Here is a 56,016-nt window from a genome sequence, read left to right as displayed (position 1 = left end):
CAGATCGCGGGTCGCGTCACCACGGTCGGTGACCGGCATGTCGTCGGCGACGTCGGTGATCATGGAAGCCCTGTACCCACTGCGCGCAGATTTTGCACATCCATGGTCGAGATCACTCGGTCGAATCGGACCGATCGTTCACCGGACCGAGCCGGCGGCGCAGCGAGACGGGCAGTACGAGGCAGACCGAGACGAACAGGGTGGCCGCCACTGCGCACGCGATGATGCCCGCGGTGGGACCCACCACCAGGTCGAAGATGAGCAGCGGTACGCCGGACATCGCGATGCCGAGCAGGACGAAGCCGGCGAGAGCGAACCGGTTCGCGTGGTCGACGAGCTGACGCAGTGCCCGGCGACGGAACAGGATCCTGTGCAGAGCCACCGGCGCGACCAGAAGGATGGTGGCGGTGACCGATGCTCCGAGCGTCACGAGGTACACGGCCTGCTCGTACGTCTCGAGTTCCGGAAACCGGGCCTGGAACGGGAGGGTGAGCAGGAAGCCGGTGAGCAACTGGATACCGGTCTGCACCACGCGCAGCTCCTGCAGGAGGTTCGACCAGTTGCGATCGAGGCGCTCGGTCTCGGTCTCGTGCCGCTCGCGTGCGTTCCAGTCCGACCCGGTCAGGGGCCCGTCCGCTGTCATTCGGTGATACTACGGCGGAACCTCCGATACCCGGCGTCGTGCCTGTTTGACGGCTTGTACGATGACTCGGCTGTGGAATGGACGAAACCTTTTCTCGCCCGTGACCGATACGGGGCTGGAACAGGTACGAATCACTGACGATCCGGGGGGTCACGGTGTCGGGACATGCCACGTCGGAACCATCCGACGGTGGCCTCGTAGAACGGACACGTCATGCAGAGGAGCGCACTCCGGCGCCAGAGTGAGTCGGCGCGACACTATGTCGACTTCTCGGCCACGGACTCCACGCTGCAGACCCTCACGACTCTCGCGGCGACCACGCTGGGATTCTCCGCCGCGCAGCTCAACATCCTCGACGAGGACGTGCAGTACACCCGTGCTCAGCACGGGGGACCGTTCCCGCACACACTGCCGCGCTCCGTCACCGCCTGTCAGCACGTCGTCGCGTCCGCGGGGCCCGTCGCGGTCTCGGATTCCGGCCTCGACCGGTTCTCGAACGATCCGGTCCGGGCGGCCACCGCACAGTCGCTGCACGCCCTGTCCCTCGGGTCCTACGTCGCGGTACCGCTCCGTGGACGCGAAGGGCTGATCATCGGCACCCTCTGCGTGCTGGACACCGAGCCGCACCCCGCGAACGAGTACACGGTCACCACTCTCACCGAGTTCGGTCGGGTGGTCGAGACCCATCTCGAGGCGCTGCGTGGTCACGGGCGCTCGAAGACCGCCGGGTGCGTCCGCGCTGTCGCGGCCGCGATCGAGCGGGGCGAGATCACCCCCTGGTATCAGCCGATCGTGGACGTGTCGTCCGGCGCCGTCACCGCGGTCGAGGCTCTCGCCCGCTGGACGCGTCCGGGCGACGGCACCACTGCGCCGTCGATGGTGAGTCCCGCGGACTTCCTGCCCACCATCGAGGGCAGCGACCTCGAGATCGACGTCGACCACGCGGTCCTCGTCCGCGCGCTCGTCGACTTCGAGCGGTGGATGGTCGACGCTCCCGAGATGGACCTGCACGTCAACCTGTCCGCGCGGCATCTCGCGGCCCCCGACGCGGTGCACCACCTGATCGAGATCGTCGCCGCGTCCGCGGTACCGGCGGCGCGCGTGGTCTTCGAACTGACCGAGACCGTGTCGCATGCTCGACCGGCACGGGCACACGAGTTCGTCAGCGCCCTGCAGGCCGTCGGGTTCCGGGTGCTGCTCGACGACATCGGCATTGGCTTCTCGTCGCTCGAACGCCTCGTCGACTTCCCCGTCGACGGATTCAAGATCGACGCGGGCATCGCGCGCACGCTCGGTACAGCCGCGGGCGACTCGTTGGTCCGCGCACTGGCCGGATTCGCGGTCGACACCGGCCGTGCCCTGGTCGTCGAGGGAATCGAAAGCGACCACCAGGTCGCGGCCGCCCGCCATACTGGGTGCACTCGCGTCCAAGGATTTCTCTACTCTCGTGCGGTGCCCGCGCGCGATGTTCGCTCTCTGCTCGATTAAGGGGCGCGCTCGTGGGTACCCCCCATCGTCGCGTCCTCCGGGATGCGTCGGCGGGACGGCCAGGATCGGGGACATCATGCGCAACGCGTACACAGCTCAACTCGAGGGATTGAACGACGATCTGTGCGCTCTCGCGCAGGCGGCGGAGACCGCCATGCGCGACGCCAGCATCGCTCTGCTCGACGGCGACCTGCAGGCTGCGGAGTCCGTCATCGCCCGCGGCGAGGTACTCGGAGAACTCGGTGCCCGCTGCGAGGATCAGGCTGTCACCGTACTGGCGCTGCAGGCACCCGTCGCGGCAGATCTCCGGCGAGTGTTCTCGGCCGTGCGCATCAGCAGTGACCTCTCACGGATGGTCGGCCTCGCGGTGCACATCGCCGAAGCCGCACGCCGTCGCTTTCCCGAGCCGATCGTTCCCGATCATCTGATGCCGCAGTTTCGCGAGATGAGCGAATTGTGTCTCGACATGTCCGGTCGAATAGTCGACGCACTGCGTACGAGTGATCTCGGACGTATCGATTGTCTGAGTTCACAGAACGATCGGGTCGATTCTCTCAAGACAACGGTCGTGGACACCGTGTCGGCGGACGATCACGGGCACGACGTGATGAATGCCGTGGACATCGCACTGCTGGGACGGTATTTCGAGCGCTACGCCGACCAGATCATCGATGTCGCGTCGCGGATCGTCTTCTTCGTGAGCGGCCGCAAACAAATGGCCTGAGGGTCCTCTGAAATCGTGTCGTTCGAACACGCTAAATCTGTGTGAACTCACCGTGTGATTCACCGCACTGTGGTTGTCTGAGCGAGCCTTGCGGGAAGGCAATAAGCTACCGACTGCCCTGGTACACGTATCAGCGGTCGAGTCCCAGGCGGATCCAGTCGAACGGAACGAGGTACACGTGTCTGCTCCCAGCCCGGCGGAGAGCGAGTCGGCCGAGCGCCGCGACGTCGCACTGCCGCGGGCTCGGCGATCGCGGAGGGCGACCTCGCGACGCGACTGGGAGCGCGCGTACATGGACCGGCTCCGGGTGACCGACGTGCTCGTCGTCGTCGCCGCCGTCGCCTGCGCACAGGTGGTGCGCTTCGGTCGGCCGGATCTCGAGGTACCGCGCGCGGCGTTCAACTACACGTTGGTCTCGGTCACCCTCGCGCTGACGTGGATCGCATTCCTCGCGATCTTCCGCACCCGCTCGCCGCGTGTGCTCGGCGGGGGAGCCGAGGAGTACAGGCGTCTGCTGTCCGCCACCTTCCGCCTCTTCGGGCTCGTGGCCATCATCTCGTTGCTCTTCCGCTTCGAACTGGCGCGTGGCTACCTGGCCATCGCACTGCCGGTCGGGCTGATCGGGCTCCTGGTCTCGCGGTGGCTCTTCCGCAAGCACGTGGCTCGCGGACGTCGTCGCGGCGACTATCAGACGTCGGTCGTCATCGTCGGCAGTCACAGCTCGGCCCTCTCCATGGCGCGGTCGTTCAACCGCGACGGGAGTGCCGGATACGCCGTGGTCGGGGTGTGCCTGCCGCGCACCCAGTCGGTCACCGAGGATCAGCTGTCCGTCGACGGTCTCGAGATTCCCGTCCTCGGCAACGAGAACGACGTGCTCGATGCCATCGAGGCCACGGGCGCGGACACCGTCGCCGTCACCGCGACGGACCACATCGGCCACGAGGGCATCCGCCGCATGGTCTGGGACCTCGAGAAGAAGAACGTCGATCTGGTCGTGGCTCCCGGCGTCGTCGACGTCGCCGGCCCGCGCCTGCACATGCGGCCGGTCGCCGGCCTCCCGCTCATCCACGTGGAGAAGCCGCAGTACAACGGTGCGAGCCGCTTCGGGAAGACGGCGTTCGACATGGTGTTCGCCGTGGTCGCCCTCGTCGCCGTGGCCCCGCTGTTCCTCCTCGCCGCCCTTCTCGTCAAGGCCACCAGCAAGGGTCCGGTGTTCTACCGGTCCGAGCGCATGGGCCTCGACGGCACACCGTTCCAGATGATCAAGTTCCGCTCGATGGTGCAGGACGCGGACGCTCGGGTGTCGGAGTTGTTGGCGCTCAACGACAGCGAGGGCGGCGTCCTGTTCAAGATGCGCGAGGATCCGCGTGTCACCAAGGTCGGCCGCGTGATGCGGCGGCTGAGCATCGACGAGCTGCCGCAGTTCTTCAACGTGCTGCGCCGCGAGATGTCGATCGTGGGCCCGCGGCCGCCGCTGCGCCGCGAGGTGGAGACCTACGACGGCGACGTGCGCCGCCGGCTGCTGGTCAAACCCGGTCTGACGGGCCTGTGGCAGGTGAGTGGCCGCTCCGACCTGTCCTGGGAGGAATCGGTGCGCCTCGACCTGAGCTACGTCGAGAACTGGTCCATGACAGGTGATCTGCTCATCGTGCTGAAGACCCTCAAGGCCGTCGTCGGCAGCGACGGCGCGTACTGAGTCGACCGCTCATCGGATGGTCGCGAGCACCTCGGCGGCGATCTCGGGCATCGTGGCGGACCGCGACGACGCCGTCGACGCCAGTCGCGCGACCGCGGCAGGTGCCTCGCATCCGTGCCGCACCATCAGTGCACCCACGGCGAGATCGATCGCGGCGCGCGCATCGAGCGACAGCCGGATGCGCGCGGTGACCACGGCCCCGAGTCGCTCGAGCAATACGAGCTCGTCTGCGGCCGCACGGATGCGTTCATGCAACGACTGCTCCGGGTCGCTCGTCATGGGGCTCCGTGTTCTCGGTCGTTCGCCTGTTCGCCCGTTCACGAGTGCAACGGTGCGGGAAAACTCTACGCCGGTCGCCCGCGCGGTCCAGACTTGTCGCTACGGTTGACTCGCGGCACACGGGGCATTCCTCGGGTCGCGGACAACGGTGTGGACGTCGATCGACGAGGAGTGAGTGCAGGTCATGACGACGCGATCGGGTGGTGACGACGACGCGCACGCACCGTTGTCCATCACCGACATCGCCGATCTGTGCCGCAGTGTCGTGCAGTTGGTCGAGGTGGACGGCGCCGCCATCACCGTCATGAGCGGCACCACGCGCGAGTTGGTCTACGCCACCGACGCCGTGTCGCAGTACCTCGACGAACTGCAGTTCACCACCGGTCAGGGTCCCTGCGTCGACGCCTTCCACCGTGGCCGGACCGTGTTCGTCGCCGATCTCGACAGCGAGGCGGAGGAGCACTGGCCCGGATTCGCCGCCGACGCGTCGGACGGGGGCGCGGCCGCTCTGTTCGCCTTCCCGCTGCGCGGCGGCAACACCGTGTTCGGCGTGCTCGAGCTGTATCGCGCATCCGTCGGTGAACTCAGCGACGAGTTCGCCGCTGTCGCCCAGCTGACCGCGGACGCGGCAGCCATCAGCCTGCTGGAAGCCTTCGCGCCCGGCCTCGGCGCGGGACAGTCGCTCGGCGACGCCTCGGACGACTCGCCGCTGGGCGACCATCGCACCCGGCCCTACGTCAATCTGGCCGTCGGCATGATCACGGTGCAGATGCGGGTGTCGCCGACCGAGGCGCTCGCCCGGCTGCGCGCCGCGGCGTACTCGGCCCGACGCCCCGTCGACGACATCGCCCGCGAGGTGGTCGAGCGCAAGGTGCGCTTCTCCACCGACGACACCGCGTCGGACTCGACGACGAAAGGACAGCCGTCGTGACTTTCCCGCCCACTTTCGATCCGCCCGGTACCGGCCCCGTCGGTGACACCGACGTGCCGTCGCCCGTCGTCGTCCTCGCCGAGCTGACGGGCCATCTGGCCGCCGGGGTCGACGCCCCCTATCTGCTCCACCTCCTCGCCACCCGCACCCGCGAGGCCCTGCGGGCCGCCGCGGTGTCGGTGGTGTTCGACGGGTCCGGGTCGGTCGACCTCGACCTGGTCGCTGCGGCCTCGACCGGGTTGCTCGACCGATCGCTGTCCGTGGGCGGACCGGTGGCGATGTGCGTGCGCACCGGCGCGGCCGTGCTGCTCGACGATCTGGAGAACGCTCCGGGGCGCTGGCAGGACCACGCCCGCGAGGCGCGTGCGGCCGGCATCGGCGGTATGCGTGCCTACCCGGCTCGGATCGCGAACCGGGTCATCGGCGCCGTCGTGGTCCACACGTCGGGTCCGTGGCGGGCACCGGGTCACGCGGCGGCGTTCGTCCAGGCCGTCGCGGATCTGGCGGCGTTGGCCGTCAGCGTCGACACCGAGGGCGACGTGCGCCTGTCGGTCGAGGCGACGCGTCGACAGCAGGTCCTCGAGGACGCCGCCGTGATCGATCAGGCCATCGGTGTGCTCGCCGAGACCCATGGTCTCGCCATCGGCCCCGCGACCGACCTGCTCGTCACCGACGCCCGCCGCTCACGGACCTCGCTCGCAGATCGGGCGCGTGCGGTGATCGATGCCCTGAGCTGAGTCAGGTCGCCACGACGCGCAGGTGGTCGAGCGAGCCGTCCGCCGCGTCGGGGACCGCCATCCCCGCGGTCAGACCGGTGCGGAGGTACTCGATCACTGGGTCGTTCAGCCGTTCTCCCGGAACGACGGCCGGGATGCCGGGAGGGTATGGAGTGAGCTGCTCCGCGGCGATCCGCCCCGCGGCCTGCTCGGCGGGCACCATCTCCGTCGCCCCGAAGAACGCCTCTCGCGGCGAGGTGACGGTCTCGAGTTGCACCTCACCGGGCGAGGGGAGATGCACCGATCCCTGACCCCCGAACGTGTGCGCGACGCCCGCGAGTTCGGTGAGGCCGTCCAGGAGTCGCGTCGCCGTCGTCTCGTCGTCCGCCATGGACATCGTCGCCAGGATGCGGCGGTGGTCCGACATGCCCACGTCGATGCGGTGATGCTCGCGCAGCCAGTCGGCGCACCGGTAGCCGGTGGTCCCGGTGTCGCTGACGTCCACGAGTATCTGGAGCCGATCGAGGTCGTGCGACGCCTGGTGGCCGAGTAGTTCGTTCTCCATGACCGTGAATCCGGACAGGTCCGCGATGGCGGACCGCGTGTCCTTCGCGAGGTGCAGCGTGCGGCCGAGGATGTCGGCGCCGCGCTCCACCATCTGCCGTCGCCAGCCGTCGAGCGCGGCGTAGACCAGGACGTTGGGGCTGGTGGTCATCAGCAGGTCGGCGCACTGGGAGAGGTGATCGGCGTCGACGCGGTCGCCGCGGGTCTGGAGGATGGACCCCTGCTCGAAGCCGGCGCCCATCTTGTGGACGCTGGTGACGCAGACGTCCGCGTCGACGTTCATGGCCCACGTCGGCAAGTCGTCGTGGAACGGGAGGTGGGCGCCCCACGCCTCGTCGACGATCAGCGGCCTGCCCCGGCGGTGGCACACCTCGGCGATGCCGCGGATGTCCGCGCAGGTGCCGTACGGGCTGGGGGAGACGACGAGGGCGCCGGCGGCATCGGGGTGGCGTTGCCAGGCCTGCTCCACCTGCTCGGGTGACGGCGGGTGCGAGAGGTGTCGCTCGGCGTCCCACTGGGGGGTGATCCAGCGCGGTTCGATCCCGCCGAAGATCAGCCCGGCCACCACCGACTTGTGGGCGTCGCGGCTCAGCAGCAGACCGCCGTCGGTGCCACCGGATCCGGCGACGGCCATCATCGCGGCCTTCACGGACAACGAGCTGCCGCACGTGGAGAAGAAGACCGAGTCCGCACCGACCGCGTCGGCCATCAGGTCCTCGGCGGCGCTGAGGAAGCCTGCGGACGACTGGCGATCGTCCACTCCTGAACTCGCGAGGACGTCGGCCCGGAACGGTTGCTCACCGAGCACGCGCACGACTCGGTCGTCGGCGCCGCGTCCCTGTCGGTGGCCGGGTGGCGTGAACCCGTAGCGGTCGAGTCGGTGATAGTCGTCGAGGACCTCGAGGAACGGGGCCCGAGAGTGATCGGGAGCCATGCCTTCGCTGTACCCGCAACGCCGCGAGGCATGCGACCGGCTCGTTTCACGGCCCCCTGCCGGGGTACCGCAGGTCCATGACCGACACCTCGACCGACGACCGCCCCGCCGTCGCGCCGGCCGTCACCGGCCCACGGGCCCTCGCCTACGCGGCGCGGCTGATGGGACCCTCGATCACCTCGGGGGTGATCCTTCGTCGTCCGGCGGCCATGGCGCTGGCCGAGAAGGTCGACGCCGATGCGGCCACGCTGGCCGCGATGCGGGAGCTGCGACTCCGGTACGGCTCCGCGCCCGTGCAGTTGGCTCTGCCCGGTCGCACCATCGCCGTCGTGCTCGACCCTGCCGATGTCCGGCGCATCCTCGTCGACTCCCCGGAGGACTTCACGGCGGCGAACCGGGAGAAGATCGGCGCGCTGGGACCGTTCCAGCCGCACGGGGTGCTCATCTCCCGTGGCCGGCTGCGCGACGAGCGACGTGCGTTCAACGAGCAGGTCCTGGACACCCCTCAGCCGCTGCACCATCTCGCGTCGGCGTTCGTGGCCGTGGTGGACGAGGAGGTCGACACTCTGCTGTCCGGTCCCGGTGCGGGAGCGCCGCGCCCGGTGTCGGCGGACGAGTTCCTGCAGCTGTGGTGGCGGGTGGTGCGCCGGGTCGTGCTGGGTGCGTCCGCGCGCGACGACGAGACGGTGACCGACCGTCTGCGTTCCCTGCGCGGGAACGGTAACTGGTCGTACTTCGTACCGCAGCGACGCCGTGCGCGGGATCGCTTCATCGACGACCTGTACTCGTATGTCGATGCGGCGGAGCCGAACTCGCTCGCCGCCGTCGTCGCGCACAGTCGGGTGGGCGGTGCGGTGGACCCGGTGGGTCAGATGCCGCAGTGGCTCTTCGCGTTCGACGCGGCCGGCATGGCGACGCTGCGGGCGCTCGCGCTGCTGGCCTCGCACCCCGACCTCGAGCGGCGGGCCGTCGAGGAGGCGAGCGCGGGTGACGTCGGCCGTCCGCAGGCGCTGCCGTTCCTGCGGGCGTGCATCCTCGAGTCGATTCGTCTGTGGCCGACGACGCCGGCGATCCTGCGGGACTCGACCGTCGACACGGAGTGGACCGGTGATTCGAGCACTCGAATCGTGCGAGCCGGCACGGCGTTCGCCATTCTGGCGTCCGGGTTCCACCGGGACGCGGACGCGCTGCCCTTCGCCGATCGGTTCGCGCCCGACATCTGGCTCGACGGCACCGCAGAGCAGTACCCGCAGCTGGTGCCGTTCAGTGCCGGGCCGGTGGTGTGCCCCGGTCAGAATCTCGTGTCGTTCACCGCGTCGTCGATGCTGGCGTCGATTCTCGCTCGGTCCGGGGTGGCTCTCACGAACCCTGCGCTCGCACCGTCGCGACCACTTCCCCCGACTCTGAACACCTACGGAGTCGAGCTGTCTCTCGAGCCCCGAACCTGAGCCGACCGACCTGAAGGATCAGCTGTGACAGATCAACTGCCGTCCATCGCCACGGCCTCCGTCGCCGAGCTCGGCGGCCGCACCAGCGTGTTGACCCGGCAACGCGACGACCACATCGAGCTCGACCAGTTGCTCCACGAGCTCGGCGAGACGCCGACCGCAGATCGTGCCGACCTGCTGAACCGCATCTGTCGGCTCGTCTTCCCGCACGCGTTCGCCGAGGAGTCGGTGCTGTGGCCCGCCATCCGGAAGTGGGTGCCGGACGGCGAGTCGCTGACCCTCGAGATCGAGCGCGAGCATCAGGAGATCAACGAGCTGTTCTCCGCGCTCGAGGAGAAGGGCCACGGCACCGACGAGGGCAGCGCGCTGCTCGATCGCATCGTCGTCCTGCTGCGTGAGGACGTGCGCGACGAGGAGGACCGGCTGTTCCCGATGCTGCGCCGCGCGATGAACGACGCGCAGCTCCGTCGGCTCGGCCTGGCGTGGACCGCGGTGCGGCGCACGGCCCCGACGAGGCCGCATCCGGTGGTGGCCCGCCGCCCACCGGGCAACGTCGTCGCCGCGCTGCCGCTCACGGTGCTCGACCGGTCGCGGGACGCACTGGACGTGGTGTCGAGGCGGGTGACCACGCCGTCGGCGGTGCAGTTGCTGCAGCGCACCAGCGGACTGCTCGCGACGGTGGCGGGTGCGGTGGAACACGTGCCGCCGCTGACCCGAGGCGAAGACCCGTCGACGCGGTCGGGGCGCACTACTCGGCCGGAGTGACCTGACCCGACGGCACGCGCGTGTGCGCTGTCATCAGCAGCTTGCCGAGTTCGGTGGACAGAGCGTCCGGTGCATCGCCGAGCGAGCCGATGTCGCGGACCAGTTGCTCGGCGAGAGTCCGTACCTTGATGTTCGTGGTCTGCGAGCGCCAGAGCAGCAGGTCGAAGGCTTTGTCGGCCGACACGTTGAGTCCCAGCATCAGGGCGCCCTTGGCCTGTTCGATCGCGGCCCGGGACTCCATCGCGGCGGCATAGGTCTCGACCTGTCTCGCGGCGTGCTCGGAGTTCTCCGCTCCGGTCAGGGCCGACTGGGCGGCCTGCACGAACACCCGCATCGCCGACTCGTCGACGGAATCGAACCGGTGGCCGGTGTGGCTGTAGAGATTGAGGGCGCCGATGTGGGCACCACCCGCGGTGACGGGCGCGGACAGGAAACTCGCGACGTCGAGGTGATCGATCGCCTCCGCGAACACGGGCCAGCGCTGGGACACGTCGTCGAGATCGGCACGCACCACCTCGTGGGTCAACGCCGACTCGATGCACGGTCCCTGCTCGCTGCGGTACTGGGCCTGGTCCACCTCGAGGACGAACGTCTCTGTGCTCGCGGCGGTCTGCGGCCTGCCGCGGCGGAACACCGTGACGCCCGCTGCGTCGGCGTCGGGAATCGCCGTCACGACGCGCGCGCAGATCGTGTCGAGCGCGCCGTCGGCCGTGTGGGAAACGGCGAGCGCACTGTCCAGGTCTGTCAGGGCCTCCGCCAACAGGGCCAACGCCCGTCGTTCGTCCCTGGTGTCCGCGCTGTCGGTCATTACCGCATCTCCCACCTTCGCCGACTCATCACTCGACGACCCGTACGCGGAGTGCGAGACCACCGTACCGCTGTCGGGCTGTCCGGTTATAGTTGCGCGGAAGGCGATACCCCGCCCGGCGTCCAGCAGTAGGCGTCGGCACTGGTGGGTGTCGCCTTTTGTCGTCCGGTCTGCGACGACCGAGTGACGACGGATGATGAGAGAACCGAAGGGATCAGCACCACACATGAGCAACGACGGTCGGCCGCCGAGCTCCGAGCACCTCGATCTGGTGCGCACTCTGGCCGAGCTGGCGCGCGAGTTCGCCGGGTCGCGCCAGGTCCGGACGATCGACGAGGTTCTCGATCACGTCCTCGCGGTGTCGGTCGATCTGATCGACGCCGCGGATCACGCGTCGGTGCGGCTGGCGGCCGAGGTATCGGGGCCTGCGGAGCCCAGCCGCACGAGCAGCGACATCGCGGCCGCACTCGACCGGGTGCAGAGGCGACCGGGGGACGGACCGACCGTCGATCTCCTGCATCGGTCCTCCGAGGCGGACGTGGACCTCGCTGACGTCGTCGCCGGTCCGGTGCATCGTTGGCCCGGTCTGGCGGAGGTGGCCGACGCCGTCGGTGTCCGCGCGCTGGCCGCCGTACCGCTCGCGATGCACGAGCGCACGCTGGGAGTGCTCACGCTCTACTCGTCGTCGACCGCGGCGTTCGACGAGGACAGCCTGACCGTGGCGACGGCGATCGCGGCGCACGCCGCCATCGCGGTGCAGAGTCTGCAGAAGGAAGCGCAGTTCCGGTCCGGTCTCGCGTCCCGCGACATCATCGGTCAGGCCAAGGGCATGCTGATGGAGCGGTTCGAGGTGGATTCGGTCCAGGCGTTCGAGATGCTCTCGAAGTTGTCGCAGAACAACAACCGACCGCTGCACAAGCTTGCCGCGGACATCGTCGAGGCCGGAGCCAAGCTGCGCTACCCGTCCACCTGAGGCAGGGTCGCGGCGAGTCGGTCGAGCAGCGCCTCGAGCGCTTTCTCGAACTCGGGCAGGCCGAGATCGCGCGCCAGCTCCGCCTTCATCCGCACCACGGTGGGGAACTCCGTCGGGTCGATGTCGTCTCCGGGCTGAGCGGTGGCGCGGGGATCGTCGGGATCGTTGGGGTCCGTCGGACCGATCGAGACTCCCTGCGCCGAGACCTCGAGCAACAGCTGTCCGAGCAGGAAACTCGTGTACGAGCGGTAGGCGGCAGCCGCGGCCGCGTCGTCGAATCCCCATTCCTTCAGGCTGGAGAGGAAGTTCTCGAGCCACCGCACGCTGCGGAGTGGGGGCCGCACCCACGGCGCGCTGTTCGGCCGGGTCGCGATGAGCGGGAACACCTCGGGATGTTCGAGCGCCATTCGGCGCACGCCGTGCGCCAGCCGCTGCAGGTAGTCCTGCCAGCTCGAGGCGCCCTTCATCAGCACCTGCGGGTCGCTGCCCAGATCGTCGATGACCTGGTCGACGATGCCGTCGAGCAGTTCTTCCTTGCCACCGAAGTAGTGGTAGAGCGCCATTGCCTCGACGCCGAGACGCCCGCCGAGTCGGCGCATCGTCAGATCACGAGCGCCGTTGTCGTCGATGAAGGCGATGCCCGCGCGCAGGATGACGGTGCGGGTGAGCTGACCCCTACCGGGCGGTGGCGTGGTGCCGGGTGTCGAACCCACGATGAATCGACCCCCCGTTGTCTCGAGACTCGGACGCACCGAGTGGTGTCGACACTAGGCGTGTTCTGGCACGGTCACCACATGAGCACCGAGCACCTGTCCGTCCACGACGCCATCGCCGCACGTCGGGACGTCCGTAGCGAATTCAGCGGTGAGGTGGTCGACGACGCCGTCCTCACCCGTCTTCTCGCCGCCGCCCACCGCGCACCCAGTGTCGGGAACACCCAGCCGTGGGACTTCGTGGTCGTCCGACACCCCGAGACGCTGGGGCGATTCGCCGCGCACGTGGCGCAGTGCCGCGCCGACTTCGCGGCATCACTGCCCGCCGACCGCGCCGAGACCTTCGAGCCGATCCGCGTCGAGGGGATCGAGACCAGTGGCACCGGCGTCGTCGTGACGTACGACGACTCCCGCGGTGGTGAGCACGTTCTGGGCCGGGCCACGGTGCGGGACACGGGCCTGCTCTCCGTGGCCCTGGCCATCGAGAACCTGTGGCTCGCAGCGGTGTCCGAGGGTGTCGGCGTCGGGTGGGTGTCGTTCTACGACGAGGCGGTGTTGCGGGACATCGTCGGCCTGACCGGCGACGACGCCGTGCGGCCCGTCGCGTGGCTGTGCGTCGGTCCGGTGACGGAGTTCCAGGAGGTTCCGGACCTCGAGCGGTTCGGGTGGCGCCCGCGTCGGCCCCTGTCCGACGCCGTGCACCGGGAACAGTGGGGCCGTCGGGGTTAACGTGGCCGGGTGACCTCCTCGCGTCGGCGTTCCCCGGTGAGCGCGCTGACGCGTCGCGGTGTCCCGATCGGTCGAGCCGACATCACCGTCGCGGAGGCAGCCGACGCGATGACCCGGGCGAGGTCGAGCACCCTCGTCGTGCAGTGCCCGGGCTCGGTGTGGGGAGTGGTGACCGACGGCGACCTGCGCCGACGCGTGATCGCCGCGGGCCTGAGCACCGCGGCACCGGTGTCGGCCGTCGCGTCCGTTCCTGCCGTCACTGTCGACGCCGAGGTGCCCGTCGCGGAGGCGGCCGCCCTCGCGCTCACTGCGGGTGTCCGCCGACTGGTGGTGCTGGATGCGAGTGGGGGCGTGCTCGGCATCGCCCTCGAACAGGATCTGCTCTCGCCGGCGCTGCGTGCGGGCACAGCGCTGCGCACCGCGGTGGAGCGCTCGGCGAGTGTCGACGATCTGGTCGAGGCATGCGGGCGGCTTGCCTCGGTGACGTTGTCGCTGAACGATTCCCGCGTCCCGTCGGCCGACGTGACGGCAGTGCGATCGTCCGTGGTGACGGCCACCGTGCGCCGGGCCGCCGAACTGCTGGGCGACGACGCGTCCACCTGGCTCGTCTCCGGAAGCGTCGCTCGGCGCGAATCGGTCCCGTCGTCCGATGTCGAGACGGCGCGGGTGGGCGGCCCGTCCCCGATGGGGTCGGACGTGCACGCCGTACTCGAACGCTGCGGTCTCGCAGCCGATCCCCATCACGCGAGTGCCGCGTCGCCGCGCTTCGTGCGGACGGTCGACGAGTGGTCCGACGCGGTGGCGGGCTGGGTGGCCGATCCGTACGAGGACACCGGTGTGGTGATGCTCTCGCTCGCGCTCGATGCGCGTCCGGTGATGCCGGGCGGATGGACACCGGCGGAGCCCGCGCGCGCCGCGCTGGCCGACGCCGCTCACTCGCGACTGCTGATGTTGCGTGAGGCGACGACGATCAAGGCGCGGGTGACACTGCGGGACAAGCTCTTCCGTCGTGCGGACACGATGGACGTGAAGGCGGGGATCCTGACTCCCATCGTGGACATCGCGCGCTGGGCCGGTGTCTCCGCCGGGCACGACGCCGTGGGCACGCCGGCTCGGCTCGAGCACGGTGCTCGCGCGCAGGTGCTGTCCGAGGACGACGCCGCGGTGCTCGCGGAATCGTTCGACGTCGTCCAGCGCATCCGGCTGCGGCACCAGTGCGAGGCACTGCGCGACGGCCGCCCCGTCGACGACCTGGTGCGCCCGTCGGACCTCACGCCCCTCGACCGGAGCCTGCTCGACGCGGCTGCGCGGGAAGTGGCGGGCGTGCAACGGGCCTCGGCGTACCTGGCTCGATGAGGCCGTCCGAGGAACATCCCGACACCTTCGCCGGGCTCACCCCGGAGCAGTGCCACGCCGTCGATCAGGCCGTCGCCGCCGAACGGCTCGAGGGATGGCGTCCCACGCCGGCGGACCTCGCACTCCTCGTCGCCGAGTGTCGCGGCGAGACGGTGCTGCCGTCGGTGCGCGAGGGGCTCGTCGGCGACGGACCGAAGCGTGAATCACGCTGGGCGGCACTGCGTCCGCGGCACACCCCGTACCTGCTGCCCGGGTCGACGACGCTGCGCAACGTGCTGGGCATCGTCGACGCGGCCGCGTTGCACCGCGCGGAGAGCATCCTCACCGCACTCCGTCTGGTCCGCTGTCACACCGGGCGGGCCGACCTCGGGGGCGCCGTCGGTGTGCACCGCCTGCTGAGCGTGCACCGCTACGTCTTCCAGGACGTCTACGTGTGGGCAGGCGACGTGCGCACCGTGGAACTGTCGAAGAACGGCACCGCGTTCGCGAGGTGCTCCGTCGTGTGGGACGGCCTCATGGGCGTGCACGAGACCATCCTGAGTGCCGACTGGGCGGCCCCCGACCGGGGCGAGCTCGCGTACCTCCTGAGCCGCACCTACGCCGACCTCAATCAGGTGCATCCCTTCCGTGAAGGCAACGGACGGGCCGCGACCATGCTGCTGCATCTGCTCGTCGCGCCGACCGGGTTCCGGCTGGATCTGACCGACGTCGAGCGGCGGGACTGGATCGCCGCATCGCAGGACTCGGCACCGTTCCGCCAGGCCGGCGCACCGTCCGCACGCCCCTTCCTCCCCCTCTTCCTGCGCGCCCTGAGCTCGTAACGCACTCGCAACATCTCGATACATCACGGACACCACCGCGGCCGCTGCGTCCGATTAACTATCACTCGACAGATACACCCCTCCCGTCGATGGAGAACACCCATGAGCCAGGCCGTGCTCCCACCCCCGTCGGACCGTCACGCGGACGGCGACTCCGACGATCTCCTCGAGTTCGGGTACGAACAACAGCTGCATCGCAAGCTGGGGAAGTTCGCGTCCTTCGCGGCGGGCTTCTCGTTCGTCTCGATCCTGACGACGATCTTCCAGCTGTTCGGCCTGGGCTTCAGCTTCGCCGGCCCGGCGTTCTTCTGGGCGTGGCCGGTGGTGTTCGTCGGCCAGTTCATGGTGGCGCTGTGCTTCGCCGAACTGGCCGCGCGCTACCCCATCTCCGGGGCCATCTACCAGTGGTCACGCCGCGTCGGCGGTGAGATCACCGGCTGGTTCGCCGGGTGGTTCATGATCATCGCGCAGATCGTGACGGCCTCCGCCGCCGCCATCGCACTGCAGGTGGTGCTGCCGAACGTCTGGAGCGGCTTCCAGATCGTCGGCACCGACACCGCACTGACCTCGTCGGACGGCGCCACCAACGCCGTCGTGCTGGGCACCGCGCTGCTGGTGATCACCACGACCATCAACTCCATCGGTGTCAACGCCATGGCGCGCATCAACTCGATCGGCGTGACGTGCGAGATCGTCGGTGTCATCGCGGTGATCGGCGTGTTCTTCACTCATGCTCAGCGCGGACCGGACGTCGTGTTCGACACCGGCGGCGTGCCCGTCGATTCCGGCTACATCGGGGCGTGGATCGTCTCGGGACTCATGGCCGCCTACGTCATGGTGGGATTCGGCTCCGCCGGCGAACTGGCCGAGGAGACGAAGAATCCCCGTCGGGTCGCACCGCGCACCATCCGTCTCGCGCTGTCCGTCTCCGCGCTGGGCGGCGGGCTCATGATCATCGGTGCGCTCATGGCGGCACCCAGCCTCACCGACGGTGAACTCGCGACGCAGGGTCTGCCGTACGTGCTGAACTCCGTGCTCTCGTCCCCGTGGGGCACCGTGCTCCTGATCGACGTGGCCATCGCGATCCTCATCTGCACGTTGGCCATTCAGACCGCGGCGTCCCGGCTCATGTTCTCGATGGCCCGCGACGGCCGGCTCCCCGCGTCCCGTGTTCTCGGATCGGTCAACAAGACCACGGGCACGCCCATCGCCCCGGCCGTCGTCATCGGACTGGGCTGCGTCCTGGTGCTCGTGGTCAACGTCGGCAACTCGGCGATCTTCTCCACCCTCGCCAGCGTGTGCATCGTGCTCATCTACCTCGCGTACATGATGGTCACCGTGCCGCTGCTCCTCCAGCGGCTGAAGGGTTGGCCGCACAACACCACCGGCGCCCCGAAGGTCGACTCCGAGGGCAAGCCGCTGTTCACGCTCGGCCGACTCGGACTGCCCGTCAACCTTCTCGCCGTCGTCTACGGCGCTGCCATGGTGGTCAACCTGTCCTGGCCGCGCCCCGAGATCTACGACCCCTCCGGCGATTTCCCGCTGCTGCGCTGGGCCGCGCCCCTCACCGTGCTGGCCGTCGTCGCCGTCGGTGCGCTGTGCTTCCCGCGCGGCAAGGCCCACCCCAACCCCGTCACCACAGGAGTGTCCGCATGACCGCCACCACCACAGCCGCCCGCGAGCACGCCCGGTCGCAGGCTCGGGAGATCACCGACTCGATGCCGGTGGTCCCACCCTCCCTGTGGCCGCACGAGGTTCCCGGAACCGATGCCGCGTCGCTCGTCTGGGCCGAGACCGTTCCCGGCGGGCGGTACACGACGAAGGTGCTCCAGCGTGGAACCCGAGTCCGGTTGCGCGACATCGACGGAGCGGCCTGCGCGCACGTCCTGCTGCACCGTGCCGACGCACCGTGGGAACGCCTCAACACCGCGGACACCGTCAAGGTGCCGTGGCAGGCGTACATGGGGGTGGGTCATCCGCTGCTGTCCGACCAGGGGCGGGTGCTCGCCACCGTGCTGGCCGACTCGTCCGGACACCACGACGCACTGTGCGGTACGTCGACGCTGCTCACCAACACCGCGAAGTACGGTGACGGCAGCGCGTACTCGGCGTCGCCCGCGGGCCGCGAGTTGCTGATCCTGGCCGCCCTGAAGAACGGCCTCGGTCCCCGCGACGTGCCGCCGACACTCAGCTTCTTCCACGGCGTCACCGTCGATCCCGACGGGGCCCTCCGCAGCAAGGGTTCCGCGGGTGCCGGCCGCGAGGTCGACCTGATCCTGCACCTGCCGGTGATCGTGAGCATCGCCAACACGGCGCACCCGATCGATCCGTCGCCCACCTTCGACACCACGTCGCTCCAGGTGCTGGCCTGGCCGTCGCCGCAGGATCTCGACGCGCTGCCGAACACCGATCCCGAATACCTCCGTGCCGTCGCCAACACGGAGGACACGTACGCAGCAGGAGGCTCGAAATGACCGCAGCAGTACAGGAACTGGCCCTCGTCTCCGGCGAGGTGGTGCTCGACGAGGTCGCGCCTGCCCGCGGCCCGTGGTCCGCCGTCGTGCGCGCCGGCGACGTCCTCACCATCCTCGACCTGGAGGGCAACCAGGCCGTCGACACCCTGGTCTACGGCGCCGACGACCACACCGTCCGCTACAGCGCACCGGCCACCATGGTGGGCCAGGGCAACGTCTACCTGACCACGGGAACGGTGCTGCGCGACAGCGAGTCCCGGCCGATGATGACCATCGTCGCCGACGAGGTGGGCAATCACGACACGATCGGCGGTGCGTGCTCGCAGGAATCGAACACGCTGCGCTACGGCCACCACACCAAGCACCAGCACGCGTGTGTCGAGAACTTCGTGCTCGAGGGGTCACGGTGGGGTCTGGGCAAGCGCGACATCGTCTCCAACATCAACTTCTTCATGAACGTCCCGGTCGACGCGGACGGCAGCCTGGGCATCGTCGACGGACTGTCCGCGCCGGGCAAGCGGATCGCGCTGCGCGCGGAGATCGACTCGCTGGTCCTGATCTCGAACTGCCCGCAGATCAACAACCCGTGCAACGGTTTCGACCCGACACCGGTTCGTCTGATCGTGACGCGGCCCGCATGAGCATCCGCGTCGAGCGCCCCGGCATGCTCACCACCATTCAGGACTGGCCCGGCCGGGTGGGGTACTGGAAGGTGGGAGTACCCCCGTCGGGGCCGATGGACGACCTGTCGCTGCGGTTGGCCAACGTCGCCGTCGGCAACCCGGAGGGAGCGCCGGCGCTCGAGACCACGATGAGCGGTCCCGCACTGCGTTTCGACGACGAGACCGTCGTGTGCGTCACCGGTGCGGACGCACCCGTCACGGTGAACGGCGAGCCCGCCGAGCGCTGGACTCCGATCACGGTGCCCGCGGGCGGGGTGCTCGACGTGGGTGCGGTGTCCGGGGCCGGTCTGCGGATGTACGTCGCGATCCGCGGCAGCGTCCTGGCCGAGGAGTACCTCGGCAGTGCGTCGACCTTCACGCTCGGGACGTTCGGCGGGCTCGACGGCCGTGTGCTGCAGGCGGGCGACGACCTCGCCCCGGCGGATCGCGCGACCGGCACGCCCGCACCCGTGCCGATGGAACACGTTCCGGCGCTGACGCACTCGTGGCAGCTCGCCGTCACGGAGGGCCCGCACGGAGCACCCGAGTTCTTCACCCGCTCCGACATGGACACCATTCTCGGCACCGACTACGAGGTGCACTTCAACTCCGATCGCACCGGCGTGCGGCTGGTCGGACCCCGCCCGGACTGGGCGCGCACCGACGGGGGAGAGGCGGGTCTGCACCCGTCGAACATCCACGACAACGCGTATTCGGTCGGGGCGCTGGACTTCACGGGCGACACCCCCATCCTGCTCGGTCCCGACGGCCCGAGCCTGGGCGGTTTCGTGTGCCCGGTGACGGTGGTCGCGGCCGATCGCTGGAAGCTCGGTCAGCTGCGCCCCGGCGACACGGTGCGCTTCGTCGCGCTCGAGGCCGCTGCGGCCGCCTCGAAGAACACGCTGGGCGTCGGCCGGCGCGCCGGCCTGCCCGTGGTGTTCTCGCGCGGCGGCGACGGGGACGACGGTGTCATCGCGCGCCGCGACGGTGCCACGCCGGTCACCTATCGACGCTCCGGTGACGACAACATCCTGGTCGAGTACGGCGAGATGTCCCTCGACCTCGCGCTGCGGGCCCGTGCGCACGCCCTGCACGAGGCCGTCGAGGCCATCGCTCCCGCCGGGTTGGTCGATCTGACGCCCGGTATCCGGTCGTTGCAGGTGAAGGTCGACCCCGATGTGCTGCCGACCTCGAAACTCCTGGATCTGCTGCTCGAGGCCGAGGACGCGCTGCCGGACACCTCCGAGCTCACGGTGCCCAGTCGGCAGGTGCGGCTGCCGCTCTCGTGGGACGACCCGTCCACGCGCGAGGCGATCCAGCGCTACATGCACGGCGTACGCTCCGACGCGCCGTGGTGCCCGTGGAACATCGAGTTCATCCGCCGGATGAACGGGCTCGAGTCCGTCGACGACGTGTACGACACGGTCTTCGACGCCGAGTACATGGTGCTGGGCCTGGGCGACGTGTATCTCGGTGCACCGGTGGCGACTCCGCTGGATCCACGGCACCGCCTCGTCACGACGAAGTACAACCCGGCCCGCACGTGGACACCGGAGAACGCTGTGGGGATCGGCGGCGCCTACCTGTGCATCTACGGCATGGAGGGACCCGGCGGCTACCAGTTCGTCGGCCGCACGACCCAGGTCTGGAACCACCGACACCCGTCCGCAGTCAAGGGTTTCGAAGAGGGCACGCCCTGGCTGCTGCGCTTCTTCGACCGCATCTCCTGGTACCCCGTCAGCACCGAGGAACTCGCCGACATGCGCGCCGATCTCGCGGCCGGGCGCGGAGCGGGTGTCGAGATCACCGACGGCACCTTCTCTCTGGCCGACCACGACGAGTTCCTGGCCGAGAACGACAGCTCCATCGCCGAGTTCCGCAAGAAGCAGGCCGAGGCGTTCGGCATCGAGCGCGATGCCTGGTCCGCGGCCGGCGAGTTCGCCCTCACCACAGCACAGGGAGCATGATGACGACCGCCGCCGATCGAGTGTTGCTCGCGTACAAGCGCATCGCCGAGGTCGATCGCCCCGAGGTGTGGATCACGCTGCGCGACGAGGCGGAGGTCCTCGCGGAGGCCGCCGGACTGGACGAGAGCCTGCCGCTGTACGGGACCGTGCTCGCGGTCAAGGACAACATCGACGTCGCGGGTCTCTCGACGACGGCGGCGTGCCCCGAGTTCGCCCGTACCCCGGACGCCGATGCGACCGTGGTCGCGCGACTCCGCGCCGCCGGCGCTCTGGTGGTGGGCAAGACCAATCTCGACCAGTTCGCCACCGGACTCGTGGGAACGCGCAGCCCGTACGGCGCGGTGCGGCACGCGCACGACCCCGAGAAGATCTCGGGCGGCTCGAGTTCCGGCTCCGCGACCGCGGTCGCGCTGGGCATCGTGGACATCGCCCTCGGAACGGACACGGCAGGGTCGGGCCGAGTTCCTGCGGCCTTCGCGTCCCTGGTGGGCATCAAGCCGACGCTGGGACTGGTGCCGAACACCGGCGTCGTCCCGGCATGCGTGGACTACGACGCCGTGACGGTCTTCGCCGCCGACATCACCACGGCCACAGCAGCCATGGCGATCATGATCGGTGCGGACTCGGCGGATCCGCGGAGTCGTGCGTGGCCCGCGACGGTGCCGTTGTCGGCCCCGCCGCGCCCCCGTGTCGCCGTTCCACGCACCGAGGATCTCCGCGCGCTGTGCCCCGAGTACGCGGAGGCGTTCGAGCGCACGGTGTCGGGACTGGACGCTGTGGGGATCGACCACGAGATCGTCGACATCTCCGTCCTGCTGGACGCGGCCGTGCTGTTGTACGACGGGGCGATCGTGGCGCAGCGCTACGCGGCGGTCGGCGAGTTTCTGTCGACATCGCCCGAGCACGCCGACCCGACCGTCTCCCGCATCGTGCTGGGCGCGAAGGATCCGGCAGCGCACGCGTACGTCGACGACCTCTCGACGCTGCTGGCGGCGAAGGCGCACGCGGCGTCGATTCTCGACGGGCTCGACGGCCTGGTGCTGCCGACGACCACCGAGCACCCCACCATCGCTGCGGTACAGGCGGATCCGCTCGGCATCAACCGCAGGCTCGGCACGTTCACCAACTTCTGCAACCTCCTCGACATGGCGGCCGTCGCGGTGCCGGGTGCGCGCACGACGGCGGGGGATCCCTTCGGCGTCATGGTCGTGGGCCCCGCGTTCACCGATCAGGTACTGCTCGACATCGGCGCCGCGGTGGCGGATCAGGACACGGCGGTACTCGTGGAGGACGGCGTGGACGTGCTCGTCGTCGGCGCGCACCTGCGAGGGTTCCCGCTGAACGGTCAGCTGGTCGAGCGTGGTGCGCGGTTCGTCGGTGAGGTGAGCACCTCCGCCGACTACCGCCTGGTCGATCTGGGCACCACGCCGCCCAAGCCCGGACTGGTGCGCGGCGGCAGCGCCTCCATCGCGGGCGAGCTGTATCGGATGGCCCCGGCGCACCTCGGCACGTTCCTGGCCGGGCTGCCCGCACCGATGGGCCTGGGATCGGTGACGCTGTCCGACGGTCGGGAGGTGGTCGGTTTCATGTGCGCCGCCGATGCGGCGGAGGCGGGCACCGACATCACCGAGTTCGGCGGCTGGCGGGCCTACACCGCGAATAGTGGAGTCCGAACCCCGGATTCCGGGGTCTGAGTTCCACGATCAGCTCGAGCGTGGCCGGTTCTCGTCGATGAGCCGTTGGAGTTCGCGAGGGTTCCTGGTCTGCAGGAGGACGCGGCCCGGACCGGTGAAGTCGAACACCAGCCCCTCGCCGGACTTCAGCGTCTGCATCGTCTTCCCCTGTACCGCTCGACGCACGTCGAACGTCATCGCGAGGTGGTACGCCACCACGTGACCGGTGTCGATGGTGACGCGTTCCCCGGGACCGAGGTCCATGACGTCGATGGCGCCGTACACACCCAGCAGCACGTGCCCGCGTCCCGACGCCTTGTAGCCGAAGGCGCCCTGGCCGCCGAACATCTGCTTCATTCCGCCGAACTGCGGGTCGACGGTGACGTCGGGGGAGTTGCCGAGCCAGGAACCGTGGCCCACGAACCACTCCTGCCCGTCGGCGACGTCGACGGTGATGACGTCGCCGGGGAGCTTGCCGGCCAGGTCGACCCAGCCGCCCTGGTCCGGTGCCGTGTACGTGGTGACGTAGAAGGATCCGGCGCTCAGCGCGCTGCGTCTGAGTCCGCCGAGGAATCCGCCCGGGGTGCTGCTCCGGATGTCCACACCGGCCGAGCACGCGAGCATCGCCCCGCCCTCGGTGTTCAGCGATTCCCGTGGCGCCAGGCGGCATCGGGCGACGGTGTTGGAGGGGTTGTGCCGGAGTTCGACGTCCATGCGCAGACGATAGAGCAGCGACGACCGCCGCGCGCGGCACGTGAGAGTGCCCGAGAAATTACTTTCGGGTAGCTCTGGTGTCGACGCCCGGTTACAGACATAATCCGATGCGTGAACAATGTAGGTGTTACCTCGAGTAACCTGATCGCACAGGCGCCGGCCGGTGGCGGCGCCGCGCTCGATCAGGTCTTCGGCATGACCGCGGCAGCCGGTGTCATCTCGCTGTTCCTGCTGTATCTGGCCGTGATGCACCGGACGAGGCGCATCACGTGGCTGCAGCGCCTCGCGGACTACGCGGGCGAGAAGCTGCACCGCCCCGGGTGGGTGGCGCTGCCGCTCGTCATGTTCATCTCGACGATCCTCACCGCGTTCTTCGGCTTCATCTGGGACGTCAGCCTGCACATCGGACGTGGTCGCGACGAGGGCCCGTTGGCCAACCCGGCGCACTACTTCATCCTGGTGGGCCTGTTCTTCCTGTTCATCGCCGGTGCGCTGGCGATCATCCTGCCGCGCGACGAGAAGCCCGGTCCGGCAGCCATCAAGATCACCCGGACCTGGTACGCCCCCACCGGCGGGCTGCTCATCGCCGGCTCGGGCCTGTACGCGCTCATCGGCTTCCCGCTCGACGACATCTGGCACCGCATGTTCGGCCAGGACGTGACGCTGTGGGGACCGACGCACCTCATGCTCATCGGCGGCGCCGGGCTCTCGCTCGTCGGCGTGCTGCTGCTCGAGCACGAGGGTCGCATCGCGATGGCCTCCACCGCCGTGACCACCGCCGCCACCGCCGGTGAGCCCGACGGCGAGACGAAGGCGGACCCGGCGCAGGCCGTCGACTCCCGCAAGCGCTCGATCATCACCTGGTTCATGCGCAGCTCCGCCTTCGGTGGTCTCGTCATCGGCCTGTCCGTCTTCCAGATCGAGTACGACTTCGGCGTCGAACAGTTCCGCCTCGTCTTCCAGCCGCTGCTCATGACGGCTGCCGGCGCCTTCGCGCTCATCGCCGCCCGCCTCATGGTGGGCCGCGGATCCGCTCTGTTCGCCGTCGCGTTCGCCGCGGTGATCCGCGAGGTCACCGCGCTGATCGTCGGTCCCGTCCTCGGTGAGCCGCACAGCGTGTTCACGCTCTACCTGGGCATGGCCGTGGTCGTCGAGATCATGGGTCTGACCACTCTGGTCCACCGCCGCCTCCTGTTCGGTGCCGTCACCGGTGTCGCCGTGGGCACCGTCGGCCTGTACCTGGAGTCCATGTGGGTCGACGCCGTCTTCCTCTACCCGTGGCCGAACAGCATGTGGGTCGAGGCGCTCGCCACCTGCATCCCCGCCGGCCTCGTCGTCGGTCTCACCGCGGGTCTCTTCGCACAGGCTCTCAGCGGTGACGGACTCCCGCGTCCCGCCGTCCGGCGTTCCGTCGTCGTCGCGATGGTGCTGGTGCTCGGCGGCAGCGTCGCGAACGGCCTGATGATCGACGTTCCGCAGGGCGCGAGCGCGACCGTGAGTCTCACCGACGCTCCCCGCGAGGACGGCTTCCGCATGGTCACCGCTACGGTGAGCATCGACCCGAGCGACCTGGTGTCCGACGATCCCGAGTGGGTCTCCATCCTCGCCTGGCAGGGCGCAGGCGATTCGCTGCACGGACTCGTCGTCGACAACCTCGAGCGCACCGGCCCGGGTGAGTACCGCTCCACGCGTGCCATGCCGGTCGACGGGACGTGGAAGACGTTCCTGCGCATCCAGGACGGCCGCACCATGGCCGGTGCGCCCATCTTCATGGCGGCGGACGAGGGCATCGGCGCCGAGGAGGTCCCCGCGACCACCGAGTTCACCCGCGAATTCCAGTACGAGACCAAGCTGCTGCAGCGCGAGCGCTCGTTCGACCACCCGGCGTGGCTGTTCACGGCGGCGTGCCTCGTGGTACTGGCCTGCTCGCTGGCCCTCATCTGGTCGCTGTCCTGGGGCGCCGCGCGCATCAGCCTGGCCACCCCCGGCAACACCGCGACGAAGGGCAGCAAGGAGCGCAGTCGCGTATGACGCCCGACCCGAACGTGATCTACCTCGCGGATCACTCTGTCGTGCTGGCACTTCCAGCCGTCATCCCCGCAGTGCTCATCGCTCTCGTGGTGATCGTCATCGTCGTGCGCGACCGGCGGGCCGAGCGGGCGGAGAACGCCGAGAACGACCTGAAGGACGCGAACGAGAGGGAGGGCACGGAGTGAGCGGGAAGGCCGGAGGCCGGTCGGCAATCGGTATGCGCGCTGGGGTTGTTCTGGCTGCGGCGGGCTTGCTGTTGGCGGGTTGCTCGCAGGCGGAGCCGGAGACCGAGGCGACGCCCGAGCAGGTCTCCTCGACACCGGCCACGTCCGTAGCGGCGTCCGACGTCCCACGCATCACGCCCACCACCACGCTCGACGTCTCCATCGCGGGCGGTGAGGTCACCCCGGTCGATCAGCGTCTCGAGGGCAGGGTCGGCGAGGAGATCCTCGTGACCGTGTCCAGCGACGCGGAGGACGAGATCCACGTGCATTCCGTTCCGGAGCACAGCTTCCCGGTGGCGGTAGGTGACGATCAGCAGTTCCGCTTCACGGTCGACGTGCCGGGCTCGGTCGACATCGAGTTGCACGAGGCCGACGTCACCGTGGCGACGGTGCTCGTCCGGTCGTGAGCAGCGAGCTCCTCGCACACGGTCTCGGCGGGTCGACCGACCTGCCGATCCCGGTGACGTACGCCCTCATCGGCGGTGCCTGGACGCTGGCAGCATCCTTCGCGGTCCTGTTGCTGGCGTGGAAGACTCCGCGTCTGACGCCCGATCGACACCTGGTCCGGACGCCGCTGGCGCGACTCGTGGACGCTGCCGCGTTCCGGGGCGTCGTCGGCGCCGCGTCGGTGGCGCTGGCCGTGTGGGTCGGTGCGGCGTCGGTGCTGGGTCCGCAGGATGCATCCAACGCTCTGCTCGGCGTGTTCTACGTGCTGGTGTGGGTCGGACTGGTCCCGGCATCGCTGGTCTTCGGGCCGGTCTGGCGCATCGTGTCCCCGGTCCGTGCGCTGTATCGCGTTCTGCCGCAACGCCGGCCGCGGACCCTGCCCGACGGCATCGGGGTGGTCCCGGCGGTGCTGGGCCTGCTCGCCTTCGTGTGGCTCGAACTGGCGTCGAGTGATCCCGGTTCGGTCGCCGCCGTGCGTACCTGGTGTCTGCTGTACGTGGTGGTCCTGCTCGGCGGCGCCCTGATCTTCGGCGAGGAATGGTTCGCGCGCGCGGATCCGTTCGAGGTGTTCAGCGACACTGTGGCGCGGTTGTCGATCCTGGCGCGCGACAGGGAGTCTCGCGCCCTCGTGGTGCGCAACCCGCTCGACGGCGCGGCCACCCTCCCCGTACGACGCGGAACCGTCGCCGTGACGGCCACGTTGCTCGGCTCCACCGCGTTCGACTCGCTGGCGCAGACGCCGAGTTGGAAGTCGTTCGCGCGTGACCTCGGTGACCCGGTGCTGATCCGCACGGCCGGCTTGTTGGCGTGTGTCGCACTGGTGGGCACCGTGTTCTGGCTCGCGGCGCGCACCACCGGCGGTGTGACGAGGGAGCGTCGCGCGCAGTTGCCGGGTCTGTTGGCGCACTCGCTGATCCCGATCGTCGTCGGGTACTTCTTCGCCCATTATCTCACCTATCTCGCGGAGAAAGGTCAGCAGAGCGTCTTCACGTTGTTCGATCCGTTCGATCGAGGATGGAATCCGCTCGGCATCGCGGACGCGCCGGTGAACTACGCGTTGTCCTCGCACCCGTCGGTGGTCGCGTCGATCACGGTGCTGTGCGTGGTGATCGGACACATCGTCGGAGTGACACTGGCGCACGACGCGGCTCTGCGGCTCCTACCGAAGAAGGATGCGCTGCTCGGCGAACTGGCACTGATGCTGGTGATGGTGCTGTACACCTTCCTCGGTCTCTTCTTGTTGTTCGGCGCATGAATGGTCGTTGACCTTTCCGTGACCGTAGGTTACCGTCCGGTAGGTTAGTGGCGCTCATCACAGGGGAGGGTGCCGATCAGAGCATGGGGGCTCGTGTGCGGCGTCGTTCCACGGTCATCTCGGGCGTTCTCGTCGCCCTCCTCGTCGCATCCGGTACCGCGGTGCCGGCCGCGGCGGATCCCACCGGCGGCGCGGACGCCGTCGCCTGGACCGCCGCGGCCGATGCGCCGCCGCAGTACCCGCAGGTGGCCATCGACTGGGACGTCCCCATCACGATGAGTGATGGAACAGTGTTGCAGGCCAACATCTACCGGCCCGCCGATGCGTCCGGTCGCCCGGTGGAGACCGACCTCCCGACCGTCCTGAACATCACGCCGTACACCAAGCTCGTGGGCAACCTGATCGACTCGATCCAGCAGATCCCCGGAGTGAGCGAGCCGGTGCTCGACTTCCTGGCGAGCCTGAACTTCGCCGGTACGCCGTTCGACGGCATCACCGATCTCACGCAGGCGGTCGACGGCGGGGGCCTGCGCATCTTCGCCGTCAACCGGAACCTCGTCCAGAACGGCTACGCCCAGGTGGTCGTCGACGCCCGCGGCACCGGGTTCTCGCAGGGCACGTGGGACGTGTTGGGTCCACGCGAGCAACAGGATTCGGCGGAGATCATCGACTGGACGTCCCGGCAGTCCTGGTCGGACGGTCAGGTCGGCATGTCGGGCATCTCCTACTCGGCCATCAACTCCGTGCAGGCCGCGGCGCTGCGTCCGCCGGCGCTCAAGGCCATCTTCCCGGTCGAGCCCGGCAACGACCTGCTGCGCGACATCGTGGGTACCGGCGGCGCGTTGGGTGTCGGGTTCATGCCGCTGTGGCTCACGTTGGTCAACGTGCTGAAGTTCGTCCCGAACGTGCAGTCGATCCTGCAGGGGCAGTTCGACACTCGGTGGCTCGCCGATCGATTGGCCGATCCGGCGATCCTGATCCCCGAACTCGCCAACGCCTTCACGGCGCCGACCATTGCCGACATCCGGCCCGAGACACTCGGTGTCGCGCAGGACGGCGAGTTCTACGCCGACCGTTCGGCGGATCTGTCGCAGATCGAGGTACCCACCATGGTCTACGGCGGCTGGCACGACATCTTCACCAACAGCGAGCCGCGCATCTACAACGACATCCCGGTCGCGCCCGGACGCAAGCAGCTGATCATGGGCGACGGGTACCACGTCAATCCGGGCGCGGGCTTCGGACGCCCGGGCAACCCGCCGCGACTCGATGCACTCGAACGCGCGTGGTTCGACCATTGGCTGAAGGGCGTCGACAACGGTGTCGAGAAGTACGGCCCCGTGACGCTGTTCCAGCAGGGCGGCGGGTGGACCACCACCGATCAGTTCCCCCGAGCCGGAGCGCAGTCGCAGCGCACCTACCTCTCCGCCGCCCCCAGCGGCACCGCCGGGCACAGCCTCCACGACGGCTCGCTGTCCTCGGCGCCGACGTCCGACACCGCGCGCCTCACCGTCGCGCCGGGCCTTCGCGGGGTCTGTTCCCGCGACGCCGCGGTCGGTACCGCGGGTGCGGCGGCGATCCTGGGGTCCGTGTGCACGAAGGACTCCCGGTTCAACGAGGCCGAGGCCCTGACGTTCACCAGCGCGCCGGCCGAGAAGCCCATCCAGATCTCGGGTGCCACCAACCTGCATCTCAACACGGTGCTCGATCGGCCCGACGGCTTCTGGGCCGCGACGATGAACGACGTCGCGCCGGACGGCACGTCCACCCCGATCAGCCACGGCGCTCTCACCGCATCGCTGCGCCAGATCGACGAGGCGAAGAGCACCCGCTCGGCCAACGGCGACTACGTCGACGCGAAGCCGGCGCTCACGCTCGCGAGCCGGCAGCCGCTCGTGCCCGGCGTCCCGACCACGGTGGACATCAACCTGCTCCCCACGGATGCCGTGATCGCGTCGGGCCACCGGATCCGCATCGACGTCTACGCCGCCAGCGTGCCGCGCTACCTGCCCCTGGGGCCGATGCTCGTCGACTCCGCGCTGGCACCCCAGCACGTGCAACTCGACCCCGCGAACCCCAGCTTCGTGAACATTCCGTATGTGAACTGAGCGGATACCGTGACCATGTCGCGTCCTCGCAGGCGGTTCGGTGGCCGGTCTCGGTGGAACACTTCGTGACATGTGGTGGTTCGTCATCGGCTTCGTGGCCGTCTGGATGGTGGTGTCGGTCGTTCTCGGCGTCCGAGTCGGCCATGCCATTCATGTGGCCGACGTCGAGGAGGATGTCGAGCACGCGCACGACGTCGACGGTGACGCGCCACTCGCTCCCACGAGGTGATGGGGACCGAGATCGGATTGTGATAAATTCCGACAATCCTCGCCGACATGTGTGACGGAAGTCGGGTGTGAGACTCCCTGGATTCGGTCGCTCCCACTCGGCACCCATGGTCGTTCCGGCTCCCGGTGCCGTGCTCACCTTCACCGGCCCGGTCTCTCTCCTGATCGAGCTCGCGGACTCCAGACCGCGGTTCGTCGACATCGGGTACGTCGATGTCGCAGGCCAGAAGGCTCGGCGGAGCGTTCTGGTCGACACGTTGTGGCCCGAGGAGGACCGGTTTCGCATCGAGTTCTCCGACAGGTCGGTTCCGGACATGGTCGTGGGTGCGGACGAGGACGTCACGTTTCACGTCGTGGACATCGATCGGCCGGACCTCGCGCAGTTCGGCGAGGACGGGTACGTGGTGCGGATGGAGCCGCGCGGAATAGAGTGACCCTCGAACAGTCGTTCAGCGAGGGAACCCGGTGCGATTCCGGGACTGGCGCGCAACGGTGACGAGCTTCGGCTCGAAGTCCGATCGCTTGCTGTCCGGCACCACCCTCGAAGCTCCGCGCACGGGCTCCCAGCAGGACGGCACAACCGAACATGACCCCACGCCTCGCGATCGCCGCTGTCGTCACGACAGTCGGCCTCCTCGCCACAGGATGCTCCACCGGCCCGACCACGACGGCTGCGGCCGAGGCCGGAAGCACCTATCCCGTCACCCTCGAGAACTGCGGCCGCACCGTCACCATCGACGCGCCGCCGCAGCGCGCCGTCTCCCTCAACCAGGGATCCACCGAGATCCTGCTGTCCCTCGGGCTGGAAGATCGGATGGTCGGTACCGCCACCTGGACCGACCCGGTACGGGCCGACCTCGCGGACGCCGACGCGCAGGTTCCTCGGCTGGCGGACAACAAGCCCTCGCTCGAGGTGGTGCTGGACACCGAGCCCGATCTGGTCACCGCGTCGTTCGGCGGAACGCTGGGAGAGGGTGGAGTCGCGGACCGCGACCGGTTCGATGCCCTCGGCGTCCCGACCTACCTGTCGCCGACCGACTGCATCGGCAAGTCGGCCACCAGCGTCAACGCTGACGGTGCCCGGGACGAGCCACTGAGCATCGAGACGGTGTTCGAGGAGGTGCGCGATCTCGCGGCGATCTTCGATGTCCGCGACCGAGGGGATGCTCTCGTCGACGAGCTGCGAACGCGCTACGACGCGGCATCCACGCCGGTGTCGGAGGCGTCGCTCGCGTACTGGTTCGCCGACACCACTGCCCCCTACATGGCCGGGTGCTGCGGAGCGTCCGGTGTCATCTCGAACGCGGTGGGCGTGCGCAACGTCTTCGCGGACACGAAGGACGAATGGCCGCAGGTGAGTTGGGAGAGTGTCGCCGACCGCAACCCCTCCGCACTCGTGCTGGCCGACCTCAGCCGGCGCAGCATCGACGGTGACGCGCTGGCGAGCAAGATCGCATTCCTCGAGAGCAACCCGGTGACGAGTCGCATGCAGGCGGTGATCGACAAGCGCTACATCGTCGTGAACGGTGCCGACCTCAATCCGTCGATCCGGACCATCGACGGTATCGAGAAAGTGGCTGCGGCACTGCAGGAGTGGTCGAACGGGTGAGGGTGCGACCGGCATTGGCGGTCGTGGCCACGCTGCTGGCGGTCGTCGCGTCGGTGGCGGTGTCCATCGCGCTGGGCCCGGCGAACGTGACGGTGCCCGACGTGGTCGCCGTCGTCGTCGCGCATCTCGGTGGCCCGCCGGCGGACGTCAGCCGCATCCAGGACGGCATCGTCTGGGAACTACGGCTTCCCCGTGCACTTCTCGCGGCGATCTGCGGGTGCGGCCTGGCGCTGTGTGGCGCGATCATGCAGTCGCTGCTGCGTAACCGCTTGGCGGATCCGTTCGTTCTCGGCATCTCGTCCGGTGCCTCGACGGGCGCGGTGTCGGTGGCGGTGCTCGGTGTGGGTGCGGGCGCACTGTCGCTGTCGACCGGCGCCTTCGTCGGTGCTCTCGTGTCCTTCGTGCTGGTGATGATGCTGGCCACCGGCGCCGGCGGTGGAACTGGGCCGGTGATCTTGGCGGGAGTGGCCGGTACGCAGTTGTTCTCGGCCCTCACCTCGTTCATCGTGCTGTCCTCCGCCGACGCCGAGCAGACGCGCGGGGTGCTGTTCTGGCTGCTGGGCTCGCTCGCCGGTGCCGGGTGGAGCGATGTCGCGGTGTGCGCCGGCGCCGTCGGGATCGGGGCGGTGGCGTGCGTGGTGGCGGCGCCGTCGCTCGACGCGGTCACGCTGGGATCGGACACGGCCCGCGCGCTCGGTGTCTCGATGCTCCGCCTGTCCGTCGTCCTGCTCGGAGTCACTGCACTGATGACCGCGACCATCGTGGCGTCGGCGGGAGCCATCGGATTCGTCGGGCTGGTCATCCCGCACGCGGCTCGCATCCTCGTCGGCACCGCCCATCACCGCGTGCTGCCGGTGTCCATGGCGATCGGTGCCGTGTTCATGGTGTGGGCGGACACCCTGGCGCGCAGCGTCTTCGCACCGCAGGAGATTCCGGTGGGGGTCGTGACGGCGCTCGTGGGTGTGCCGGCCTTCGCGGTGATCCTTCTTCGACGAAGAACGCAGCCGGCCTGAAACACGAGACCGATCAGTGCCTTCTCGAGAGACGCAGATACCGGTCGTGTGGCGGAGGGTGCTGCGAAGGACGGGTTCCTACTGCATGATCTGGTCATGGCCGAACACGCTCGCCCGAAGGATCGTTCGATTCAGACGTTGCGCGGCGTGGCGGTTCTTCTGATGGTGGCGGGCCATGTCATCGGTTCGAGTGGCGGGCGCGGAATGAATGTCGCGGACGATTCGATCTGGCGATGGTTCTATGTCGCTCTCGAGGACATCCGGATGCCCCTGTTCACCGTGATCTCCGGTCATGTCTATGCCATGCGCCCGATCCGGTCTTTCGCCGACTATCCCTCCCTGGCGCGAGGAAAGGCGCGCCGACTCCTGATTCCCCTGGTGACAGTGGGTCTACTGCTGTTCGTTCTGCAGATCTCCGTGCCGGGCACCAACTCGAGGCCGGAACTGAACGAGTTGGCGTGGTTCTTCGTGTTCCCTTTCCACTACGGACATCTGTGGTTCCTGCAGTCGATGTTCTTGATCTTCTCGACGGTGGCGGCGCTCGATGCGTGTGGGGTGACCCGAACCCGTGCCGGATGGGCGATCGCGACTGTGTCGGCGCTGGTCGTCTTCGTCGCCGTTCGAGTTCCGTCGAGTGCCGATGTGTTCTCCGTCAACGGGTACTTCCGGTTGCTGCCCTTCTTCCTCATCGGCTACGGACTGCACCGTTACGGCGTCGAGAAGGGCAGGCGGGTCGCCGTGGGTGTCACCCTCCTCGCGTTCCTGGCTGTCTACAGCGCCAGGACGATCGGCACCGTGAACGAATGGAACCTCGCGCCGCGAGTCGACCGCGTTCTGGAACTCGCAGTGGGGGTGACCGGAGTGGTCTTGATCTATTCGGCACGTCGGCTGGTCGACTGGGCTCCCCTGGCGTGGGTGGGAGGGTTCTCGTTCGGCATCTACCTACTACACGTCTTCGGTTCGGCGGCCTCCCGAATATTCGCGCGAGCAATGGGGATCGACGCCGATGTGGCGCTGTTCGTCATCGGAATGGTGGCGGGTGTGGGGCTGCCCATCATGTTCCAACTGATCTTCGGACGGTGGAACCTGGTCTGGGTCGGAATACTCGGCGAGAAGCGCCGGCGGTCCGACCGAGCTGCGTCGGTGCACGTCTGATCAACACCCTCGCGGCGGCGGCTCCACGAGGTGATCGCGTGCCCGCGCGACGACGAACGCCTGCGCCGCCGTCTCCGTGCCGTGAGCGGAGCGCACGGCGTCCCGGTGCAGCACGTACCCGCTGTCGATGAGCAGCGACTGCACCTCGTCGACGTCGTGGCGGAGATAGTCGAGGTGCACGTCCCGCCCGAACGCAGAGCGCAGCTTGCGGGTGGGTGCGGCGGTCTGGAATGCCAGCAGCAGCCAGCCGTCCGGGACGGTGACGCGGCGGAACTCGGAGAACAGAGCGGGCAGATCGGCGGTGGGGGTGTGCACGATCGAGTACCAGGCGCACACGCCGTGAACAGAACCGTCGGCCAGGGGGAGCGCGGTCATGTCGCCCACCACCCAGGAGGCCGGCCCCGATGCTGCGGTGATCATGCCCTTCGACGCGTCGAGGCCCAGGACATCGAGGCCGGCACTCGCGAGCTCGCGTGCCGCCTGGCCGGGCCCGCACCCGGCGTCGAGCACCGTCGTGCCGCGCGAGGACCGCACCGAGCGAGCGAACGACGACAGGAATCCGCGGTCGAAGGGGCGCGAGCCGAGCTCGTCCGCGAACGCCGCGGCGTAGTCGGGCGCGATCGCGTCGTAGGGGGATGCCGGGGTCACCTGCTCACCATAGTGAGCGCCACAAACCGGCACGGGGCTGACAAACTGCTGAGATAGTGGCCGAAAGTACTGACATCCATTCACGGCTCTGGTGTCATGGACGTGGCGCCGAGGGCGTCGCCGCTCAGCCAGCCGAGGTGACGACAGTGAAGTTTCGATCCCGAGACAGACGTCCTGTGGCCGTGGTGCCCGCGCCGGGTGCGGTGCTCTCCTTCACGGGTCCGGCCGCCACTCTGTTGACTCTGGACGACGGCCGACCGCGCTTCGTCGACCACGGTACCGAGGACGTCTCGGGTGTCGTGATGCGGCGCAGTTCGTTGGTCGACACCCTGCACGTCGTGGGGGACGAGATCCGCATCGGCTTCAGCGATCCCATGCTTCCGGACCTCGTCGTGCCTCGCGGTGACGCCCTCACCTTCCACGTGGTGGACATCGATCGCCCCGACCTCGGAACACGCGAGATGAAGGACGTGTTCGTGCGACTCGAACGGCGAGCCTGACAGGCACACAACTAAATACGTCGCGATGGTCGTCGACTCCACGTACCGTTCGGACCTCACCGAACACGACGAAGGAGATCACCATGCCACCGACAGGCGCGGGAACGCGACTGCTCAACTGGGCCTCGGCCATCGAGGACGCCACGTTGGAGCAGGCGCGTCGCACCGCGGCCATGCCGTTCATCCACCCCCACGTCGCCCTGATGCCCGATGCGCACCCCGGAATGGGAAGCGCTGTGGGCACGGTCATTCCGACACTGCGCGCGGTCATCCCCGCCGCGGTCGGCGTCGACATCGGGTGCGGGATGATCGGCGTCGAGACGACGCTGACTCACAGCGACATCACGGACCTCGACCTGGCGCAGCTGCGTCAGGACGTCGAGCGCGTCATCCCCCTCTCGCCCGGTAACTACAACGGGCACCTCGACCGCTTCGAGTTCACCGCTGCCAAGATCGCGGAGCTCGAGGACCTGGCCGAGAAGAGCGGGGTGGACCTGTCGCACTCGCCGAAGTGGCGTCAGCAGCTGGGGTCTCTCGGTGGTGGCAACCACTTCATCGAGCTGTGTCTCGACGAGCGGGACCGGGTGTGGCTGTTCCTGCACTCGGGTTCGCGAGGGGTGGGCAACAAGATCGCCAAGAAGCACATCGCGATCGCGCAGAAGACGTGCGAGAAGTGGTGGATCCAGCTGCCCGACCGTGACCTCGCGTACCTGGCCCAGGGCACGCCCGAGTTCGATCGGTACATCGCGGATCTGACGTGGGCGCAGCGGTTCGCATACCTCAACCGGGCCGAGATGATGGATCGGTTCCTGCACCAGTTCGTGCATCGGGCCGGTACCGACACGAGTGTCGAGTCGGATCGAATCAACTGTCACCACAACTACACCCGGCCGGAGAAGCATGCCGGCAAGGACGTGTGGCTCACCCGTAAGGGCGCCGTCCACGCGGCCGAGGGTGTGCGGGCCATCATTCCGGGCAGCATGGGAACGCGGTCGTACGTCGTCGAGGGCAAGGGCAGCGCGAGCGGTCTGCACTCGGCTCCGCACGGTGCGGGTCGGCGGTTCTCCCGGGCCGAGGCGCGCAAGCGCTACACGCAGGACGACCTGCGTGAGCGGATGGTGGGGATCGAGTACCGGGACTCGGCCGAGTTCATCGACGAGATCCCCGATGCCTACAAGTCCATCGACGCGGTGATGGAGGATGCTCGCGATCTGGTCACGGTGCTCCACGAGCTCCGCCAGATCATGAACGTCAAGGGCACCTGACGACCCCGATGGCCCTGCAGTGCAGGGCCATCGGACGTCACACGCTCCGCCAGGCGTCGTCCTTCACGAACTGGACGGCCTGCGGCCCCATCAGGGCCATGCCGCCGTCCACGACGAGGGAGGCGCCCGTCATGTACGACGACGTCGGGCCGGCGAGGAACGCGACGACGGAGGCGATCTCCCGTGCGTCGCCGGTACGCCCGAGCGGGACACCCGGCCGGGGGTTGCTCTCGGGGTTCTCGTCGGTCTGACCGGTCATCGGTGTCGAGATCTCGCCCGGCGCAACCGAGTTCACCGTGATGCCGAACTGCGCGAGCTCGATCGCCATCACCTGCGTCAGTCCGCCGAGACCGGCCTTCGCGGCGCAGTACGGTGCCGCACCGACCTTGGGCAGGTGTTCGTGCACGCTGGTGACATTGACGATGCGCCCGCCGTGGCCCTGCTCCACCATCAGCCGTGCGGCGTGCTGTCCACACAGGAACGCGCCGTCGACGTCCACCGACAGCACCGTGCGCCACGAGTCGAAGTCCAGGTCGAGGAACGAGGTGGCGGTCCCCGTGCCGGAGCAGTTCACCAGCACGTCGATCCCGCCGAGCTCACTGGCCAGCGAGTCCACGGCGAACGGGGCGCCCGGGAGGTCGGTCAGGTCCATGTGGGCACTGAACCCGCTGCACCCGAGCGCGCGGATCTCCCCGACGGTGGCCTCGGCGCCCTCGCGGTCGCGGTTGTAGGTCACCCCGACGTCGAGGCCGCCGCCGGCCAATGCGACGGCCACCGCGCGGCCGATGCCGGAGTCGCCGCCGGTCACGACGGCGGTGCGGGGAACGAAGTCGGAACCTGGTGTCGTCATGGCCCGGCCATACCCGCTCAGAGGGCGTTCATGCCGTCCTGACGGCTCAGGATCGGAGTGGAGGTGGGGCGCCCCAGCAGGAACCCTTGCACCATGTCGGCACCGAGGCTGCGCGCAGACTCCAGCTCCTGCGGCGTCTCGATGCCCTCGTACACGCATTCCGCACCGATGGCGGCCGCGAAGGTGGTGAGGGCGCTGGCGGCGGCGCGGCGCATGGGGTCGGTGTCGATTCCGCGGACGATCGAGGCGTCGAGCTTGAGGACGTCGGGCTTGATCTCGACGAGCTGACGGAGACCGGAGTAGCCGGCCCCGACGTCGTCGACGGAGATGGACAGGCCCTCGTCGCGCAGATGATCGAGGGCGGCGCCGAGTGCGGTGTAGTCGCTGACCAGGTCGTGCTCGGTGATCTCGACGACGACGCGTCGGCACTCGGCGGCCTCGTCGAGAATCGGTACCAGGTCGGTGGCGACGATGGTGGTCGCCGAGACGTTGACGGCGAGGAAGACGTCGGTCGGGAGGTCTCGGGACGCCGCGACGGCGCGTCGGACAGCGGCGAGCTCCAGCGGGATCTGCAGGCCGTCGGCGGCCGCGTCGAGGAACCAGCTCTGTGTGGTGCCGTGCCCGGAAGGAAAGCGGGACAACGCTTCGTAGCCCATGACGCGACCCGTCGACACCGACAACACGGGTTGGAAGACGATGGCGGGCCCGCCGTCGGCGATCAGCTCGGCGACGTGGTGGTTGCTGCGCGGAGCCACGGCGTCGCCGTACTGCAGGAACGCGGCGGCGGTGAGGGTCTTGCCGAGCGCGACGGTCACCGTGGTGCGGTAGTCGACCGGCACGGTGGAACTGGTGCAGGTCATGCTGACGGTGGCGCTGCGCAGGCGGGTCGACTCCACCAGGGCGCGCGCCGCGGCGAGCCGCTCGGCCACGTCGTCCGCGGAACCGAGCCAGACACAAGCGAATTCGCCCGGTTGGGTCCGGGCCACGATGGCGTCGGGAAACGCGTCCGTGAGGAGACTCGATGTCTCGGCGACCAGGTCGTGGCTCGTGGCGCGGCCGAGGCGTCGCTCGATCTGCACGAAGTCCCGGAGATGGACGACGGCCGCGCCCAGGGTCTGCTCGACCCCGCGGGGGACATCGAACCGGGCGACGGCGCCGTCGAGGCCGCGACGGTTGAGCAGGCCGCTGACGCTGTCGCGTCGGCTGTTCTCGAGCTTGTCGGTGAGGAAGTCGACGTGCATCTTGAGCAGGATCGGCACGATGACCGCGGTGAGCAGGGTGAGCGCTCGAGACAGAACGAGCCAGCCGGGGACTCCGTCGTGTACCGAGAGCACGGACAGCACGACGAGGATCGCCGCGGCGAACGCCAGTTGGGCCGCCAGGATCCGCCCGGAGACGTACACACCCGCGAACAACGACACCAGCATCAGCAGCACGACGCCGGGAAGGGCGTCGAACGGCGACCGGGAAGCGAACAGAACGACGGTGATGCCGATGTCTGCGTAGACGACGAAAGGAATCGAGTAGCGGAGATTTCGCCCGTAGAGGTAGATGAGCAACGCGGACGGAAGAGTGGTCAGCGCCGCCACGGCGACAATGACGAAGGACGTCCTGTCGAACTGCGGTGACAGACCCCAGGTGATCCCGGCCAGGCCCACGATGATGACCAGCGTCAACACGACGAGACGCATCGCAGGCACGCTCGGGTACTCGAGGCGTGCCGCGGCGTGGTCAGCGGTCGGGATCGGACGTACGGGCAACACACACTCTCGTTCGTCGAGCCGCGTCGACCCCCGACGAACGATGCGGCAGTGAGGAGAAGGACAGGTCGAGTTCCCGGTATTCGGAGCTGCGGTTCGCAAGGACGGGCAAACGGTACCCGATGATCGAAGAATAGATGCCGAGTGAATGCAACAACCGAGAATGGCCTGATTTCGGCCATGATGACAACGTTCGTTGTACCAATTCGCGACGGCTCACTGCTTGCGTGGTACACCGAGTTGCAGTAACTTTTACTGCAACAGCCTGTCGCACCAAGTCGGCCCGGCACTCACGGAGGTTCACGCCATGACGATCACATCCGACACGCGCTCCGAGTACGAGCAGACGCTGCGCACCCTGTCCGAAGCGTCCGTTCACCAGCACTTCGATGCCTTCCTCGACATCCCCTGGGACGATCCGCACTACGCGATCGTGGCCGACGATCCCCGCTGGGTGCTCCCGGCAGCCGATCCGCTGGGCAACACCGAGTGGTACCGGTCGCTCCCTCTGGATCGGCAGATCGCGGTCGGCATGTACCGGCAGGCCAACATCCTCAAGGTGGGTCTGCAGTTCGAGCAGGTGCTCATCGCCGGCATCATGAACTACGCGCTGCGGCTCCCGAACGGCTCGCCGGAGTTCCGCTACTCCACGCACGAGGCGACGGAGGAGTGCCACCACACCCAGATGTTCCAGGAGCTGGTGAACCGGATCGGTGTCGCCGTGCCCGGTGGCCCGAGGTGGTTCCGCAAGGCCGGCCCTCTCCTTCCCCTCTTCGCGGGCCCGCTCCCGTTCGGCTTCTTCGTCGGAGTGCTGGCCGGTGAGGAGCCCATCGACCACGCCCAGAAGTCGATCCTCCGCGCCGGTGCATCGCAGCACCCGTTGATGACTCGCATCATGCAGATCCACGTCGCCGAGGAGGCGCGACACATCGGCTTCGCGCACCAGTACCTGGAGCACCGCGCGCCCAAACTGTCCCGACGTCAGCGGTTCGCGATGTCCATCGCGACGCCGATCATCATGCGCGTGCTGTGCGATGTCATCATGAAGCCCAGCAAGCAGGTGCAGCGCGAGCTCGGAATCCCGCCCGAGGTGGTGCGTGAGGTGTGGTGGGACAACGAGGCCTCCGCGAAGACGTTGCGCGACATGTTCGGTGACGTCCGCAAGCTGTCCGAGGATATGGGCCTGATGAACCGCGTCTCGAAGCGTCTGTGGACGAGTCTGCGTATCGACGGACGCCCGTCACGGTTCCGCAGCGAGCCCGCCTCCGCCGCGGCCTGATTCGATGCCCCACGTCGTCACCGGGACGTGCTGCGCCGACGCGTCCTGCGTCCTCGCGTGCCCGGTCAACTGCATCCACCCCGCGCCGGGTGAGCCCGGGTTCGGAACCACCGACATGCTGTTCATCGACCCGGCGACATGCGTGGGATGCAGTGCCTGTGTGACGGCGTGCCCGGTGGGCGCGATCGTCCCCGACACGAAGCTGACCATCGAGACCGCTCCGTACGCGGCCCTCAACGCGGAGTACTTCGAGCGGTCTCCGCACGCGGACCGCACTCCGCTGGCTCTCGTTGCGCCGCAACGACGTCTGCGCCGCGGTGGCCCGTTCCGCGTCGCGGTGATCGGTGCCGGGCCTGCCGGGCTGTACACCGCGGACGAGCTGCTCAAGCATCCCGAGGTGGCGTCGGTCGACGTCTACGACAAGCTCCACACTCCGCACGGCCTGGTGCGGCACGGCGTCGCACCCGACCACGCGACCACCAAGAAGGTCACCGACCTCTTCGAGGCGATCGAGAACGAGCCCGGCTTCCGCTACGTGCTGGGTGCCGAGGTGGGAACGACTGTCACTGTGGCGCAACTGCAGTCGGTCTACCACGCGGTGGTGTTCGCCGTCGGCGCGTCGTCCGACCGCACGCTCGGCATTCCCGGTGAGAACCTGACGGGCTCCGTGGCGGCCACCGACGTCGTCGGCTGGTACAACGGCCATCCCGACCATCGGGACGCCGCCGTCACGCTCGATCACGAGCGCGCCGTCGTCGTCGGCAACGGCAACGTCGCCCTCGACGTCGCGCGCATGCTCACCCGTGACACCGAATGGCTCTCGGAGAGAACGGACATCGCGCCGCACGCTCTCGACCAGCTCCGGGGTTCTCGGATCCGAGAGGTGCAGATTCTCGGCCGACGCGGACCGGCCGACGCGGCCTTCACCGTGCCCGAGCTGATGGGTCTCGCAGCGCTCACCGATGTCGACGTCGTCGTCGAGGCGGATCCCGCACAGCTGCAAGGTGACGATCAGCGGAGTCGCCTGCTCGCGGAGCTGGCTGCTCGGCCGCGATCGACAGACGCCACGCGCCGTCGCATCGTGCTCACGTTCGCGGTGTCTCCGGTGGAGATCCTGGGCCGGGACGGCCGGGTGACCGGCGTCCGCGTCGCCCGGAACAACCTGGTCGAGGGTGCTGACGGTGCCGTCGTCGCCGTCCCGACGTCCGACGAGTACGTCCTCGACGCCGGCCTGGTGGTGCGGTCGGTCGGCTTCCGCGGTGTCGGTCTGCCCGGGCTCCCGTTCGACGAGCGCACGGGCACCGTGCCCAACGATCGTGGGCGGGTGGCGCCGGGTGTGTTCGTCGTCGGGTGGATCAAGCGCGGTCCGCGCGGCTTCATCGGCACGAACAAGACCTGTGCGCAGGAGACGGTGGAGACAGTGCTCGACCACCTGGACTCCGACATCACCGAGCCGCACCACACACCCGACGACTTGATTGCAGCGACGATCCCGCAAGCGGGTGATCTGGCGGCATGGCGCCGGCTGGATGCTGAGGAGCTCGCTCTCGGTCGACGGATCGGTCGGCCGCGCGTGAAGATCGTCGATCGGCTCGACCAGGAGGCCGTCGCGGCACGTGTGACGGTCAGGGCGCCGCGGAGACTGCTGCGTACGTGAGATGCTTCGGTGCGATGAGCACCGAGCGCACCACCTCCGGTGACGGCCGGAGGCGACGGTGGGATCAGCACAACGCCGACCGCCGCCGTCAGGTGATCGCCGCTGCCCTCGACGTGCTCGAGCGGGGCGTGCATCCGGGGGAGTGGGTCACGGCGCAGCAGATCGCCGACGAGGCGCGCATCCATCGCACCGGCATCTACCGCTACTTCGCCGACAGGGCTGACCTCGACGTCGCCATCCAGCGCACCATCTGCGAGCAGCTGGAACACACACTGACGGCGTCGGTGACACTCGAGGGTCTGCCACGCTCGGTGGTGCAACGGGTGGTCGACTCGTACGTGCGCTGGGTCGTGGCCCACCCCACCTGGACGTACGTCATCGAGCAGAACGTCACCGGATCGTCCGAATCACCGCTGCAGAGCACCATCGCCCGCGTGGCCGAGAAGATCGAGGTGGCCGTCGGCGGATTCCTCGCCCTCGTCGACGCCGATCTGGGCGACGACGACCTGCGCCTGGTCGGACCCTGGGTGTCGAGCCTCATCTCCGGCTGCGTCGGCGCGGTGAGAACGTGGCGCGCACAAGAGGATTCGGTCGATCTCGACACGTTCGCCGCCTTCCTCGCCGACACCATCTGGCTGCAGATCACCGGTCTCGGCGCGTCGCGGGGGATCACGATCCCGAACGTGCCACTCGAGCGGGTGCTGGACGGCCCCTGATTCCTGGCGTCATGGTGGCTCGCACGCTCCCGTCCACTGCGTGGGTCGGTCACTGCCCGTAGGTGAATCGGAGGTTGAAGTTGATCAGCCTGTCGATGCGCTTGCGCAAGCCACGAACGGCGTCGTCGTCCGGGCGCGGTGGGTCGAGGAGCAATGTCCACCGGAGGTTCGTCCCAGCGCCATCGTCGGCCAGGTCGAATCGAATACGGGCATCGGGTCTCGCCGGCCAGAGCGACGACCACACGATCAGCGACGGCGGCTCGGACTCGATGACGCGCGGAAGCGTCTCGTCGTCGAGCAGGTGCAACCACGGTCGTCTGGTCTCTCGACCCGGATGCGCGAGATCGTCGAAGACCACATGTCGAGGCGGTGGCTGGTTCTTCCGTCGGGTCACGACCTCGTCCATGCACCGAACCGTACGGTGTCGAGGGGATCGTGAAAAACAGTTTTTCGAGCACCGGAATGCTTGCCACACTGGACCGATGTGGGGCCCCGATCTCGAGTACGTCGACGAATGGACGTTTCCGCTGCTCCCCGACTCCGGAATGGGTGCGCCCACCCAGATGGTCGACGCGTGTGTCGCAGTGGGGTCGGACCTGCACTGGCGCCGGTCCGGTGCGCACCTGGACCTCGACAGACTTCGGTGGACCCTCTCGCTCCACGAGACGGGTGTCGTCGGACTCGGCGTGAACTCCAGCGGCCCTCGCCCACGCCTGAAGGCGAGCAACGTCGACGAGAGGACGCTCGGTATCGCGCCGTACACGGTTGACCTGCACATGGATCTGTCCCTCGCGGAGGCGACCGTCGTCATCGCGGACATCGTGCAGACCGAACTCGCGGGGTACCCGCCGTGGGTCGAGTGGCCCGTCGAAGAGCAGCGTCTGCTGTGGCCGACGGTCGTCGACGGCGAGGCCGTATGGCGCGATCCCCGCACCGACCGGGCAGTAGCGCCGATCGGACTGCTCGCAGCAAGACAGGATGACTGACGTGAGTTCGTATGTACGACCGACGATCGACGAGCAGGTGTTCCGCGACTCCGACGGCCGGAAGATCGAGTACGGGAACCTGTGGGCCGACTCTCCGCCGGAGAGTGCCTATTCCGTGACCGAACACCCCGAACGCTATGCGCCACTTCATGTGATCGCGGATGCCCTCATCGAGCACCTACGCGACACCTACGACGTCGAGATCGACGAGGGTCCGGAGGCGGTGGCGGACTTGATTCGTCCGAATCGTGACGTGGTTCGGGGAGTCCGCGTTCGGCCGAACGCGTCGACGTGCGCACCTCTGACGCTGGTGTTCACCCCGTACCCGGGGATCGCAGTGCACGCTGGTCTGCTGCACGATTTCTACTTCCCGAGCTGCGGGTGCGACGCGTGCGACTCGACCTGGCAGGACGAAGCCGACGGCCTCGAGCGTCAGGTGTTCGCGGTCGTGAACGGCAACTATCGGGAGAGTGTGAAGCGCGGGCTCCGTCCGATGGTCGGGTACGCATTCACCTTTCCCGACGGCGCGAGCTCGGGGCGGACCGGTTCCGACGGTATCCCCGCAGCGCGTCTCGACGCTGCGGATCCCATTCTCCGTGCACTGCCTGACGGCTGGGCCGCCTGGCCACCGCGACCGTGATCGCACCAGGCCCCATGTGTCGCAGCCCGGTGTGCGGGTATCTGCTGACGGACGCCGAGAGGACGGGAGGTAGCCGATGGAACTTCGCATCGGCATCTCCGGCTGGCGTTATGCGGGCTGGCGGGGCGACTTCTATCCCGCGGGGCTGGCGCAGCGCCGTGAGCTGGAGTACGCCTCCCGTGCACTGACCTCCATCGAGATCAACGGCTCGTTCTACTCCCTGCAGCGGCCGTCGAGTTACGAGCGTTGGCGTGCGGAGACACCCGAGGGCTTCGTGTTCGCGGTGAAGGGGCCGCGCTTCGTCACCCACATGAAGAAGCTGGTGGGGGTGGACGCGGCGCTGGGCAACTTCTTCGCGTCGGGTGTTCTCGCGCTGGGGCCACGGCTCGGGCCGATCCTGTGGCAGCTGCCGGCCACGTTCCGTTTCGACGCCACGAGGATGGCCGACTTCTTCGCGCTGCTGCCGCGGTCGACAACGGAGGCCGCTCGGCTGGGGGAGAAGCACGACGACAAGCTCGCCGACGACCGCGTGTTCCTGGACGTCGACGAGGACCGGCCGCTGCGACACTGTCTCGAGGTGCGGCACCCGAGCTTCGACTCAGCGGAGGCGTACGAGCTGATGCGGGCACAGGGCATCGGGTGCGTGGTGGCCGACTCGGCGGGGAAGTTCCCGATGCTCACCGAGGTGACCAGCGACGTGGTCTACGTCCGGTTGCACGGCGACACGGAGCTGTACACGAGTGGGTACTCCGACGAGGCGCTCGGCCGGTGGGCCGAGCGCATCGGTGAGTGGCGCGCTGCGAAGAGAGACGTGTACGTCTACTTCGACAACGACGCGAAAGGTTTCGCACCGTGGGATGCGTTGCGACTCATCGAGATGACTCATGCCGCCGGCTCGTCGTCCTCCCACAGATAGTCCTGTGGGTGGTGATAGTGGTTCACCCGGCCCGTCCTCGACGGGTCGATGAGGGCAGGCGGGTGCCACAGAGTGCGCCCGGCGTAGGGATGGCCTGGTGGCGCTGTGGTGGTGGACCATCCGAGTGCTCCGTCATGGACCATCGGATGGTGCATGTCGCACACGAAGGTGAGCGACTCGATGTCTGTGGGCCCGCCGTCCTGCCACTCGTGGATGTGGTGCGCCTGGGTGGCGACCGCAGGGCGATCGCACCCCGGTGCTGTGCATCCGCGGTCTGTGGCCATGAGGACGAGGCGCTGGTCCTCACTGGCGATGCGGCGGGTGCGGCCGAAGTGCAGTGGCCTGCCGTCGTCGTCGCCGAAGACAGCGAGGTAGTGATCGGCGTGCGACCCCATGCGGATGACGTCGCGGATCGGCATGGTGGAACCCGTTGCGGTGGTGGCCAGTCCGGTGCCTCGGATCAGGTCCTCGAGACGGGCGACGATGATGACCTTGACCGGCACACCGCGGTGCTTGCCGAGATCGTCGGAGGACAGTGTGTCGCGTAGCAGTAGCTTGAGGGCGTCGTGCCGTCGTTGCGGTGTGGTCCGGGTGTCGCGCTGGCGGGTCTCGTCGTCCGGTTCTCCGATGACGGGCGCGCGTGTGTCCTCGGGATTGCCCACCCCGGGCGACGCGTACTTGCTGTTGTAGGCATCGAGGTACGCCGCGGTCTCGGGATCGAGTACGAACCTGCCGCTGCGCATCCCGTCGCTGTCCTGCTTGCCCATGAAGATGCCGCGCTTGCGGACGCGCTCCGGCGGGAGCTCGAACTCGCCTTCCTCGACGATGTGCGCGGTGATGCGTTCGGCGAGCGCGGTGAGTTCTGCGGGACGCACCTCGCGCGCCGCGTCGGCCAGGTGACGCTCCGCGTGGGCGCGGGTATCGGCATCCACAGCAGCGGGGAGATTCTGGTCGAACTTCCTGATCACCTTCACGTGGGCCGGGTCGATGGCACCCTCGCGCAGCGCCGCAGCGGTGGCGGGCAGCTCGGGTTCCATGACGTCGCCGAGCAGGGTGGTCCTGTTGCCGAGCTGAGCGGCCACGGACAGTCGCGCGACGGCGGCTGCGCGATCGATGGTGAGGAGTTGAGCCAGCGCATCGGCGTTGTGCGCCCCGGTCTCCTCGAAGCCGCGCTGCTGGACGAGCTCGGCCAGCCACACGTGCGCCTGCGCCTGCCGCGCCCGCGTCACCTTCTCGTCTCGCACGAGCAGAGCGAGACGGTCGGCCGTGTCGAGATGTCGAGTGCCGTACGCCGCGATGCGACGCGTCAGCTCTTCCTGCTCGGCGAAGAGCTGAGCGAGAACGGGGTCGCCGATGGAGCCGTCGTCACGACGACCATCCCCTGCGTTTCCCCCCGAAAACATGCCTCACAGTACCGCGACCCACCGACAATAATCGAACGTACATTCGATTTACCGACATACGCGCACGGCGTCGAGGAGCGGCACCGAGAACGCTGTCCCAACTCCGATCGGTGCCGACCGTGGTGGTCTCGCGAAGGCTCGACGTCCTCCCGTTCGTCGTGGCGGCTGCGCGATGATCTGCCGGTCGGTGGTCGAGGTCCTGCGTTGGCTGATGTTCGGCCCGCAGCGCTCCCGACCTGCTGGTCCCTTTCGTCCGTACGCTCACTGGCCTCATAACCGTCCGCGTGGACGCGGAGGGTGCGAGAACCGCCGTCTCGACTCGTGATCCGCACGAATCGACGGAGCGCCCGGTTTGAAGACCAAAACAAAACCGTCTGATGGTATGGCATGGAGCGCCATTCATACTTCGATTGCTTACGAGTGGAAACTGCTTTGCGCACCCGTTAGAGTTCTGTACGAACGGCCGTTGCAGCGGATATTCGAACTCCGATTGCTGGCGGTATTTCCGGCTACTACTGACAGCGTGTCGGGGGACGCGGGCGGGTAAGAAATGACGTCATCGGTGCGTTCTCGCCGCACCATGAAGCGTGAACGGGACAGTGCCGTCACGGTGCTTCTCTCCTTGGACGCACCCGACGGTACGACACGCTACGTGGATCAGGTGGTGACCTGTCTCCCGAGCGGGGTGACGGTCCGGTACTTCTCCTGGGCCACTGCGCTTCTCACGGCCTACGATGTCGTACACGTGCACTGGCCGGAGTTCCTTGCACGCGGACGCAACCCCGCGATCCGCGCTGCCAAGAGAACGCTACTGCTGCTCTTTCTGATCCGCGTCACTCTTCTTCGGACACCGGTGGTTCGCACCCTGCACAACGAACATCCTCACGAGCCGTCCTCCCGTGTCGAGAGCGCCCTCCTCCGCGCCCTGAACACACGGGTGACGACGTACATCCGTTTGAACGACCGAACGCTCGCCCCAGGGCCGGCTCAGGTCGAATCGATCAGACACGGAGATTACGTCGAGCGATTTCGCCCGGCAGTCACCGCAAGCACGGTGGAGCGCCGGCGAGGACGAGTGCTCCTGATCGGGCTGCTACGGCCGTACAAGGGAATCGACGCGCTGATCGACGCGGTGGAAGACAGTCGGTCGGTGCAGGAACTGCGCATCGTCGGCCGACCAGCGGACGACGAGTACGCGGCGGAACTGTGTCGCCGCACCTCGTCCCTGCCGCACGTGTCGACCGTCTTCGGTTTCGTGGACGACGACGTGCTGGTGGACGAGGTACGTGCGGCGGAACTCGTGGTGTTGCCGTACAGATCCATCCACAACTCGGGGATACTCTTCGTCGCTCTGTCGTTGGGAACGCCGGTGTTGGCATCTCGTTCCGAGACGGTCGAGGACGTACGCCGCGAGGTCGGTGACCAGTGGGTCCAGACGTACGACGGCGTCATCACCGGAGCGGACGTGGATCACAGCCTCGAACTCGCCCGAAGGTCACGCCCGCTGCACCCCGATTTCGAGGGCAGGGATTGGGAGACAGTGGGTCGCGCCCACGCAGAGATCTACCTCGCCGCGCGCAGCCGAGGTCCCCGATGACCTCCCTTCCCGGTGATCTACGGTCGCGCGCGGCTCGAGGCGCCGCGCTGACCCTCGTGGTGCAGGTGTTGCGCATCGGGATCCAACTCGGGGCACTCGTCGTGCTCGCTCGGCTCATCGAGCCGTCGGTCTTCGGTGTGATGGCCATCGTGCTGGTCGTCATCGGTGTCGGCGAAACTCTTCGGGAGTTGGGGCTCGCGTCCGCCTCCATTTACGCCGAGGTGATAACCCGGCAGCAGCAGTCGAATCTCTTCTGGATCAACGTCGCGATCGGTGTGCTTCTGGCCGCGCTCTGTGTCGGAGGAGCGACGGCGCTCGAAACGCTCTACGGCACCGACGGACTCGCCGCGGCACTCGCCGTCACGTCGAGTGTCTTCGTCCTGAACGGTCTGGCCAGTCAGCATCGAGCCAGACTGGCGCGATCGTTGCGCTTCTCGGTTCTCGCGGTGTCCGAACTGGTCTCGGTCGTGGCCGGGCTCGCCGCGGCGATGATCGCAGCGTCCGCGGGCGCGACATTGGGTGCGCTCGTGATCCAGCAGATCACGCAGGCTGCGCTGCTCCTGGTGCTCTCGCTCGGAGCGTCGAGATGGTTGCCGGGGCTCCCGCGTCGATGCGACATGGCGGACCTGTTCCGGTACGGCGGATGGCTCAGTGTCACGCAGTTGATCAACTACGGTGCCCGCAATCTCGACACACTCGTCCTGGGCAAGGTGGTGTCCACCACCACGCTGGGGTACTACAACCGGGCCTTTCAGCTGGTCATGCTGCCGGTCACGCAGATCAACGCCCCCGCACTCAAGGTCGCCTTTCCCATCCTCGCGCGCATGCAGGACGACCCGGCCCGGTTCGGTCGCTACCTCCGAGCGGGGCACACGGCGCTGGTGCATTCCGTGGTGCCGCTGCTGCTCGCCGCCGTTGCTGTCTGTGATCCGTTCATCGAGCTCGTGCTCGGTCGTGAGTGGGCGCCCACGGCGAACCTGTTCATGATTCTCGCACTGTCGGGTGTGTTCCAGGCAGCGAGCTACAGCTACTACTGGACGTTCCTGGCAACGGGCCGGACGTCGTCCAACTTCCGCTTCACGCTGTTGACCAAGAGCATCCTCGTCGTCGCCATCCTTGTCGGTACCCGTTGGGGCGCAGAGGGTGTCGCATCCGGCGTCGCGCTGTCGAGTGCGGTCGGATGGCTGATCGGCATCGTGTGGCTGTCCCGCATGGCGGACGTTGCTCCGTCGACATGGTGGGTGCCGACAGTGACCGCCCTTTCCGTCTACGTCCCGGCGACGGCCGTGTCCTACGGGGCAGGGCGGTGGGCGTTCCCCGACGACGACATCCTCCGGTTGGTGGTCGTCGCCGTCGTCTTCGCTGCCGTCTGTGCAGTGTCGTCCCGCATCAACCGGCCCTTCGGCCGGGATGTCGCCTTGTTGCGCACCGTCGCCACCTCGATCAGGAAGGTCGACGCATGATGACCCGGCCACGTGTGTTCGTGTGGGCCACAGGCCAGGACGACAACATCGGCGACGTCGTGCTTCGTCGTCGCCTGTTGGCCTGCCTCGACGTTCCGCGTTCGTCCATCGATCTGTACGTCGGAGTGAACTCCGACGGGTACGCGTCGTCTCTGATCACCGAGATCCGCCACGCCGAGGTGAGACTGCACCGGCGTAAGAGTGGGTGGGTCATCGCCATGATGCGTGCTGCCTGCACTCGACGCGTGATCATGGTGGCCAACCCGGGGGAGATCTGGCTGGACGGGTCCACGCTGCTGTCCCACTCGTTGCTGTTGGCTCCGCAGTGGTGGGTGAGGGTTCGCGGAGGCGACGTCGTGCGCGCCGGGGTCGCCCTGCGACAGACACGCGGGGTGATCCCGAGCATTGTCGTCGCGCTGCTGCGCCTGTCCCAGCGATCGGTGAGTCTGTCGTCCTGGCGCGACACTTCGACCGGTCCGCGCATGGGCGCCGGCGCAGTGGTCCCCGACTGGGCCTTCTCGCCAGGCCCGACCGCAGTGGACGGCGATCGACGCGTCGTGATGGTGACCTTCCGATCCGACCGAGCGCCGCTCGACGACGCCGAGTGCCGCGCTCTGCGCCGGTACGCGGATCGGACGGGACAGCGACTCGAGGTGTTCGTGCAGGTTCGTCACGACTCGGCAGCCATGGCCGAGTTGGCCGGGCGGCTCGGAGCCGACCTGGTGCCGTGGCCCGACTCGCGTGACCACGCCGAGCAGGAGCGTCTGTTACGCGATCACTTCCGCGCCGCGAGCCTGGTGATCAGCGATCGGATCCACGCCCTCATCATGGGAAGCGGTGAGGGCGCACTTCCGGCCGGAGTGCACGACCCGAGTGACCACAAGATCCGACGCCACTTCGTTCCGGCGGGACTGCACGACGCGACCTTTGCCCGCACCGGTTCGGGCGACGATCTGGCCGCCTTCCTCTTCTCTGTGGTGGGGGCGCGCGAGCGAACCCTGTCTGCTCTCGTGACAGCAGCCGGTGAAGTGGACGCGCTGGGCCGCCGCCTCACACGCCTGGTGCAGGTCGACGAGGTGACGGCCGCATGACCGACACCGTGACAGACGCGCCGGCCGCGCCGGACACCCGGTTCCGGCTGACCATCGCACTGCTTCTCGGATCGGCCATCGCAGTGGTCGGTGTCGGGCGTCCGTCGATCGGCGGCATCACACCCACCGTGGTTCTCGTGGTCGCCGCCTGCGGTGCGACGCTGTGGGCACGTCGTCGGCAGCGGGTCCCGGCCACGGTGATCGACGTCCTGCTGGTGCTGTCGCTGGCTCTGCGTGCAGTGGTCGAACTCATCGACACACATCGGGCCGGAACCGCATTCGGCACCGGCATGATCGCCGACGCAGTTCTCGTGCTGGCGATGGTCTACGTGGTGCGCAGCGTGTTCGCGACGGGTCGCGACCTTGTCGTGCTGGCATGGGGAACGCTGATCCCGGCCGCCGGGGTCTCGGTGCTCGCGCTGCTTCAGGTGGTCGACACCCCCGGCGTCAACAGTGCACTCAGCGCGGTGCTGCGTGGATCGGCGCTCGCGGACCGAGTGGAAAGAGGGGCGCAGATCCGGGCGACCGGAACGATCGGGCACTGGACGTCGCTCGGCGCGTACCTCTGTGTGGCCATCGCGATCGGGTGTGCACTGCTCATTCATCTGCACCGGACGGGTCGCCCCACTCGGGCGGTGGCGGCGGTTCTCACGGTGCTGACGGCCGCCGAGTTCGCGACCCTGACGTTTGCGACGGTCGGGGTCGCGGCGGTGGTGCTGCTGTCCACGCTCGTGCACGTTCGCCCCAGCAGGCGCGCGGTACTGGCGGCCGCCGGAGTGGCGGTGCTGGCGTGGATCGCGATGTCGGGCCAGATCATGAGCAGGGTCTCTCAGCAGAGCAGACAGCGACCGGACGACGAGTCCATGGGGTACCTGCCCGAGACGATCCGCTACCGCATCCGGGTGTGGGACCAGCAGACGATCCCCGCCATCCAGGAGAACATCCTGTTCGGACACGGATCGTTGGTATACCGCTACATCGGTACGGACAAGGCGCCGAGTGCCCTGGTGTGGTCCAGTCCCGAATCGCAGTGGCTGCGCACACTCATCCAGTTCGGGGCGATCGCCATGATCCTCGAGATCGTCGCCGTGGTCGTGGCGCTCGTCCTGCTGATCGAGCTCGTTGTCCGGTACGACATGCCGGCCTTCCTGCCAGTCACGGTGATGGCGGTGCTCATGACCGTGATCATGACGATCCATTCTCACCTCTACGACCGTGCCTTCTCGATGCTGTTCTGGTCGGTCGCCGTGACGGCCGCGGTCGCGGTACGAACGGCGCGCCGCAGGTCTAGTGCCCAGAACGACTCCTCTCCCACGACACGAACGGAGACAGCATGACCTCTCGACTGCTCGCAGGCGATACGACAGAAATCCCCGTTCTCGACGTCGGGGTACAACCGATGTGCCCCAGCACCGTGATCGACTGGATCGACGATCGCGTGGGGGAGAGCGCTCTGCTGCTGAACCACAATCTCCACAGCCTCTACATCCATCAGACGTCCGAGGAGTTCCGGGCTGCCTACGCGATGTCGGACGCGACCCTGGTCGACGGGTTTCCGGTTCTGCTCGCCGTCAACTACATCCGGTTACGAGAGAAGAAGGGCCTCGTCGCCCGCGACAAGCGCACCGGGTCGCTCGATTGGATCCGGCTCCTCGGAAGATCGAGGAAGGTCCGGCGAATCGCGGTGCTGGGAGCCTCGAAGAACTCGAATCTGCATGCGTGCCAGTACATCCGTTCGCTGGATCCTCGGTTCGTCGTCCAGGGGTGGGACGGATACGACGAGATGAGTCTGCTTCGCGACAGCGGCTTCCGGGATCTGCATCGCTTCGAGCCCGATCTGGTGCTGCTGGGTCTGGGTATGCCGTTGCAGGAGGAAGTGATCGTCAAGGCGGGCACCGAGATGCCCGACGCGGTGGTGGCGACGGTGGGAGGCGCCATAGATCAGCTGTCCGGGGTGCAGAAGAGCGCGCCGCGATGGATGGGACGCGTCGGTGTCGAGTGGATCTTCCGGCTGGTGCATGATCCGCGACGCCTGTATCACCGCTATCTCGTGGAGCCGTGGCTGCTCGCGCGCGCAGTGCGGCGGCCTAAGGTGCGCGCGTGACGGCGACCGTCGACGTCAGCGTCGTCATCCCCACCATCGGCCGTCCCGAGTTGGCTCGGGCCTATCGCAGCGTGAAGGCGCAGAACGTCACCGGGGTCCGCATCATCGTGGTTCTCGATGCACCTCGACGAGAGCGGTCGGTGCGGGCGATGCTCGACGACGACACGACACTCGTCGTGACGGAGGGCCGACGTGGGGGTGCGGCAGCGCGCAACGCGGGGCTGGACCACGTCACGTCCGAGTACGTGGCGTTTCTCGACGACGACGACTGGTGGGATCAGGACAAGCTCGAACAGCAGTGGGAGATGGTCGAGTGCACCGGAGCGTCGCTTTGCTTCACCGCGGTCGACTTCGTCGACGGTGACCGGCATCGCGTGCTGCCCGAAGAGACGTTCGACCCGACGCGAGAATCGATCGCGTCATATCTCGTGCGGCGTCCGCGTTTGCGGCACGGGCACGGGTACCTGCAGTCGAGCACTCTGCTCGCGAGGTCGGATCTTGCTCGGCGTGTCCGATGGGACGCGAGCCTGGCCAAACACCAGGACTGGGACTACGTCATTCGTCTGATGGACGACCCCGAGTCGGTCTTCGCCTTCTGTGGTGCGCCGCTGGTGCACGTACAGAAGGGCTCGATGGCGTCGGTGTCCGCGACGCGTGATCGCGGCGCGAGCGAGCAGTGGCTGGACAGGCACGCCGAGGCTCTGGACTCGACCGCTCGCGGCGATTTCATCGCGACCCAGCTGCTCCGGTCGTCGCTGGCCACCAATGACGTTCGAGGCGTGGTGGAGTCGGTGAAGCGGTTTCGCCGGAGCAGGCCGAGTCCCGCAGCGGTGGTGGTGGGGCTGTTCGGCGCGGCGGAATCACTGCGGGCTCGTCGTGCGGCGAGTGCCGGTCGAGTGTCCTCACGATGAGCCCGGTCACAGTTGTCCATTGGAATCCGTCGACGGCCCCCGGCCGGCTCGGCGCCTTGTTGGCCCCCGTGAGAGGCCGCATCGACAACTTCGGTGACCTCCTGGGTCCGATGATCGTCGACGAGATGGTGAGGAGCCGGGCGCTGGGTAGGCCCCGCGGGCGTCGGCGCCTGCTGGCAGTCGGCTCCATTCTCAAGCTGGCTCGACCGGGTGACGTGGTGTGGGGAGCCGGGGTGAACGGCAAATCGGTCGACCACGACGCCGATTACTCCCGCGTGGACGTGCGCGCGGTGCGGGGGCCGTTGACGGCGACGTGGCTACGCGATCGGGGCGCCGAGGTTCCCGACGTGTTCGGCGACCCCGGTCTGCTGGTCGCGAGCCTGTGGCCGGCCACCGATGCGGAGCTGTCGGCGACGCGCCGCCTCTGCGTCATCCCCAATCTTCACGACGCTCATCTGTACCGCGATCATCCGGACGCGGTCTCACCGCGGGCACCGTTCGCGGAGGTCCGTCGGCGCATTCTGGCCAGCGAACTCGTGGTGGGAAGTTCCCTGCACGCGATCGTGGTGGCCGAGGCGTACGGAGTGCCCGCACGCCTGATCAGGCCCGGCCGTGAGCCGCTGTTCAAGTACGAGGACTACTACCGGGGAACGGGCCGCTCGACGTTCACGCCGGCGGACGGTGTGGACCACGCAGTACGAGCAGGAGGCGAGCCGCAGCCGGTATGGGAGCCGACGTCCCTCCTCGGCGCGTTCCCGTCCGATCTGTGGCGACGCGCTCAGAGCAGCCCGTGGGCAATGCACAGGTAGAGCAGTACCAGCAGCGAGACGACTCCCACCCCCACCGAGCCGAGCTGACCGGCGGAGGGCTTGGACGGATCAGCGATGCGTCGGCGGCGGTTGCTCATGAGTGACGATCATGGCGACCGGCGTCGGTTTATGCAACCAATTCTCAGCATCTGGTCTGTTTGTGAGCAAGGGTACATATCCGCCTGTCGTCCGAATGAATGAACAACTGTGATCGGCATTGCTGGTGTCCATTGAACCGGCATTGTTCCGGCATCATCGACGTGTGAACGTCGAAACAACGGTTGTCAGGCGCGTCAATGGCCTGATACCCGCAAGTCTGGTGTTCGCGGTCGCCGCGATCTGGAACATGTGGCGCCTGTCGTCACCGTCCATGTGGCAGGACGAGATCGCCACCGTCGAGAACACGCGATACGGACTGTCCGGCGTGCTGTCGGTGGTGCAGGACCGTGACGCTGTCATGGCCGCGTACTACGTCGCCATCGATGCATGGACTGCAGTGTTCGGTACGTCGGACGCGTCGTTCCGCTTCCCGTCCGTTCTCGCGATGGCCGTCGCCGCGTCAGCCAGCTTTCTGCTCTCCCGTAAGTACGTGGGCACCCTCGGCTCGTCGGTGGTGGCGGTCCTGGTGACGGCTGCACCCTCGATGACGCGCTACGCGCAGGAAGCGAGGGTGTACGCCGTCGTCGTCGCATGTGTCGTGGTGGCGACTCTTCTGCTGCACGAGGCAGTGGAACGAGCTGATCGGCGGTGGTGGACCGCGTATTCCGCAGTGCTTGTCCTCGTGGCACTGGGCCACTTCCTCGCGCTGATGATCCTGGCAGCACACGGTGCCTTCGCGCTGGGACGGCACGTATCGCTCCGCCGGATGCTCGTCGCGTGGGTGCCGGCGTGTGGAGTGGCCCTCGCCGTCGCTGCGGCCGGCATCACTCAGTCGTCCGCGATCGACTGGATCGCACGGGGCGGGATCAACCGCCTGTACGGAACTGCCTACGTGCTCGCGGGTGGACCGATCGCTGCCGTCGTGCTGGGGCTGAGCGTCGCCGCCTTCGCACTGTGGGTCGCGCGCGACGGTCACCGCGTCCGATCCATGTCATGGCTCGTGGTGATGCTGGCCCTGCCGGTAACCCTGTGGCTCGTCGGTCATCTCACACCGTTGTTCGTGACTCGCTACGTCCTGTGGGTGGTGCCGTTCGCGGCCCTCGCCGCGGTGATCGTCTGGTCCCGCGTGGGCACCACATTGGTGCTGCTCACCGCCCTGGTCGTGACAGTGTCCTGGATTCCCGGCCAACTCGACACACGGGCATCGGACGGCCACGGCACCGCCTATCGGGATGCCGTCGAGTACATCGCTGCGCGCGCTCAGCAGGGCGATGTGGTGACGTCCGAGTACGGGCGAGCCTTGGACGCTGTCGACCGTTACAGCGACGGACTGAAGCAGGGCCGATGCATCGAAAGCGCGACCGGGACAACGTGGGAGCTGGTGACCGGCAGGGACCTCGAGACGGCGCGGCGGTGTTTTCCGGGAAGAACGATTGATGCTTCGTACATCTTCGGCGGCGTTCTGGTGAATCAGTTCGGGCAGTAACGTCGTGGACGCCCGTCGAGCACTTGCTCAACCAGACGCACGGTGGCCGGTGCTAGTACTACCCGCGGCCGAGCACATGCTGCTGGCAGCCATCGTCTTTGAATGAGCTAGGTGTGTTTCGCGGGGAGGTTGTGGACGGTGAGTCGCTCGATGGGTGACTTGCCGTCTATGCCTGTGTGGGGTCGGTGGTGATTGTAGTGATGGACCCAGTCCTGGTCGGTCGTTGCGCGGGCTTCGTCGGAGAGGTAGGTGTGGGCGTAGGCCCATTCCTGGTTGAGGGTGCGATTGAATCGTTCGACTTTGCCGTTGGTCTGCGGTCTCTAGGGGCGGGTGCGCTTGTGCACCACCGATCCGAGTGCTTCGGCGAACAATGTTGACCGGTAACAGGATCCGTTGTCGGTGAGCACTCTGGCGATCGTGATGCCATGGTCGGTGAAGTACGCGGCGGCGCGCCGGTAGAACCCGGCCGCGGTCTCCTTGCGTTCGTCACCGAGGATCTCGGAGTAGGCGAGGCGGGAGTGGTCGTCGACGGCGTGGTGGACGAACGCGTAGCCGCGGCCCTGTTTCTTGTTGTGCCGGTTGCCGATCGTGCGGCCGAGTTTGCGGTGCCCGCCGCCGTCGGGGATCCGGCCGAGTTTCTTGATGTCGATGTGGATCAGGTCGCCGGGGGCGGGGTGTTCGTAGCGGC

At 68.1% G+C, this 56,016-nt stretch carries 55 protein-coding genes, 2 pseudogenes and 1 riboswitch (1 of these 58 only partly in view); of the genes and pseudogenes, 42 read left to right on the top strand and 15 right to left on the bottom strand.

Annotated features, from left to right (window positions below; genetic code table 11):
- Together HQ308_RS13770 and HQ308_RS13765 are read right to left on the bottom strand one after the other, a co-directional pair.
- Positions 1-63: the 5' portion of an ATP-binding protein gene (locus HQ308_RS13770; protein WP_222646735.1), read on the bottom strand. It extends 381 nt beyond the left edge of the window; 63 of the gene's 444 nt are visible here — the first part of the coding sequence; its start codon is at positions 61-63; its stop codon lies off the left edge, out of view.
- 49 nt (positions 64-112) lie between these two features.
- Entirely contained in the window at positions 113-643 is a 531-nt protein-coding gene (locus HQ308_RS13765) for a DUF6328 family protein (RefSeq protein WP_222633128.1), read from the bottom strand.
- Positions 644-856: 213 nt separating this feature from the next.
- On the opposite strand from HQ308_RS13765, the gene HQ308_RS13760 reads away from it, so the two are divergent.
- From HQ308_RS13760 to HQ308_RS13750, 3 genes are all read left to right on the top strand, one after another.
- The gene (locus HQ308_RS13760; protein WP_222646733.1) at positions 857-2,131 is read left to right on the top strand and encodes an EAL domain-containing protein; all 1,275 of its coding nucleotides are present in this window, start codon (positions 857-859) and stop codon (positions 2,129-2,131) included.
- 76 nt (positions 2,132-2,207) lie between these two features.
- The gene (locus tag HQ308_RS13755; protein ID WP_222646732.1) at positions 2,208-2,855 is read left to right on the top strand and encodes a PhoU domain-containing protein; all 648 of its coding nucleotides are present in this window, start codon (positions 2,208-2,210) and stop codon (positions 2,853-2,855) included.
- Between the two features lie 292 nt (positions 2,856-3,147).
- Positions 3,148-4,551: a sugar transferase gene (locus HQ308_RS13750; RefSeq protein WP_037186361.1), complete on the top strand. Its 1,404-nt coding sequence runs from the start codon at positions 3,148-3,150 to the stop codon at positions 4,549-4,551.
- 9 nt (positions 4,552-4,560) lie between these two features.
- Here HQ308_RS13750 and HQ308_RS13745 read toward each other — a convergent pair whose 3' ends face one another.
- Positions 4,561-4,830, bottom strand: coding sequence for an ANTAR domain-containing protein (locus HQ308_RS13745; RefSeq protein ID WP_222646730.1), 270 nt, complete (start codon positions 4,828-4,830; stop codon positions 4,561-4,563).
- A gap of 184 nt (positions 4,831-5,014) precedes the next feature.
- On the opposite strand from HQ308_RS13745, the gene HQ308_RS13740 reads away from it, so the two are divergent.
- Entirely contained in the window at positions 5,015-5,761 is a 747-nt protein-coding gene (locus HQ308_RS13740) for a GAF domain-containing protein (protein ID WP_056443790.1), read from the top strand.
- Positions 5,758-6,498 carry a GAF and ANTAR domain-containing protein gene (locus tag HQ308_RS13735; RefSeq protein ID WP_222638832.1) on the top strand — a complete coding sequence of 247 codons (741 nt, stop codon included), beginning with the start codon at positions 5,758-5,760 and terminating at the stop codon, positions 6,496-6,498. Before HQ308_RS13740 ends, HQ308_RS13735 begins: the two co-directional genes overlap by 4 nt.
- A 1-nt stretch (position 6,499) precedes the next feature.
- Here the strand turns inward: HQ308_RS13735 and HQ308_RS13730 are convergent, their stop codons facing one another.
- Entirely contained in the window at positions 6,500-7,975 is a 1,476-nt protein-coding gene (locus HQ308_RS13730; protein ID WP_222646729.1) for an aminotransferase class I/II-fold pyridoxal phosphate-dependent enzyme, read from the bottom strand.
- A 77-nt stretch (positions 7,976-8,052) separates the two neighbouring features.
- Between HQ308_RS13730 and HQ308_RS13725 the strand changes: the two genes are divergently transcribed.
- Together HQ308_RS13725 and HQ308_RS13720 are read left to right on the top strand one after the other, a co-directional pair.
- The gene (locus tag HQ308_RS13725) at positions 8,053-9,423 is read left to right on the top strand and encodes a cytochrome P450 (protein WP_222646728.1); all 1,371 of its coding nucleotides are present in this window, start codon (positions 8,053-8,055) and stop codon (positions 9,421-9,423) included.
- Positions 9,424-9,447: 24 nt separating this feature from the next.
- The gene (locus tag HQ308_RS13720) at positions 9,448-10,188 is read left to right on the top strand and encodes a hemerythrin domain-containing protein (RefSeq protein ID WP_308115781.1); all 741 of its coding nucleotides are present in this window, start codon (positions 9,448-9,450) and stop codon (positions 10,186-10,188) included.
- Here the strand turns inward: HQ308_RS13720 and HQ308_RS13715 are convergent.
- Entirely contained in the window at positions 10,172-10,996 is an 825-nt protein-coding gene (locus HQ308_RS13715; protein WP_222646726.1) for a GAF and ANTAR domain-containing protein, read from the bottom strand. The genes HQ308_RS13720 and HQ308_RS13715 overlap by 17 nt on opposite strands.
- A gap of 226 nt (positions 10,997-11,222) precedes the next feature.
- Here HQ308_RS13715 and HQ308_RS13710 point away from each other — a divergent pair, with 226 nt between their 5' ends.
- Entirely contained in the window at positions 11,223-11,969 is a 747-nt protein-coding gene (locus HQ308_RS13710; RefSeq protein WP_222646725.1) for a GAF and ANTAR domain-containing protein, read from the top strand.
- On the opposite strand, the gene HQ308_RS13705 is transcribed toward HQ308_RS13710, so the two are convergent.
- Positions 11,954-12,682: a TetR/AcrR family transcriptional regulator gene (locus tag HQ308_RS13705; RefSeq protein ID WP_231476411.1), complete on the bottom strand. Its 729-nt coding sequence runs from the start codon at positions 12,680-12,682 to the stop codon at positions 11,954-11,956. The two genes, HQ308_RS13710 and HQ308_RS13705, sit on opposite strands and share 16 nt — an antisense overlap.
- Positions 12,683-12,763: 81 nt before the next feature.
- Between HQ308_RS13705 and bluB the strand changes: the two genes are divergently transcribed.
- The 8 genes from bluB to atzF all read left to right on the top strand — a co-directional run bounded on the left by bluB (position 12,764) and on the right by atzF (position 22,385).
- Complete coding sequence (gene bluB, locus HQ308_RS13700) at positions 12,764-13,411, top strand: 5,6-dimethylbenzimidazole synthase (protein ID WP_222646724.1); 648 nt, start codon at positions 12,764-12,766, stop codon at positions 13,409-13,411.
- A gap of 9 nt (positions 13,412-13,420) precedes the next feature.
- Entirely contained in the window at positions 13,421-14,767 is a 1,347-nt protein-coding gene (locus HQ308_RS13695; RefSeq protein ID WP_222646720.1) for a putative nucleotidyltransferase substrate binding domain-containing protein, read from the top strand.
- Entirely contained in the window at positions 14,764-15,588 is an 825-nt protein-coding gene (locus HQ308_RS13690; RefSeq protein ID WP_222646719.1) for a Fic family protein, read from the top strand. The genes HQ308_RS13695 and HQ308_RS13690 overlap by 4 nt, the downstream gene beginning before the upstream one ends.
- A 102-nt stretch (positions 15,589-15,690) precedes the next feature.
- Positions 15,691-17,244 (top strand): amino acid permease, encoded by a 1,554-nt coding sequence (locus HQ308_RS13685; protein WP_222638827.1) that lies wholly within the window; start codon positions 15,691-15,693, stop codon positions 17,242-17,244.
- Positions 17,241-18,062, top strand: a complete 822-nt coding sequence (locus HQ308_RS13680; protein WP_222646718.1) for an urea amidolyase associated protein UAAP1 — start codon at positions 17,241-17,243, stop codon at positions 18,060-18,062. The genes HQ308_RS13685 and HQ308_RS13680 overlap by 4 nt, the downstream gene beginning before the upstream one ends.
- Positions 18,059-18,703, top strand: coding sequence for an urea amidolyase associated protein UAAP2 (locus HQ308_RS13675; RefSeq protein ID WP_222646717.1), 645 nt, complete (start codon positions 18,059-18,061; stop codon positions 18,701-18,703). The genes HQ308_RS13680 and HQ308_RS13675 overlap by 4 nt, the downstream gene beginning before the upstream one ends.
- A complete protein-coding gene (locus HQ308_RS13670; RefSeq protein ID WP_222646716.1) occupies positions 18,700-20,691 on the top strand; it encodes a 5-oxoprolinase/urea amidolyase family protein in 1,992 nt (663 codons plus the stop codon). Before HQ308_RS13675 ends, HQ308_RS13670 begins: the two co-directional genes overlap by 4 nt.
- Complete coding sequence (atzF, locus tag HQ308_RS13665; RefSeq protein ID WP_222646715.1) at positions 20,688-22,385, top strand: allophanate hydrolase; 1,698 nt, start codon at positions 20,688-20,690, stop codon at positions 22,383-22,385. Before HQ308_RS13670 ends, atzF begins: the two co-directional genes overlap by 4 nt.
- Positions 22,386-22,394: 9 nt before the next feature.
- On the opposite strand, the gene HQ308_RS13660 is transcribed toward atzF, so the two are convergent.
- Positions 22,395-23,078, bottom strand: a complete 684-nt coding sequence (locus HQ308_RS13660) for a TIGR00266 family protein (protein ID WP_222646714.1) — start codon at positions 23,076-23,078, stop codon at positions 22,395-22,397.
- Between the two features lie 195 nt (positions 23,079-23,273).
- On the opposite strand from HQ308_RS13660, the gene HQ308_RS13655 reads away from it, so the two are divergent.
- The 4 genes from HQ308_RS13655 to HQ308_RS13640 are packed head-to-tail and all read left to right on the top strand — an operon-like array spanning position 23,274 to position 27,035.
- Complete coding sequence (locus tag HQ308_RS13655) at positions 23,274-25,109, top strand: hypothetical protein (RefSeq protein ID WP_261776117.1); 1,836 nt, start codon at positions 23,274-23,276, stop codon at positions 25,107-25,109.
- Positions 25,106-25,294, top strand: coding sequence for a hypothetical protein (locus tag HQ308_RS13650; protein ID WP_222638821.1), 189 nt, complete (start codon positions 25,106-25,108; stop codon positions 25,292-25,294). The genes HQ308_RS13655 and HQ308_RS13650 overlap by 4 nt, the downstream gene beginning before the upstream one ends.
- 32 nt (positions 25,295-25,326) lie before the next feature.
- Complete coding sequence (locus HQ308_RS13645) at positions 25,327-25,740, top strand: hypothetical protein (protein WP_222646712.1); 414 nt, start codon at positions 25,327-25,329, stop codon at positions 25,738-25,740.
- On the top strand, positions 25,737-27,035 hold the full coding sequence (locus tag HQ308_RS13640; RefSeq protein WP_222646711.1) for a hypothetical protein: 1,299 nt from the start codon (positions 25,737-25,739) through the stop codon (positions 27,033-27,035). The genes HQ308_RS13645 and HQ308_RS13640 overlap by 4 nt, the downstream gene beginning before the upstream one ends.
- A 76-nt stretch (positions 27,036-27,111) precedes the next feature.
- Here the strand turns inward: HQ308_RS13640 and HQ308_RS23070 are convergent.
- Positions 27,112-27,243, bottom strand: a pseudogene (locus HQ308_RS23070) (hypothetical protein); the annotation flags it as partial.
- Here HQ308_RS23070 and HQ308_RS13635 point away from each other — a divergent pair.
- From HQ308_RS13635 to HQ308_RS13610, 6 genes are all read left to right on the top strand, one after another.
- Entirely contained in the window at positions 27,197-29,143 is a 1,947-nt protein-coding gene (locus HQ308_RS13635) for a CocE/NonD family hydrolase (RefSeq protein WP_374198536.1), read from the top strand. The pseudogene HQ308_RS23070 and the gene HQ308_RS13635 overlap by 47 nt on opposite strands.
- A gap of 70 nt (positions 29,144-29,213) precedes the next feature.
- Positions 29,214-29,372 (top strand): hypothetical protein, encoded by a 159-nt coding sequence (locus HQ308_RS13630; RefSeq protein ID WP_155957071.1) that lies wholly within the window; start codon positions 29,214-29,216, stop codon positions 29,370-29,372.
- 106 nt (positions 29,373-29,478) lie between these two features.
- Positions 29,479-29,805 (top strand): hypothetical protein, encoded by a 327-nt coding sequence (locus tag HQ308_RS13625; RefSeq protein ID WP_222646710.1) that lies wholly within the window; start codon positions 29,479-29,481, stop codon positions 29,803-29,805.
- A riboswitch (cobalamin riboswitch) is annotated at positions 29,797-29,916 on the top strand. (Overlaps the previous gene by 9 nt.)
- A 41-nt stretch (positions 29,917-29,957) precedes the next feature.
- The gene (locus tag HQ308_RS13620; protein ID WP_222633104.1) at positions 29,958-30,980 is read left to right on the top strand and encodes an ABC transporter substrate-binding protein; all 1,023 of its coding nucleotides are present in this window, start codon (positions 29,958-29,960) and stop codon (positions 30,978-30,980) included.
- Positions 30,977-31,993 (top strand): iron ABC transporter permease, encoded by a 1,017-nt coding sequence (locus tag HQ308_RS13615; RefSeq protein WP_222646709.1) that lies wholly within the window; start codon positions 30,977-30,979, stop codon positions 31,991-31,993. The genes HQ308_RS13620 and HQ308_RS13615 overlap by 4 nt, the downstream gene beginning before the upstream one ends.
- Before the next feature lie 96 nt (positions 31,994-32,089).
- Complete coding sequence (locus HQ308_RS13610) at positions 32,090-33,148, top strand: acyltransferase family protein (RefSeq protein ID WP_222646708.1); 1,059 nt, start codon at positions 32,090-32,092, stop codon at positions 33,146-33,148.
- On the opposite strand, the gene HQ308_RS13605 is transcribed toward HQ308_RS13610, so the two are convergent.
- Positions 33,149-33,796: a class I SAM-dependent methyltransferase gene (locus HQ308_RS13605; protein ID WP_222646707.1), complete on the bottom strand. Its 648-nt coding sequence runs from the start codon at positions 33,794-33,796 to the stop codon at positions 33,149-33,151.
- 176 nt (positions 33,797-33,972) lie between these two features.
- Between HQ308_RS13605 and HQ308_RS13600 the strand changes: the two genes are divergently transcribed.
- Positions 33,973-34,296 carry a hypothetical protein gene (locus HQ308_RS13600; RefSeq protein WP_222646706.1) on the top strand — a complete coding sequence of 108 codons (324 nt, stop codon included), beginning with the start codon at positions 33,973-33,975 and terminating at the stop codon, positions 34,294-34,296.
- Between the two features lie 83 nt (positions 34,297-34,379).
- A complete protein-coding gene (locus tag HQ308_RS13595; protein WP_222646705.1) occupies positions 34,380-35,561 on the top strand; it encodes an RtcB family protein in 1,182 nt (393 codons plus the stop codon).
- Positions 35,562-35,598: 37 nt separating this feature from the next.
- Here HQ308_RS13595 and HQ308_RS13590 read toward each other — a convergent pair whose 3' ends face one another.
- Positions 35,599-36,411: an SDR family oxidoreductase gene (locus tag HQ308_RS13590; RefSeq protein ID WP_222646704.1), complete on the bottom strand. Its 813-nt coding sequence runs from the start codon at positions 36,409-36,411 to the stop codon at positions 35,599-35,601.
- Positions 36,412-36,428: 17 nt separating this feature from the next.
- A complete protein-coding gene (locus HQ308_RS13585) occupies positions 36,429-38,102 on the bottom strand; it encodes an EAL domain-containing protein (RefSeq protein WP_222646703.1) in 1,674 nt (557 codons plus the stop codon).
- A 376-nt stretch (positions 38,103-38,478) separates the two neighbouring features.
- On the opposite strand from HQ308_RS13585, the gene HQ308_RS13580 reads away from it, so the two are divergent.
- Genes HQ308_RS13580 through HQ308_RS13570 form a run of 3 tightly spaced genes read left to right on the top strand, consistent with a single transcriptional unit; the run spans position 38,479 to position 41,823 of the window.
- On the top strand, positions 38,479-39,450 hold the full coding sequence (locus HQ308_RS13580) for a diiron oxygenase (protein WP_027506362.1): 972 nt from the start codon (positions 38,479-38,481) through the stop codon (positions 39,448-39,450).
- A 4-nt stretch (positions 39,451-39,454) separates the two neighbouring features.
- Positions 39,455-41,107: an FAD-dependent oxidoreductase gene (locus HQ308_RS13575; protein WP_222646702.1), complete on the top strand. Its 1,653-nt coding sequence runs from the start codon at positions 39,455-39,457 to the stop codon at positions 41,105-41,107.
- A 14-nt stretch (positions 41,108-41,121) separates the two neighbouring features.
- Positions 41,122-41,823, top strand: coding sequence for a TetR/AcrR family transcriptional regulator (locus tag HQ308_RS13570; RefSeq protein ID WP_155957068.1), 702 nt, complete (start codon positions 41,122-41,124; stop codon positions 41,821-41,823).
- Between the two features lie 49 nt (positions 41,824-41,872).
- On the opposite strand, the gene HQ308_RS13565 is transcribed toward HQ308_RS13570, so the two are convergent.
- Positions 41,873-42,229 (bottom strand): SRPBCC domain-containing protein, encoded by a 357-nt coding sequence (locus tag HQ308_RS13565; protein WP_222646701.1) that lies wholly within the window; start codon positions 42,227-42,229, stop codon positions 41,873-41,875.
- A gap of 76 nt (positions 42,230-42,305) precedes the next feature.
- Here HQ308_RS13565 and HQ308_RS13560 point away from each other — a divergent pair, with 76 nt between their 5' ends.
- From HQ308_RS13560 to HQ308_RS13550, 3 genes are all read left to right on the top strand, one after another.
- Entirely contained in the window at positions 42,306-42,809 is a 504-nt protein-coding gene (locus HQ308_RS13560; RefSeq protein ID WP_222646700.1) for a hypothetical protein, read from the top strand.
- Between the two features lies 1 nt (position 42,810).
- Complete coding sequence (locus HQ308_RS13555) at positions 42,811-43,449, top strand: DUF6226 family protein (protein WP_222646699.1); 639 nt, start codon at positions 42,811-42,813, stop codon at positions 43,447-43,449.
- Between the two features lie 76 nt (positions 43,450-43,525).
- Positions 43,526-44,365 (top strand): DUF72 domain-containing protein, encoded by an 840-nt coding sequence (locus HQ308_RS13550; protein ID WP_222646698.1) that lies wholly within the window; start codon positions 43,526-43,528, stop codon positions 44,363-44,365.
- Here HQ308_RS13550 and HQ308_RS13545 read toward each other — a convergent pair.
- The gene (locus HQ308_RS13545) at positions 44,332-45,768 is read right to left on the bottom strand and encodes an HNH endonuclease signature motif containing protein (protein WP_222646697.1); all 1,437 of its coding nucleotides are present in this window, start codon (positions 45,766-45,768) and stop codon (positions 44,332-44,334) included. The genes HQ308_RS13550 and HQ308_RS13545 overlap by 34 nt on opposite strands.
- 1,075 nt (positions 45,769-46,843) lie before the next feature.
- Between HQ308_RS13545 and HQ308_RS13540 the strand changes: the two genes are divergently transcribed.
- The 7 genes from HQ308_RS13540 to HQ308_RS13510 all read left to right on the top strand — a co-directional run bounded on the left by HQ308_RS13540 (position 46,844) and on the right by HQ308_RS13510 (position 53,743).
- Positions 46,844-47,365 carry a glycosyltransferase gene (locus HQ308_RS13540; protein ID WP_222646696.1) on the top strand — a complete coding sequence of 174 codons (522 nt, stop codon included), beginning with the start codon at positions 46,844-46,846 and terminating at the stop codon, positions 47,363-47,365.
- Positions 47,362-48,828, top strand: coding sequence for a lipopolysaccharide biosynthesis protein (locus HQ308_RS13535; protein ID WP_222646694.1), 1,467 nt, complete (start codon positions 47,362-47,364; stop codon positions 48,826-48,828). The genes HQ308_RS13540 and HQ308_RS13535 overlap by 4 nt, the downstream gene beginning before the upstream one ends.
- Positions 48,825-49,919: a hypothetical protein gene (locus HQ308_RS13530; protein WP_222646692.1), complete on the top strand. Its 1,095-nt coding sequence runs from the start codon at positions 48,825-48,827 to the stop codon at positions 49,917-49,919. The genes HQ308_RS13535 and HQ308_RS13530 overlap by 4 nt, the downstream gene beginning before the upstream one ends.
- Entirely contained in the window at positions 49,916-51,256 is a 1,341-nt protein-coding gene (locus tag HQ308_RS13525) for an O-antigen ligase (protein WP_222646691.1), read from the top strand. Before HQ308_RS13530 ends, HQ308_RS13525 begins: the two co-directional genes overlap by 4 nt.
- On the top strand, positions 51,253-52,023 hold the full coding sequence (locus tag HQ308_RS13520) for a WecB/TagA/CpsF family glycosyltransferase (RefSeq protein ID WP_222646690.1): 771 nt from the start codon (positions 51,253-51,255) through the stop codon (positions 52,021-52,023). The genes HQ308_RS13525 and HQ308_RS13520 overlap by 4 nt, the downstream gene beginning before the upstream one ends.
- Positions 52,020-52,934 (top strand): glycosyltransferase, encoded by a 915-nt coding sequence (locus HQ308_RS13515; RefSeq protein ID WP_222646689.1) that lies wholly within the window; start codon positions 52,020-52,022, stop codon positions 52,932-52,934. The genes HQ308_RS13520 and HQ308_RS13515 overlap by 4 nt, the downstream gene beginning before the upstream one ends.
- Positions 52,935-53,002: 68 nt before the next feature.
- Positions 53,003-53,743 carry a polysaccharide pyruvyl transferase family protein gene (locus tag HQ308_RS13510; RefSeq protein WP_222646688.1) on the top strand — a complete coding sequence of 247 codons (741 nt, stop codon included), beginning with the start codon at positions 53,003-53,005 and terminating at the stop codon, positions 53,741-53,743.
- On the opposite strand, the gene HQ308_RS22635 is transcribed toward HQ308_RS13510, so the two are convergent.
- Positions 53,713-53,841, bottom strand: coding sequence for a hypothetical protein (locus HQ308_RS22635; protein ID WP_261776115.1), 129 nt, complete (start codon positions 53,839-53,841; stop codon positions 53,713-53,715). The genes HQ308_RS13510 and HQ308_RS22635 overlap by 31 nt on opposite strands.
- 221 nt (positions 53,842-54,062) lie before the next feature.
- Between HQ308_RS22635 and HQ308_RS13505 the strand changes: the two genes are divergently transcribed.
- Complete coding sequence (locus HQ308_RS13505; RefSeq protein WP_222646686.1) at positions 54,063-55,328, top strand: glycosyltransferase family 39 protein; 1,266 nt, start codon at positions 54,063-54,065, stop codon at positions 55,326-55,328.
- Between the two features lie 107 nt (positions 55,329-55,435).
- Here HQ308_RS13505 and HQ308_RS13500 read toward each other — a convergent pair.
- A pseudogene (locus HQ308_RS13500) lies at positions 55,436-56,016 on the bottom strand (integrase core domain-containing protein); the annotation flags it as partial.

The organism is Rhodococcus sp. BP-241 (genome assembly GCF_019836145.1).
Lineage (GTDB): Bacteria > Actinomycetota > Actinomycetes > Mycobacteriales > Mycobacteriaceae > Rhodococcoides.
Note: the sequence above shows the minus strand (reverse complement) of the source record. Positions and strands in the feature narration are given on the sequence as shown.

Excerpts from the sequence above, each read along its gene's own strand:
- HQ308_RS13710 (WP_222646725.1), top strand. The coding sequence starts at position 11,223 with ATGAGCAACGACGGTCGGCCGCCGAGCTCCGAGCACCTCGATCTGGTG.
- HQ308_RS13545 (WP_222646697.1), bottom strand. The coding sequence starts at position 45,768 with ATGTTTTCGGGGGGAAACGCAGGGGATGGTCGTCGTGACGACGGCTCC.
- HQ308_RS13525 (WP_222646691.1), top strand. The coding sequence starts at position 49,916 with ATGACCGACACCGTGACAGACGCGCCGGCCGCGCCGGACACCCGGTTC.
- HQ308_RS13560 (WP_222646700.1), top strand. The coding sequence starts at position 42,306 with ATGTGGGGCCCCGATCTCGAGTACGTCGACGAATGGACGTTTCCGCTG.
- atzF (WP_222646715.1), top strand. The coding sequence starts at position 20,688 with ATGATGACGACCGCCGCCGATCGAGTGTTGCTCGCGTACAAGCGCATC.
- HQ308_RS13730 (WP_222646729.1), bottom strand. The coding sequence starts at position 7,975 with ATGGCTCCCGATCACTCTCGGGCCCCGTTCCTCGAGGTCCTCGACGAC.
- HQ308_RS13650 (WP_222638821.1), top strand. The coding sequence starts at position 25,106 with ATGACGCCCGACCCGAACGTGATCTACCTCGCGGATCACTCTGTCGTG.
- HQ308_RS13535 (WP_222646694.1), top strand. The coding sequence starts at position 47,362 with ATGACCTCCCTTCCCGGTGATCTACGGTCGCGCGCGGCTCGAGGCGCC.
- HQ308_RS13660 (WP_222646714.1), bottom strand. The coding sequence starts at position 23,078 with ATGGACGTCGAACTCCGGCACAACCCCTCCAACACCGTCGCCCGATGC.
- HQ308_RS13690 (WP_222646719.1), top strand. The coding sequence starts at position 14,764 with ATGAGGCCGTCCGAGGAACATCCCGACACCTTCGCCGGGCTCACCCCG.
- HQ308_RS13520 (WP_222646690.1), top strand. The coding sequence starts at position 51,253 with ATGACCTCTCGACTGCTCGCAGGCGATACGACAGAAATCCCCGTTCTC.
- HQ308_RS13740 (WP_056443790.1), top strand. The coding sequence starts at position 5,015 with ATGACGACGCGATCGGGTGGTGACGACGACGCGCACGCACCGTTGTCC.
- HQ308_RS13630 (WP_155957071.1), top strand. The coding sequence starts at position 29,214 with ATGTGGTGGTTCGTCATCGGCTTCGTGGCCGTCTGGATGGTGGTGTCG.
- HQ308_RS13645 (WP_222646712.1), top strand. The coding sequence starts at position 25,327 with ATGCGCGCTGGGGTTGTTCTGGCTGCGGCGGGCTTGCTGTTGGCGGGT.
- bluB (WP_222646724.1), top strand. The coding sequence starts at position 12,764 with ATGAGCACCGAGCACCTGTCCGTCCACGACGCCATCGCCGCACGTCGG.
- HQ308_RS13750 (WP_037186361.1), top strand. The coding sequence starts at position 3,148 with ATGGACCGGCTCCGGGTGACCGACGTGCTCGTCGTCGTCGCCGCCGTC.
- HQ308_RS13715 (WP_222646726.1), bottom strand. The coding sequence starts at position 10,996 with ATGACCGACAGCGCGGACACCAGGGACGAACGACGGGCGTTGGCCCTG.
- HQ308_RS13590 (WP_222646704.1), bottom strand. The coding sequence starts at position 36,411 with ATGACGACACCAGGTTCCGACTTCGTTCCCCGCACCGCCGTCGTGACC.
- HQ308_RS13620 (WP_222633104.1), top strand. The coding sequence starts at position 29,958 with ATGACCCCACGCCTCGCGATCGCCGCTGTCGTCACGACAGTCGGCCTC.
- HQ308_RS22635 (WP_261776115.1), bottom strand. The coding sequence starts at position 53,841 with ATGAGCAACCGCCGCCGACGCATCGCTGATCCGTCCAAGCCCTCCGCC.
- HQ308_RS13550 (WP_222646698.1), top strand. The coding sequence starts at position 43,526 with ATGGAACTTCGCATCGGCATCTCCGGCTGGCGTTATGCGGGCTGGCGG.
- HQ308_RS13565 (WP_222646701.1), bottom strand. The coding sequence starts at position 42,229 with ATGGACGAGGTCGTGACCCGACGGAAGAACCAGCCACCGCCTCGACAT.
- HQ308_RS13755 (WP_222646732.1), top strand. The coding sequence starts at position 2,208 with ATGCGCAACGCGTACACAGCTCAACTCGAGGGATTGAACGACGATCTG.
- HQ308_RS13680 (WP_222646718.1), top strand. The coding sequence starts at position 17,241 with ATGACCGCCACCACCACAGCCGCCCGCGAGCACGCCCGGTCGCAGGCT.
- HQ308_RS13670 (WP_222646716.1), top strand. The coding sequence starts at position 18,700 with ATGAGCATCCGCGTCGAGCGCCCCGGCATGCTCACCACCATTCAGGAC.
- HQ308_RS13570 (WP_155957068.1), top strand. The coding sequence starts at position 41,122 with ATGAGCACCGAGCGCACCACCTCCGGTGACGGCCGGAGGCGACGGTGG.
- HQ308_RS13575 (WP_222646702.1), top strand. The coding sequence starts at position 39,455 with ATGCCCCACGTCGTCACCGGGACGTGCTGCGCCGACGCGTCCTGCGTC.
- HQ308_RS13725 (WP_222646728.1), top strand. The coding sequence starts at position 8,053 with ATGACCGACACCTCGACCGACGACCGCCCCGCCGTCGCGCCGGCCGTC.
- HQ308_RS13595 (WP_222646705.1), top strand. The coding sequence starts at position 34,380 with ATGCCACCGACAGGCGCGGGAACGCGACTGCTCAACTGGGCCTCGGCC.
- HQ308_RS13675 (WP_222646717.1), top strand. The coding sequence starts at position 18,059 with ATGACCGCAGCAGTACAGGAACTGGCCCTCGTCTCCGGCGAGGTGGTG.
- HQ308_RS13655 (WP_261776117.1), top strand. The coding sequence starts at position 23,274 with ATGACCGCGGCAGCCGGTGTCATCTCGCTGTTCCTGCTGTATCTGGCC.
- HQ308_RS13685 (WP_222638827.1), top strand. The coding sequence starts at position 15,691 with ATGAGCCAGGCCGTGCTCCCACCCCCGTCGGACCGTCACGCGGACGGC.
- HQ308_RS13580 (WP_027506362.1), top strand. The coding sequence starts at position 38,479 with ATGACGATCACATCCGACACGCGCTCCGAGTACGAGCAGACGCTGCGC.
- HQ308_RS13530 (WP_222646692.1), top strand. The coding sequence starts at position 48,825 with ATGATGACCCGGCCACGTGTGTTCGTGTGGGCCACAGGCCAGGACGAC.
- HQ308_RS13765 (WP_222633128.1), bottom strand. The coding sequence starts at position 643 with ATGACAGCGGACGGGCCCCTGACCGGGTCGGACTGGAACGCACGCGAG.
- HQ308_RS13610 (WP_222646708.1), top strand. The coding sequence starts at position 32,090 with ATGGCCGAACACGCTCGCCCGAAGGATCGTTCGATTCAGACGTTGCGC.
- HQ308_RS13745 (WP_222646730.1), bottom strand. The coding sequence starts at position 4,830 with ATGACGAGCGACCCGGAGCAGTCGTTGCATGAACGCATCCGTGCGGCC.
- HQ308_RS13625 (WP_222646710.1), top strand. The coding sequence starts at position 29,479 with ATGGTCGTTCCGGCTCCCGGTGCCGTGCTCACCTTCACCGGCCCGGTC.
- HQ308_RS13585 (WP_222646703.1), bottom strand. The coding sequence starts at position 38,102 with ATGCGTCTCGTCGTGTTGACGCTGGTCATCATCGTGGGCCTGGCCGGG.
- HQ308_RS13760 (WP_222646733.1), top strand. The coding sequence starts at position 857 with ATGCAGAGGAGCGCACTCCGGCGCCAGAGTGAGTCGGCGCGACACTAT.